The organism is Pseudonocardia sp. ICBG601 (assembly GCF_020496245.1).
This window is the reverse complement of record NZ_JAHLJA010000148.1, coordinates 1694088-1748504: the sequence shown is the minus strand read 5'-3', so window position 1 is coordinate 1748504 and position 54417 is coordinate 1694088. Positions and strand designations below refer to the sequence as shown.

Genomic DNA, 54417 nt, shown 5'->3' with positions numbered 1-54417 from the left:
ACGGTCACGACCGACGGCACCGTCCTCGACGTCTGGTACCCGGCGCCGGTGCTGGCCGGGGGCACGTCCGACGACGCCGTCGACCTGGCGCCCCTCGTCGGGACCGACGAGCTGCGTGGGGTCCGCACCGAGGTCGTGCGCACCGAGATCGCCTCGCTGGCCGACGCGCCCGCCGACGCCGCCGACGTCTACCTGAGGCTGCACCTGCTCAGCCACCGCCTCGTCCAGCCGCACCAGGTGAACCTCGAGGGCCAGTTCGGGCTGCTCACCAACGTCGTCTGGACCAACCACGGCCCGTGCCCGGTGCCCGGGTTCGAGCTCACCCGGGCGAAGCTGCGCGGCCGCGGCCCGGTGACCGTCACCCACGTCGACAAGTTCCCGCGGATGGTCGACTACGTGATCCCCGCCGGCGTCCGCGTCGGTGACGCCGACCGCGTCCGGCTCGGCGCGCACCTCGCCGAGGGCACGACCGTCATGCACGAGGGCTTCGTCAACTTCAACGCCGGCACCCTCGGCGCGTCGATGGTCGAGGGCCGGATCTCCGCCGGTGTCGTCGTCGGGGACGGCTCGGACGTGGGCGGCGGCGCCTCGATCATGGGGACGCTGTCCGGTGGCGGCAAGGAGGTCATCTCGATCGGCCGCCGCTGCCTGCTCGGCGCGAATGCGGGCCTGGGCATCTCCCTCGGCGACGACTGCGTGGTCGAGGCCGGTCTCTACCTCACCGCGGGCACCAAGGTCACGCTGCCCGACGGCAGCACCACCGCGGCGCGCGAGCTGTCCGGCCAGAACGGGCTGCTGCTGCGCCGCAACTCCGTGTCCGGCGCGGTCGAGGCGCTGGCCCGCACCGGCGACGGCATCGCCCTCAACGCCGCGCTGCACGCCAACTGACGGCCCGGCAGCGGTTCGCGGCGGAACGACCCACAGAAGCAGGACGGCAGGGACATGGTGGGTATGGACGGGGCTGCGCAGCCTCCGGGGAACCTCTACGGCGCCGCGGACCTCGGTGAGCCGCTGACCGCGGGACCGCAGGACCCGGCGGTGGCGCACGTCCGCGCGCTGCTGGACAAGCGGCTGCGCGCGATGCTGCGGCACGAGCCCGGTGTGCGCGACGGGTCCGAGATCGAGGACCTGCACCAGATGCGGGTCTCCGTGCGGCGGATGCGGGCGGCGCTCAAGGCCGCCCGCCCCCTGCTCGACCACACCTGGGCGGACCTGCTGCGGGCCGAGCTCGGCCGGCTCGGCCGGGCGCTCGGCCCCGTGCGCGACCTCGACGTGATGATCGACCGCCTCCGCGGTGAGGTGGCCACCCTGCCGTCGGCCGAGCTGGCCGCCGGTGAGCGGCTGGTCGCGGTGCTGGAGGCCGAGCGGGTCGGTGCGCGGGCCGAGATGCTCGACGAGCTCGACTCCGACCGGCACGCGGCACTGCGTCGCTCGCTGGTCGAGGCAGTCTCCGCTCCGCTGCCGGAGCCGCCGGAGGAGGTCGCCCGCCCCGAGCTGATCGAGCTGGTCCGGGCCGAGACCCGCAAGCTCGTCAAGGCGGTGCGCCGGGCCGGGCCGAACCCGCCGGACATGACCCTGCACGACCTGCGGATCCGCACCAAGCGGCTGCGCTACACCGGTGAGCTCGTCGAACCGGCGATGCGCGACGCGGACGGGTCCCGCACCGACGACGCCCGCCAGGTCCGCCGGATGCTCAAGGCCGCCGCCGGGCTGCAGGAGGTCCTGGGCGACCACCAGGACGCCTGCGTCGCCGAGCACCGCATCCGCGCCCTGCTCGACGAGCTGGGCCCCGGCCCCGACGCCCACGAGGTCTTCGTCGGCGGCCGGCTGGTCGAGCGCGAGCGGGCCCGCGCCGAGGCGCTGCGCGACCAGTGGTGGGCCGCGTGGGAGCACCTGGCCGAGCAGGCCGAGGCTCTCTGAGACGGCGCCCGCTCAGCGCGGGCGGTCCCCGATCCGGATCACGGCGACGCCCTGCAGCACAGCGCCGATCAGGAGCAGCCCGATCGCGGGCGGGAACCCGGCGGAGTCGATGACCACGCCCATCACCAGCGGCCCGATCCCGGCCGAGAAGTAGCCGATCCCGAGTCCGAAGCCGCTCACGGCGGCGCTGCGGGCCGGGGTCGGCGTCCGCCACGCGATCACCGTCAGCCCCAGCGGGAACCCGGCGCCGACGCCGATGCCGATCAGGACCGCCCACAGCCACGGCAGCAGCGTCCCCGGTGCGGGGGCCAGCAGCGCCCCGAGCGTCCCGGCGGCCGAGCTGACCACGGTCAGCGCCGCCCAGAACCTCCACCGGCGTCGTCGCTCGGCCGCGGCCGGGAACAGCAGGGCCGCGGGGATCTGGGCGATGCTCCACGCCGCGAGGAGCAGCCCGGCCGCCTGCGGTGACCAGCCCTGCGATTCGTAGAACGGGGACAGCCAGGTCAGCCAGCCGTAGAAGATCGTCGACGAGCCCGCCAGGTAGCAGGCGATGCGGCGGGCGAACGGGTCGTGGCGGACCCGGACCTCCTCCGCGACCGACGGGCCGTCGTCGGCCGCTCCCGGAGCGCCCGCGGGGTCCGGACGGGCGTGACCGATGCGGCTCGCGACCGGCGCCCACACCGCGACGGCGAGCACCGCGGGCACGGCCCACACCGCGAGTGAGAAGGACCAACCGCCCAGGGCGACGGCCAGGGGCACCGCGACGGCGGAGGCGACCGTCGCGCCGATCATCATCGAGACGACGTAGGCGCCGGTCACCGCGCCCGCCCGCTCGGCCAGGTGCTCCTTCACCACCCCGGTGAGCAGCACCCCGGACACCCCGATGCCGAGCCCGACCAGCACCGAGCCGCCGACGAGCGCGGGCAGCGCCACGACCGACCGCAGCAGGCTGCCCACCCCGATCGTCGCGACGGCGACACCGAGCAGCCGCTCACGACCGACCCGGGCGGCGACGGCGGCGGCACCGAACGAGCCCGCCGACATCATCAGCACCGCACCGGCCTGCACCAGCCCGGCCGCGCCCGCCCCGATCCCGAGGTCGGCCCGCGCGGTCTCCAGCAGCGGCGGGTACCCGGCGAGCCCGGCCCGCAGGTTGACCGCGAGCGCGAGCACCCCGAGCAGGACCAGCGCGGGCCGGACGACCGGCCGGGACCGGGCCGCGGGGGCCTCGGGCCCGGCGTCACGGGGCGCACCCGGACCGCCGGGACGCGGTGCCTGCATTCGACGGCTCCTTCGCCTGCCGGGTCCACCGGATCGCTGGGCCGGCGTCGTCGCTACCGGGCCGATCCTCTCCCGGGGTACTTGCTCATCGCAACGACCGTGGGGTTCAGGCCGCGCCGAGCCGCTCGACCGCGGCGTCGATCCGCTCGTCCGGCGCGGTCAGCCCGACCCGGACGTGCCGGGCGCCCGCGGGACCGTAGAACTCGCCGGGAGCGACGAGGATCCCCAGGCCGGCGAGCCGGTCCACGGTCTCGCGGCACGGCTCGTCCGCGCTCGCCCACAGGTAGAGCCCGGCCTGCGAGTGCTCGATCGTCAGCCCGGCCTTCTCCAGCCCGGCCCGCAGACGGGTACGACGGGCGTCGTAGCGGGCGGACTGCTCGGCGACGTGGGCGTCGTCGGAGACGGCCGCCTCCAGCGCGGCCTGCACCGGGCGCGGCACGATCATGCCGGCGTGCTTGCGGACCTCCAGCAGCCCCGACACCAGCGCCGGGTCCCCCGCGACGAACCCGGCGCGGTACCCGGCCAGGTTCGACACCTTCGACAGCGAGTGGACCGCCAGCAGCCCGGTGGTGTCGCCGTCGCAGACGTCGGGGTGCAGCACCGACCGCGGCGCCGGGTCGGCGTCGCCGGGCAGGCCGAGGTAGCACTCGTCGGAGGCGACGACGGCGCCCCGCTCCCGTGCCCAGGTCACGACCTTGCGCAGGTGCTCGACCGGCAGGACCCGCCCGGTCGGGTTCGACGGCGAGTTCAGCCACACCAGCCGGACCCGGGCCGGACCGGCGGCGGTGAGGCCGTCGGAGCGGACGTACCCGGCCCCCGCCAGCCGTGCCCCGACCTCGTAGGTCGGGTACGCGAGCTCCGGGATGACGACGGTGTCGCCCGCGCCGAGGCCCAGCAGCGTCGGCAGCCACGCGACCAGCTCCTTGGAGCCGATCGTGGGCACCACCGCGGCCGGATCCACCCCGGACACGCCGAAGCGCCGCTGCAACGAGGCGACGACCGCCTCGCGCAGCGACGCCGGGCCGTGCGTCGTCGGGTAGCCGGGCTCGGCGGCGGCCGGCCCGGCCAACGCGTCGCGCAGCACTCCGGGGACCGGGTCCACCGGGGTGCCGACCGACAGGTCGACGATGCCGTCCGGGTGCGCCGCCGCGCGCTCACGCGCACCGGTCAGCGAGTCCCAGGGGAAATCGGGGAGGTCGAGCCTGCTCACTCGTCGTGTTCCTGCGGGGGCAGGCTCTTCGCCGGCTCCACGTCACGGTCGACCTTGCCGAGCTTCGAGGCGCCGCCGGGCGAGCCCAGCTCGTCGAAGAAGTCCACATTGGCCTTGGTGTAGGCGGCCCACTGGTCGGGGACGTCGTCCTCGTAGTAGATGGCCTCGACGGGGCAGACCGGCTCGCAGGCCCCGCAGTCGACGCACTCGTCGGGGTGGATGTAGAGCATCCGTCCACCCTCGTAGATGCAGTCCACCGGGCATTCCTCGATACACGCCTTGTCGAGCAGGTCGACGCAGGGTTCGGCGATCACGTAGGTCACTTCGGTGGTCCTCCACTCGGAGCAGCGGGCACCCGGAGATCATGTGGTGGCGGGGCGCCCGGTCAAACTGGGACGCCCGCAGGTTAACCCGCGCCCCCCGGCGGGGCAGGAGTGAGGTGGTCGGCTTCATGCTCGACGAGCTGGCAGGACGGCGGGTGGCCCTGCGCCACCGCATCGCGCCGGAGGGCGCACCGGGCCCCGGACTGACCGACGCGGTCGGTGAGCTGGAGCCCGACGGGCCCGACGCCGTCGTCGTCCACACCCGGTCGGGGCCGGTCCGGGTGCGGCGCGACGCCGTCGTGGCCGTCCGGGAGGTGCCGCCCGCCCCGGCCCGGCGGGCGTCCCGCGCGGCGGTGGACCGGCTGGAACGCGTACGGGCGGCGGCCTGGCCGGCACCGGTCGTCGAGGAGCTGGGCGGGTGGCTGCTGCGCGCGGCCGGCGGCTGGACGCGGCGGGCGAACTCCGCGCTCGCCCTCGGGGACCCGGGGATGCCGGTCGACCACGCCCTGGAACGCGTGCGGGAGTTCGCCGGGCGGCACGGCATCGCCCCGGCGGTGCAGGCCCCGGTGGACGCGCCCTGGTCGAACCGGGTGGCCGAGGCGGGCTGGGTGCGGGCCGACAGCCCGGGGACCTGCACCGTGCTCGTCACCCGCGCCGCGTCCGACGGCCCGGCGCCGCCGTGGCCCGCGACGCCCGGACCGGACTGGTGGGCCGCCCAGGGCGAGCCGGAGCCCGGGCCCGGCGCGCCCGCGTGGGCGGTGCTGACCGGGGTGCTGCGTCCCGGTGAGCAGAGCACAGCGACGCAGACGGACCCCGTCGAGATCGGGTTCGGCACGCTCCGGGACGCCGACGGGACGCCGGTCGCGTCGGTGCGCGCCGCCGTCGTCGACTCCCACGTCTACGTGTCACGGCTGTGGGTCGTCCCGGCCGCGCGGCGCGGCGGGCTCGCGGCCCGGCTCACCGGACAGGCGCTGTCCTGGGGCGCGGCGCACGGGGCGCGGAACGGGATGCTCGACGTCGCCGACGACAACACCGCCGCGCTCGCCCTCTACCGCCGCACCGGCTGGACCGACCACCACCGCTACCACTACCTGGTTCCCCCGGATCCGGCCTGACCGGAGGGTCAGGGGCTCAGGCGAACCCGCGGCGGAGCAGCCAGGCGCGGGCCTGCTTGGCGGCGCGCTTGAGCCCCGACCACTCCCCCAGGTACTTCCCGACGACGCCGACGACCGGCAGCAGCCCGAGCCACTGGTGGTAGAAGCGGCCGTGCGGACGCTTGTCGAGCTCGTCCTCGACGCCCCACAGGGCCCGTCCGAGACGCCACACGGCGCTGCCGACGCGCTTGAGCGTGGCCCGCTTGCCGTCGCCGGCGAGGTCACCGGTGAGCTCCTCGGCGCGGGCGTCGGCGTCGGCGTCCTCGGCCGCGGTGAGCTCCCGGGCGGCGAGGTCGAGCTCCCGCTGGAACAGCACCGACGCCAGCAGCTCGACGAGCCGGTCCTCCGAGCGGACGCCGTGCTCGCCCGCGATCGCGACGAGCAGCAGCCCCTCGCCCGCCGCGCCGACGGCGTCGGACACCGGCAGGGTGCGGGCCAGTGCCCCGCCCAGGCCGGGGATCGCGGCGATCAGCGTGGTGAACCGGCCGACCCGGTAGACCCACCAGTCGGTGCGGGCGGGGACGTCCATCGCCGCCCAGGCCGAGGTGCCGGGGACCTTCACCGACGCCAGCGCGTCGAGGAGCTTGTCGGCGAGCGAACGTTCCTCGTCGGTCGCGTCCTCCGGACGGTCCGAGCCGGGCGTCACCCGGGCCCGCAGGCCGAACGGGTCGGACTCGCGCAGACCCTCGAGCACCGGCCGGGTGGCCCGTACGAACGGGCGCAGGACCCGCACCAGGTCGTCGTCGGAGATCGTCATCGGGTCACCCTCCGGTCGTCGCGGCTGTCCGCCAGCCGGTCGAGCGCCCTGCGGAACGACACGACGCCGGTCACGGCACCGGCGACGAGCAGCAGCAGCGACTCCCAGTTCACCGGGAGCAGGAGGTCCCCGCCCGGGCCGAAGAAGCCGAGCACGAGCACCGCCGCGAACCACACGACCAGCGGGGCGGCCGCACCCGCCGGGGTCGGGAGGATCTCGGTGGCCGTGGTGTGGATCAGCCACGGCAGCGAGACGACCACGATCACCGTGCCCAGCGGCACCGGGACCGGCCCGATGTAGAGCATCTGGAACATCAGCTCGAAGGCCACCAGCAGCAGCGAGATCACCAGCAGCACCAGCGCGAGCGGGAGCCTCGTCACGTCGCTCACCCGTCGACCCCCTCGAACAGATCCGACTCCGTCGTGCCGGGCGGCGCGCCGGCGAGCACGTACTCCTCGACCCCCAGCAGCGGCTGGACGATGCCGTTGCTCATCGCGAACGCGACCCAGTCGTCGCCGCCGCGGACGTCGATCTGGGTGGCGTGCGCCCGCATCGCCGCGACCCGCTCGTCGTCGTGGGCGTCGACGTCGACCCGGGTGGTGACGGCGGCGGCGTCGTGGCCGGGGTGCTCGTCGGGCTCCGGCCAGCGCAGCCCGGTGCGGTCCGGGTCCCCGCCGAGCGCGGAGAGCAGCTCGGTGAGCCCGTCGTCGAGCAGCGCGCTCGACCGCACCGCGAAGTACAGCTTGGCGACGACGTCCGGGCGCGCCCCCGCCGCGGCGACGACCAGCTCGTGCGCGCGGACGTGGTCGGGATGGCCGTAGCTGCCGTCGGAGGCGTAGGAGACCAGCACCTGCGGGCGGACCTCGTCGATGATCTCCAGCAGCTGCGCGAGCTGGGTGCCGAACGGCTCCGGGGCGGCGAACGCCCGCGGGTGCAGCTCCGGCGGGAGCGCGGCGCGGGTGCCGTGCCCGGCCAGCACCATGCCGGAGTCGCGCCAGCGCCCGGGGCCGCCGAGCCAGCGGTGCCGGGGCCCGCCGAGGGCGGCCAGCGCGGCGTCGAGCTCGCGGATGCGGTAGCCGCCGAGCTGGTCACCGCGGTCCGGGGCGAGCTCGGCCAGCTCCGGACCGATCACCTCGCCCTCCTCACCGAGGGTGCAGGTCACCACGGTGACCTCGCAGTCGGGGTCGGCGGTGTAGCGGGCGATGGTCCCGCCGGTGGTCAGGGTCTCGTCGTCCGGGTGGGCGTGGACGAGCAGGAGGCGACGAGCAGGCACGCCGGGAGCCTACGGGGCGATGATCGACCCCGCCGCGGCGTGGGGGACGACGGACAGCGGGAACTCCGCCGCCTCCCCCGTCGCCGGGGGGAACGTGATCGTCGCGCCGGTCAGCGGGACGGTCGGGACGGCGGTCCCGGCCAGCCCCGCGGGTTCGACGCCGTCGCGGACCAGCAGGTCGCCCAGGGCCGCGATCATCGCGCCGTTGTCGGTGCACAGGCGGGGCACGGGCACCCGCAGGGTGATCCCGGCGTCCGCGCAGGCGCGCTCCATCTCGGTGCGCAGCACCCGGTTCGCCGCGACCCCGCCGACCATGAGCAGGGTGTCCGCGCCGCGCTCGGCGCACGCCCGCAGCGCCTTGCGGACCAGGACGTCGACGACGGCCATCTGGAACGACGCGGCGACGTCCGGGACCGGGACGGCGCGGCCCGCGTCCTGGGCGGCCTCGACGTGCCGGGCCACGGCGGTCTTGAGCCCGGAGAAGGAGAAGCCGAACGCGGCGTCGCGCGGGCCGGTCATCGGGCGCGGGAACGCGATCGCGGCCGGGTCGCCGTCGAGTGCGGCCCTCGAGACCGACGGACCGCCCGGGTAGGGCAGGCCCAGCAGCCGGGCGACCTTGTCGAAGGCCTCCCCCGCCGCGTCGTCGACGGTGTCGCCGAGGTGCTCGACGGGGTCGCGGGCCAGGTCGCCCAGCGCCAGCAGCGAGGTGTGCCCGCCGGAGACGATCAGGCAGACGCAGCGGTCGGGCAGCGGCCCGTGCTCCAGGACGTCGACGGCGGCGTGCCCGGCCAGGTGGTGCACCCCGTAGAGCGGCACGTCCAGCGCCGCCGCGTACGCCTTGGCCGCCGCGACGCCGACGTGCAGCGCGGGCGACAGCCCCGGCCCCGCGGTGACGGCGACGGCGTCGACGTCGGACAGCGACACCCCGGCCGCCTCGACGGCGGCGCGCACCATCGGCGTCACCGCGCTCACGTGGGCGCGGGCCGCGACCTCCGGGACCACACCGCCGAAACGGGCGTGCTCGTCCGCCGACGACGCCAGCCCCTCCCCGAGCAGCACCCCGTCCCGGACGAGACCGGCTCCGGTCTCGTCGCACGACGTCTCGATCCCCAGAACCAGCGACACGCCACCCAGTTTCGCACCGGGTGGCGTGTCGTGGCCGTGGGGTCCTGCTCGGACGGGTCGTGCTCGGTCAGGTCCGCAGCAGCGCGCGCTCCTCGGCGAAGTGGCAGGCCACCCGGTGCCCCGGGCCGGACGCGATCTCCAGGACCGGCTTCTCGTCGATGCAGCGCGCCTTGTCGGCGTCGGACAGCTCCAGGTGCTTCCAGCACCGGGTGCGGAACCGGCAGCCCGACGGCGGGTCGGCCGGGTTGGGCACGTCCCCGGTCAGCACGATCCGCTCCCGCACCCGCTCGACCTCCGGGTCCGGGACGGGCACCGCCGAGATCAGCGCCTGGGTGTAGGGGTGCTGCGGCCGGTCGAACAGGTCGTCGCGGTCGGCGACCTCGACGACGTTGCCCAGGTACATCACCGCGACGCGGTCGGAGATGTGGCGCACCACCGACAGGTCGTGGGCGATGAACAGGTAGGTCAGGCCGAAGTCGCGCTGCAGCTGCTCGAGCAGGTTGAGCACCTGGGCCTGGATGGACACGTCCAGGGCCGAGACGGGCTCGTCGAGCACCACGAACTTCGGGTTGAGCGCGATCGCCCTGGCGATGCCGACGCGCTGGCGCTGCCCGCCGGAGAACTCGTGCGGGTAGCGCTCGGCGTACTCGGCCGAGAGCCCCACGGTCTCGAGCAGCTCCGGGATCGTGGAGTCGGTGAGCTCGCCGCCGAGCAGCTCGTACTTCTCCGACAGGATCGACCGGACCGTCATGCGCGGGTTCAGCGACGCGTACGGGTCCTGGAAGACGATCTGCATGTCCTCCCGGGCCGAGCGCAGCTCGGACTGCCCGAGCGCGGTCACGTCGCGGCCGTTGATGTGCACGCTGCCGGCGGTGGGCTCGTGCAGCCGCAGGATCGCCCGGGCCGCGGTCGACTTGCCGCAGCCGGACTCGCCGACCAGCGACAGCGTCTGCCCCTCGGGGATCTCCAGGTCGATGCCGTCGACGGCCTGCACCACACCGACGGTGCGCTGGAACAGCACGCCGGAGCGGATCGGGAACGACTTGGTCAGCCCCGCGGTGCGCAGCATCGGCTCGCCGGTCGCCGTCTCCGCGACGTGCGCCTCGGACCCCGGCACGACCGGCTCGCGCGGCGTGGCGGCGGCCTCGCCGACCTCGTCGGAGTGCAGGCAGGCGTGCAGGTGACCGGGCCGGTCGGTGAGCTGGACCAGCTCCGGGGTCTTCTCCGCGCAGGACGACGTGGCGAACCGGCAGCGCGGGTGGAACGCGCAGCCCGACGGGACGTGCGCGAGGTTCGGCGGCTGCCCGGGGATCGGCTCCAGCTTCTCCGGCCGGGCCTGGTCCATCCGCGCCAGCGACGACAGCAGCCCGTAGGTGTAGGCGTGCCGCGGCTCGGCGAAGATCTCGTCGTTGGTCCCGGTCTCGACGACCCTGCCCGCGTACATGACCATGATCCGGTCGGCGTGCGCCGCGACCAGGCCCAGGTCGTGGGTGATCAGGACGATCGCCGTCTCGCGCTGCTCCTGGAGCTTCTCGAGCAGGTTCATGATCTGGGCCTGCACCGTGACGTCGAGCGCGGTGGTCGGCTCGTCGGCCAGCAGGACCTTCGGGTCGTTCGCGAGCGCCATCGCGATCATCGCGCGCTGGCGCATCCCGCCGGAGAACTCGTGCGGGTACTGCGACGCCCGCGCGGCCGGGTTCGGGATGCCGACCTCGCCGAGCAGGTCGACGGCGCGGCGGCGGGCGGTGACCTTGCCGGCCTGCCGGTCGTGCGCCCGGATCATCTCGGCGATCTGGTCGCCCACCTTGTAGACCGGGTTCAGCGCGGTCAGCGGGTCCTGGAAGATCATCGCGATGTCCTTGCCACGCAGCTTGCGCTGCTCGGACTCCGACATCGTCAGCAGCGAGCGGCCCTCCAGCAGCACCTCGCCGCTGGGGAACGTCGCCGGCGGGGTCGGGACGAGGCCCATCAGGCTCATCGCCGACACCGACTTGCCGGAGCCGGACTCGCCGACGATCGCCAGGGTCTCGCCCCGGTCGACGTGCCAGCTGACGCCGTCGACGGCCTTGACCACACCGGCGTCGGTGGAGAAGTGCACCCGCAGGTCGCGGACCTCGAGCATGTGCTCGCTTCGGTTCTCGGTCACGGGTCAGTTCCTCCCGCGCAGCTTGGGGTCGAGGGCGTCGCGCAGGCCGTCGGCCACGAACGCGAAGCCCAGCGTGGTGATCGCGATGGCGGCGGACGGGAAGATCCACAGGAAGCTCTTGCCCGGCACCGACAGGTACTGGGACGCCTGCGAGATCAACCGGCCCCACTCGGGGACGTCCGGCGGGACGCCGACACCGAGGTAGGACAGGGTCGCCATCGCGACGACGACCACGCCGATCGAGGTGAACGAGTACACGAGCACCGGCGCCACGGCGTTGGGCAGGATGTGCCGGGTCAGGATCCGCCGGGTGCCCGCCCCGATCGAACGGGCCGCCTCGACGTACTCGGCCTCCCGCAGGGCCAGCACCTGGCCGCGCATCAGCCGGGCGGTCGTCATCCAGCCCAGTGCGACGAGTGCGATGACGACCGGCAGCGTCCCGCCACCGACCGCACGGACGATCACCAGCGCGCCCACCAGCGGCGGGAACGCGAGGAAGATGTCGATGATCCGGGCGATGACCGCGTCCCAGGCGCCGCCCTTGAACCCGGCGAGCGCACCGAGCGTCAGGCCGAGGACGAGGGAGAAGAAGACCACGGACAGACCGACGATCATCGCCAGCCGGACGCCGTAGATGATCCCGGAGTACAGGTCGCGGCCGAGGACGTCGGTGCCGAAGAAGTGCGCCGACGACGGCGGCTGCAGCGTGTTGAGCAGGTTCTGCTCGAACGGGTCGTAGGGCGTCGAGAACGGCGAGATGATCGCCATGACGATCTCGAACGCGACGATGATCAGCCCGGCCATCGCGAGCTTGTTGCGGCGGTAGCGCCGCCAGATCTCGGCGAACTGGCCGTTGGACCGCGCGCGACGGGAACCGTCGGGCGCCGGCGTGACGGCCTCGGCGGGGTCGCCGCCCGGCAGTCCGAGCGCGGCGGCCGGATCGGTGGCCGGCGCGCCGGGGGTGGGTGGTGGGTTCATGCGAGGGATCGCCTCACTCAGTCAGCTCAGGCGGATGCGCGGGTCGAGGTAGGCGTAGAGGATGTCGACGAGCATGGAGAGCAGCACGTAGGCCACCACGCTGTAGACGACCACCGCCATGATGACCGGCGCGTTGTTGTTCGTGATCGCGCGGGCCAGCAGGAATCCGGCGCCGTTGTACTGGAACACCGTCTCGGTGACGATCGCGCCGCCGATGTAGGTGCCCAGGGTGAGCCCGACGAACGTGACGACGGGCAGCAGCGACGTCCGCATGGCGTGCCTGCCGATGACCGTCCGCTCGGACAGCCCCTTGGCGCGTGCGGTGCGGATGTAGTCGGCCTGCAGGACCTCCAGCATCGACCCCCGCATCAGCCGGGCGACGAACGCCGACTCGATGATCGCGAGGGTGAACGCGGGCAGGATCACGTCCCAGTACCAGGGCACCTCCTCCAGGAAGCTGCGCGGTACCGGCGGGAACGGCCCGACCCCGGAGACGTTCGCGACCAGGAAGATCGCGACGACGAACACCGGGACACCGATGCCGATGGTGGAGACGACGGTGACGAACACGTCCCAGAACGAGTAGCGGCGCACCGCGGCGATCACGCCGGCCGTCACCCCGAACAGGACGAGGAACAGCAGCGCGACGACGGCGAGCAGGATCGTGTTCGGGACGGTCTCGGCCAGCAGCTGGGAGACCGGGCGCCGCTGGTCGAAGTCGAGACCGAAGTCGCCGGTGACCATGTTGCCGAGGTAGTTCACGAACTGGACCGGCAGCGGCTGGTCGAGACCGAACTTGGCGCGGTTGATCGCGGCGACCTCGGGCGGGACGACCTTCTCCCCGGTGGAGGCGAAGGGGTCACCGAGCGAGAACGTCGCGATGAAGATCAGGAACGCGGTGACGACGACGACCAGGATCCCCTGGAGCAGCCGCCGAAGGATGAATCTGCCCATGGAAGCACGGACTTTCGTGTGGTGGGAACGCCGCACGACGGCCCGCGTCCCGGGGTCACCGGGACGCGGGCCGCGTCAGCGGGACGTCACTTGAGGGTGATCGTGTCGAACGTCGGGTCCTCGGAGAAGTCCATGTTCACGTTGCCGAACTTCTCGGTGTTGACCAGGCGGGACTGCTGGCGGAACCAGAGCGGGATCAGCGCGAGGTCGTCGCCGATGGCGATCTTCTCGGCCCGCTTGTAGAGGTCGTTGCGGGCCGCCTCGTCCTGGGTCTGCGCGGCCTGCGCGAGCAGCTTGTCGAACTCCGGGTTGGAGTAGCGGCCGCGGTTGTCGCCCTGGGCCGGCTCGCTCGGCGAGGTGGCACCGATCGACTGGGTGGCCAGCAGCGGGAACAGGTAGTTGCCCGGGGTCGGGTAGTCCGCGCTCCACGCCGCGCGCCAGAGGCCGGAGGCCTCGGGCTGCTGCTCGTTGTCGAGCAGGTCACGGAACGGCACACCGGTGTAGGTGACCTTCAGCCCGAGGTTCTGCTCGAGCTGCTGCTTGACCGCCGCGGTCCACTCCTCGTGACCGGCACCGGTGTTGTACTGCAGCTTCACCTCGGTGCCGGGGGTGAGACCGGCCTGCTGCGCGAGCCGCTTCGCCTCGTCCGGGTTGTAGGTGCACGCGGTGCAGACGCCCGGGGTGTAGGCGTCGGGGAAGTTCGGCGGGATCAGCGCGTCGGCCGGCGAGGTCGAGTTCTGCAGCACGCCCTGCACGATCGCGTTGCGGTCGATCGCCATCGAGACGGCCTTGCGGGCGTCCGCGCTGTTCAGCGGCTTGGTGGTGACCGAGACCAGCAGGTAGTTGTTGCCGTTGGTCTTCTTGTTCAGCCACTTGCCCTGGGGCTCGTAGGTCGACTTGGCCTGGTTCAGCACCGGGGTGGGCATGCGCGCCCAGTCGAACTGACCGTTCTGGAAGCCGTTGTACTCGGCGGTCACGCCGCCGCCCTCACCGGACGGGACGATGGTGATCTCGACGGAGTCGAGGTTCGCCTTGGTCCCCGCGGTGTAGGCGTCGTTGCGGACCAGCCGGATGCCGCGGTCGTGCTGCCAGGGGCCGTCCATCTTGAACGGGCCGTTGCCGACCGGCAGGTCGTTGTAGGTCTTGTTGTCCGCCGCGCCCGCGGTCGAGGGGACCGGGCTCAGCGCCGGGTGGTAGGTCCGCAGCTCGAACTCGCAGTCGGGCTTGGACAGCGTGACCTTGAGCTGGTTCGGGTTCGTCGCGTCCACGCCGGACAGCGCGTTGGCGGTCCCGGCCTGGATCTGGTCGTAGCCCTGGACCTCGTCCAGGTGGTACGAGACCTCCGACGCCGAGGCCTTGGCCGCGGTGCGCTCCCAGCCCCGCTTGAACGAGGTGGAGTTCAGCGCCTCGCCGTTGGAGAACTTCTGGTCCGGCTTGAGGTCGAACACCCACTGCGTGCAGTTCTGGTTGGGCGTCCACTTGGAGGCCACGCCGTCGTAGACGTCGCCGTTGGGCTTGACCCGGATCAGGCCCGTGAACAGCGCCCGGTTCACGAGGGTGCCCTCGGACTCCTGGGTGTTGTACGGGTCGATCGCGGTCGGCTCGGTGATCGCCAGCCGGAACGTGCCGCCCGGCTTGCCGGGCACCTCCGGCTGGTCAGGGGTCTCCTCGAACCCGGCGGCGGTGTTGCCGCTGCCCCCCGTGTTGCTCTGCTGGCTGCAGCCGGTGAGGACGAGCCCCACGACCGCGGTCAGGGCGATGGCCGAGGCGGCCGCCCTTCTTCCCCTCATCTGCCGTGCCTCTCGAGATGTCGTGGGTGCACGCCGTTGTCGCACCCGTCCGGGACGCGACGGACCACCGGATGTGTGCCGGGGCCCGTCGGGAGGCACGCTAGGAATCGCGGCCCTCCAGCAGCGAGGTCCGACGCCGATCGTGGCGAAACGGTGACCATTGAACGGCGTAACGGGCTCGCAGCCGAACCGGACAGTAACAACGGGACCGTTGCGTCGCACAGCCCTCGATGCACGCCGAAACACAGTTGGTACTTACGTACCACTCGCCGTCACCGTGCAGCAGCGGAGTGCGTCCGAACGGACGCGTCCGTCGGTGTCAGTTCGGGTCGTCGTCGCCGGTCGGGCGCTCGCCCGAGCCCTCCGGCTCGGCCCAGGTCCGGGCGCCCGACATCGGGCCGGTCTCGATCGGGCCGGGCGTGACCCGGGTGGCCGCGTCGGTCTGCGGGTTGCTGATGACCAGACCCTGCGCCTGGTACAGGGGCAGCGCGGGCAGCTGGCGCCACAGCACCCGCTCGGCCTCGGCGACGACGGCCGGGTCCGGGCTGTCGGCGACCAGCAGCTCGTCGAGCAGCGGCTGCAGCGCGGGGAAGCAGGCCACGCCCGGCAGCTCGCCGGGCACCGCGTCCGCGGGGCAGCCGTAGTCGGAGTCCAGTCGCGGCCCGATCGCGCCGTAGGCGGCACGGGGGGCGACGAGCACGTCGACGGCGACCGGGGTCCCGGAGTCGGGGGAACCGGACGTCGTCGGGGCGGCGGTCGTCGTGGTCGGGGCCGCCGGGGGCGTGGTGACCGGTGCGGCGCTGCCGCCGGGGACCGGGCCCGCGCCCGGGGCGGGGGTGGTGGTCGGGGTCGGCGTCGTCGGGGCGACGCTCGGGTCGGTCAGCAGGTCCGGTGCCGACGGGGCGACGATCGTCGCGCCGATGCCGCCGGCCTTGAGCTGCTCGGCCACGACGCGGGCGACGTTCACGTCCTCGGTCCGCTCGGCCCCGGCGCCGATGACCACGCCGAGCGGGCGCCCGCCGAGGGTCCACCGGCCGTCCTGACCACGGACGTAGCCCGCCTCGGTGAACGCGGCCGCGGCCGCCGCCGCATCGGGCCGGCCGGGGGCACCGGCGGGGGCGGTCGGCGCGTAGCCGGGGTCCGACGGGGCGGCGCCGAAGGCGTTCACGGCCACGGCGTCGGGGTTGACGCGCTCGCGGATCGCGTCGCGGTCCAGCAGCGCCGCGATGCCCTCGCGGACCCGGGGGTCGGCCAGCGGGCCGTCGGTGGTGCGGAACTCCAGCTGTTCGACGGCCGGGCGCGGCCCGCGCTGCACCGTCGGCGGCTTGGGGCCCCGGGCCAGGACGTCGAGGGCCTGGGTGATCTCCGGCCGGGCGTCGGGCAGGGCGAGGTCGACGCCCTGGCTCTCCAGCGCCGTCGGCAGGGAGTTCGCCGGGATGCGGCGCAGGATGATCTCGTCGACGACCGCGGCGGTCGCCCAGTACGGGTCGTTGCGGGCGAGCAGGACCTCGCCGCGGAGGCGGTCGACCTGCATCAGCCGGAACGGGCCGCCCGAGGCGGGCACCCCGTTGGCGAACGGGGCGGTCCAGCCGCCCGGCGCGTCCTTGAGCAGGTGCGCGGGCAGCAGGTTGCCGAACAGCTCCCGCCAGTGCGGGTAGGGCTCGCGGAACACGACGTCGACGGCCTTGCCCGCGGCACGCGAGCGCACGTCGGTGATCTCGCGGTAGCCCGCGGCGCCGATCGTGTTGGGCCGGCTGCGCATCTGCTGCCAGAGGTAGACGAAGTCCTCAGCGGCGATCGGGGCGCCGGTGGACCACCCGGCGTCGCGGTTGAGCTCGTAGCTGACGGTGAACGGGCTCTGCGAGGTGACCGTCGCGGACGTGGCGACGGTCGTGTCGAGCTGCGGCACGCCGCGGTCGTCGGGCCGGAACACCGACGGCAGCGTCATCGACGCGATCGCCGTGGTGACCGCCGACTGGTCCGACCGCAGGTGCGGGTTGAACCCGGGCCCGAGGTCGTCGACGCCGACCACCACCCGGGTGGGGGCGGTGACCGGCTCGGTCGGGCGGTTCGTCTCCGGCGGGGGTGCCGGCTGCGGGTCCGCCGCGCAGCCCGTCAGCGCCAGCAGGGCGACCAGCAGGAGCGCCGGGAGCGCCCGGAAGCGTCGACGTGCTCTCACGTCCGCAGTATCCCCACCGGGGCGGGCACGCCCGCCGGACGGGGTCCGGCGGGCGCCTCCGCTCTGCTCACCGATACGCGGCGGGGTGGGGTGTCGGCGAGGCTTTGCTCTGCTCACCGATACGCAACACCGCAGCGCACGGGCCGTACGGGTCACTTCGTGGCGTTGGCCGCGGCCTTCGCGCGGGACCGGGCACGGGCCCGCAGGTTCGGGTCCAGCTCGATCTTGCGGATCCGGACGTTCTCCGGGGTGATCTCGACGCACTCGTCGGTCGCACAGAACTCCAGCGACTGCTCGAGGCTCAGGATCGTCGGCGGGATCAGCTTGACCAGCACGTCGGAGGTCGACGAGCGGATGTTGGTCAGCTTCTTCTCACGGGTGATGTTGACCTCGAGGTCCTCGTTGCGGGTGTACTCCCCGACGACCATCCCGCCGTAGACCAGCGTGGTCGGCCCGACGAACAGCGTGCCGCGGTCGGCGAGCTGGTCGATCGCGTACGGGGTGACGGGCCCGGAACGGTCCGAGATCAGCGAGCCCTTGTTCCGGGTGCGGATCTCGCCGACCCAGGGGCCGTAGCCGTCGAAGACGTGGCTGGCGATGCCCGCGCCGCGGGTGATCGTCAGGAACTCGGTGCGGAAGCCGATCAGGCCGCGGGACGGGACGCGGAACTCCATCCGGACCCGGCCGTCGCCGTGCACCATGTCGCCCATCTCGCCCTTGCGGGCGGCGAGCAGCTGGGTGACGGCGCCGAGGCTGTCCTCGGGCACGTCCACCGACAGCTGCTCGAACGGCTCGTGCAGCTTGCCGTCGACGGTCTTGGTGACCACCTGCGGACGGCCGACGGTCAGCTCGAAGCCCTCGCGGCGCATGGTCTCGACCAGGATCGCCAGCGCGAGCTCACCACGGCCCTGGACCTCCCAGGCGTCGGGGCGCTCGGTCGGCAGCACGCGGATGGACACGTTGCCGACCAGCTCGGCGTCGAGCCGGCCCTTCACCAGGCGGGCGGTCAGCTTCTTGCCCGGGTGCGGGTCGCGGCCGGCCAGCGGCGAGGTGTTGGTGCCGATCGTCATCGAGATGGCGGGCTCGTCGACGTGGATGCGCGGCAGCGCGACCGGGGACTCCGGGTCGGCGAGGGTGTCGCCGATGGTGACCTCGGCGATGCCCGCGACGGCGACCAGGTCACCGGCGCGCGCCTCGTCGGCGGGGACGCGGGTCAGCGCCTCGGTGCGCAGCAGCTCGGTGATCTTGACGCGCGGGGTGGTGCCGTCCTCGCGGCACCACGCGACCTGCTGGCCGCGGCGCAGCACGCCGGCGCGGACGCGGCAGAGCGCGATACGGCCGAGGAAGCTGGAGGCGTCGAGGTTGGTGACGTGCGCCTGCAGCGGGGCGTCGATGTCGTCGGCGGGCGGCGGGACGACGTCGAGCAGGGTCTCGATGAGCGGCTCGAGGTCGTCGGAGTCCGGCAGCTCGCCGTCGGCGGGCCGGATGCGGGAGGCCTTGCCCGCGCGCCCGGAGGCGTAGACGACCGGGAGGTCGAGCAGGTGCGCGGTGACCGACTCGTCGAGCTCCAGCTCGTCGGCCAGCTCCAGCAGCAGCTCGAGGGACTCGTCGACGACCTCGGCGATCCGGGCGTCGCCGCGGTCGGTCTTGTTGACCACGAGCATGACGGGCAGGCCGGCGGTCAGGGTCTTGCGGAGCACGAAGCGGGTCTGCGGCAGCGGACCCTCGGAGGCGTCGACGAGCAGCACCACGCCGTCGACCATGGACAGGCCGCGCTCGACCTCACCGCCGAAGTCGGCGTGGCCGGGGGTGTCGACGACGTTGATCGTCGTGCCGTGCCAGTTCACCGCCGTGTGCTTGGCGAGAATGGTGATGCCCTTCTCGCGCTCCAGGTCGTTGGAGTCCATGACCCGGTCGACGAGCTCGGCGCGCTCGGCGAAGGCGCCGGACTGGCGGAGCATCGCGTCCACGAGCGTGGTCTTGCCGTGGTCGACGTGCGCGACGATCGCGACGTTGCGCAGCTCGGGTCGGCCGGCCCGATCGGGCACGGCGTCGCTCTCGAGCGAGGAACGAGCGTCGAGGGCCGAGGCGGAACGAGGGATGGTCACACCTCAACGGTATCCGCTGCAAGTCCTTCACCCTGCCCCGGGCGCAGGTTAGCCTGACCTCATCATGGGCAAGGTCAAGAAGAAGTGCTGCCGGTCCAAGCCGAAGCGGTGCAAGAGCTGTCCGGTCGTCGCACTGCGGCTGCGCAAGGCGGGTGCGGACGATCTGAGCGGCAAGGCGCTCACCCGCGCGATCAAGATCGCGCGCATCTACTGAACGGACGTATGACCCGCTGACCTGCGACGACGTCGCGCTTCGGGTTGCGTGCGCACCGCCGGTCCGGTAGGACGGCGGCAGGCCGGTCGACGTCGTCCGGCAGGTCCGGGTCTTCGTGCGCCCGGACCCCGGACCGGCCTTCATGATCACCCCGTGCGCTGCGACGACGCGTCCGGGGCACGGTGCCGGCATGGCCGGAATCACAGTCGTCCGAGTGGTCCGGTGACACCGTGTGTGGTGGCGTTCGCCGGCCGTTCACCCCGCGGCCCGTCCCGCGGCACCGCCGGGCCCCGCCGGGTGCCCGGTCACGGCCTCGCGGAGGCGGTCCAGGAGCTCGTCGGGGCACCGGAGCTCCGCCGGTCCGACGACGAGCGTCCGCCACCCGTGCCGGCGCAGCACCGCCCGCCGCCACGCGGGCCCGCAGCCGTCGGCTCCGGTCCCGGCGTCGACCGGGTCGTGCACCTCGACGGCCAGCCGGGCCGCGGGGAACGCGAGGTCGAGCAGCACCCCGGCCACGGTGACGTCGGTGCGCCAGGCCCGCACCCCCCTGGCGGTGAGCAGCGCCCGCAGCCCGTGCCGGGCCCGGACGGCGACCCGGCGGGACGCCCCGGCCAGCATCCGGCCGACCGGGCCCGACCCGTGCGCCCCGAGGTTGCGGGCGTGCGCCTCGATCAGCTCGGCCGCACCGACGGAACCCGTGGTGAGCACGTGGTCGAGCAGCGCCTCCCCGGGTACGGACGGGTCGGCCGCGGCCTCCAGCACCGCGGCCGCGGGCCGGGCGACGACCGTCCCGTCGTGGGTGACGAGGTCGCGCGGGTCCAGGTCGCGGCGCCGGACGAGGACCCCCGCCCGCGGCCGCGGAGCCCGCCGGCGCGGCACGGTGACCGTGACGACCGCGGGTGCGGACGGGAGCAGCCCCCACCACCAGGCCGCGGCGGCGCCGGTCAGCACGGCGTCCTCCCCCGCCCAGAGCGCGGCGGCGCGGACCCGGGACCGCTCGCTCGGCGGGTGGGCGGCGTGCCGGTACACGCGGGGGTGCACGGGGATCCAGCGCCGTGCGGCGAGCCTGCGGTCGACCTGGTCGGTGGACAGGCCGTGGGCCAGCGCCTGGGCCCGGGTGACCAGGCCGTCCTGCGCGGCGACGAGCCGGGCGAGCGGGTCGGTGCCGCGCGACGTGCGGCGGCGGGCCGCCCCGTGTGCGGCGGGCGGGAGGACGGACGGGACGGGGGCGGTGGCGTTCCGGTTCATGCGGCTTGGACGACGCCCGGCCCGGATCGGTTCCACCGAACCGGCGGTGATCGTCGTTGCGGCACCGGGGACCGCGCGTCAGGTCCGCAGCAGGTCCACCAGCTCGGCGACGACGGCCCGGTCGGCGTCGAGCCAGCCCAGGGCCGCCACCTCGTGCGGCCCCACCCAGCGCAGCGCCCGGTGCTCGCGGGCCTCCGGCTCCGGGGAGCCGGCCGCCGGCCGGGCGGTGTGGATCCGCAGCACCCGTCGCCCGATCGGCAGGTCGGTGCCCAGCCGCTCCCCGACCACCACCCGGGCGCCCAGCTCCTCGGCGCACTCCCGGACCAGCGCCTGCTGCTCGCTCTCGCCGTCCTCGACGCCGCCGCCGGGCAGCTCCCAGCGTCCGGCCAGCTCGGCCGGGTAGGAGCGCTGGGCGACGAGCAGCCTGCCGTCGCGGACGATCGCCGCCCCCACGACCACCCCGGCCCGGCCCAGCTCCGCGACCCGCTCGGCGAGCACGTCGCGGCGGGCCCGGAGCAGCCGCTCCCCGTAGTGGCGCAGCACCGGGTCGGAGAGGCGGCCGAGTACGCCGAGGGGCGGCTCCCAGGTGAGCTCGTCGTGGACGTGGCTGCCGCCGCCGTCCGCGGGCGTGACCCGGGTCGAGTGCCGCAGCACCGCCGCGGGACCCGCCGCCAGCTCCGACCACAACCCGTCGGCCCCGGCGCGGGTGATCCGGGTCCGGCAGGCCGGGAACCCGCCGGGCAGCGCGACCCGGATCTCGTCCCCGGCCACGAGCAGCGCCGACGGTGCGGTGAACCGGGCTCCCACCCGCGCGACCGCGCGGGCCGAGGGGACGGATTCGCGCAGCACCCCCGCGACGAGTCGGGGCGGTCCGTCCACATGATGGTCCAGGCTCAGCACCGGCACACCGCTGATCCTCGCAGCCGGGCCCGCACCCGGCCGGGCCGACCGATCTCGCCGAAACGGCCCGCTCGCGGCGCCGCACGGTCACGCTGGGTCCCGTGTACCGGACGTCCGCCCCCGCCGACTCCCCCGAGCCGCCCGTCGCGCCCCGCCCACCGGCCGTGCGCGCGATCGGCCTGTCCCGCGGTTTCGGCGCGGTGCGCGCGGTCGACGGGGTGGACCTCGACGTGCCGATGGGCGCGGTCCTCGGGCTGCTCGGCCCCAACGGCGCGGGCAAGACGACGCTGATGCGGATGCTGCTCGGGCTGCTCGCCCCCACCGACGGCGAGGTCGAGCTGCTCGGACGGCGGCTGCCGTACCGCGCGTCGGAGGTGCTGCCGCACGTCGGAGCCCTGGTCGACGCGCCCGCGCTGCACCCGCACCGCACCGGCCGGCAGAACCTCCTGCGGGCCGCGGCCGCCGAACCGCTGCTGGACTCGGCGCGGATCCCGGCCGCCGTCGACGCCGTGCTGCGCCGGGTCGGGCTCGCCGAGGCGGCCGACCGCCGCGCCGTCGAGTACTCCTCGGGGATGCGGCGGCGCCTCGGTCTGGCCGTGCCGCTGCTGACCCGGCGACGTCTGGTCGTGCTCGACGAGCCGACCGACGGGCTGGACCCGGCGGGGACCCGCGAGGTGCGCCGGCTGATCGCGGAGATGAACGCCGCGGGCGCGACGGTGATCGTCAGCTCGCACCTGCTCGGGGAGATCGAGGCGACCTGCAGCCACGTCGCGGTGCTCCGGGCCGGGCGCCTGCTGTGCGCCGGCCCGCTCGACGAGCTCGTCGACTCCGGCCCGTCGGCGCTGGTGGTGACGACGCCGGACGGCGAGCGCGCCGTCGCGGCCCTGCTGGCCCGGGGCATCGACGCCGAGCCGGGAGCCCGGGACCGGGTGTTCGTGCCGGCCGGGCCCGCCGCGCCGGACGTCGTCGCGACGCTGGTGCACGCGGGTGTCGCCGTGCACGGGGTGACGCGGCCCGCCGCCCGGCTGGAGGAGTTCTTCGCCCGGCTCACCGAGGAACCGGCCCCGGCGGGTGCCGGGTACGGAGCGGGACGGTGAGCGCGGGCGTGCGTCCCGAGCACACCTGGGGCACCGCGGCTCCCCGGCCCGACGACGACTGGGCCGCCACTCCCCTCCCCCGGACCGGGCCGTCCCCCTCGCAGGCGCCGGCACGGGTGCGGTCCGCGGGCTCCACCCGCCCGCGCTCCGGACCGATGGCCGGCCGGGCGGCACGCCGCCCCACCTCGGCGCCCTTCGGCCGGCTGCTCCGCTCGGAGCTGGAGCTGGCCCTGCTGCGCCCGCGCACCGCGGTCGTCCTCGCGGCGGCCGCACTGGTGCCGCTGCTGGCGACGATCGCGCTCGCCACCGACGCCGGCCGCCTGTCCTTCGCACTCGGGACCCTGACGGTCGCGCTGTCCGAACCCGCGGCGTTCGCGCTCGGGATGCCCGTCGTGCTCGTGGCCGCCGACGCGTTCGCCGCGGAGCGGGCCCGCGGCACCCTCGACGCGTTGCGGCTGTCCCCCGTCGGCCCGGGACGGCTGCTCGGGCTCAAGGCCGCCGCGGTCGCGGTGACCTCGCTGCTCGCCGCGGCGACGACGGTCGTCTCCGCCCTGGTCTGCGGCGGGCTCGCCCTGGGTGCCGGCCCGTTCGGGGCGGGCGCCACCGTGGCCCGGGCCCTGGTGCTCACCGGCTGGGCCGCGGTGCAGCTGTGCGGGCTCGGGATGCTGCTGCTGGCGATGTCGGCGCTGGTCCGGCGACCCGCCGGGGTGGTCGCGACCGGTCTGGCCGCGCTGACCGTCGCGCCGCTGGCGACCGTGCTGTGGGAGCCGGTCGCGCCGGTCCTGCCGTCCGGGCACTGGCACGAGGTCCTGGCCGGGATCCTCGCGGTGCCCGCCGACCCGTCGGCCCTGTGGGCGACCACGGCGCGGGCGGCCGGCTTCGCCGTCGCCGGGGCGGGTGTCGTGGTCTTCGCCCTGACCCGCCGCGACGGCTGAGCGCTCCCGACCGGTCGCCGCTCCACCGGGAGCGGGCTGCTCCACCGGGAGGATTCGGACACCCTCCACCGCGACGGGGTGCGCCGTCTGCGCCACGATGGGGCGATGCCCACCCCGACGCTGACCGACGCCGAGATCGCCGACGCCCTGCAGAAGCTGCCCGGTTGGGACCGCGACGGCGACTCCATCGTCCGCACCGCCACCCTGCCAGACTTCGAGGCCGCGATCGCGGTGGTGGACCGGGTCGCCGAGGACGCCGAGGCCGCCGACCACCACCCGGACATCGACATCCGCTACGCCACGCTGACGTTCCGGCTGTCCACGCACTCCGAGGGCGGACTGACCGCGAAGGACGTCGACCTCGCCGCGCAGATCTCCGACCGCCTCAGCACCGCGGGCGGCTGAGCCGCCCCCGGGCCGCCGCCGCACCGCCGAACGGCCGGACGCGGCTCAGAACCGCCGGTTGGCCAGCACCGGGATCTGCTCGCGCACGGTCGCGGCCACCGCCGGGTCCACGTCGACCACGAGCAGCCCGGGCTCGGCGCCGAGTGCGTCGACGACCTCGCCGCGCGGGCCGGCGACCAGGCTGTACCCGATCCCGGTCGGGGCCTTGCCGTGCTCGCGGCCGACCGTCGTCGGGTCGGCCTGGTCGCACGCGACGACGAACGAGCCGGTGTCCAGCGCACGAGCCCGCACCAGCAGCTCCCACTGCTCGCGCTTGCCCGGGCCCGCGCCCCAGGAGGCGGGGACCAGCAGCACGGTGGCGCCGTCGTCGGCGAGGCGCTGGTACAGGCCGGGGAAGCGCACGTCGTAGCAGGTGGACAGGCCGACCGTGACCGGCTCGTCGCCGCCCACCCCGACCACGACCGGCTCGGTGCCGGGCTCGACGGTGTCGGACTCGGCGAAGCCGAACGCGTCGAACATGTGGATCTTGTCGTAGTGGGTGTCGACCCCGCCGCCGGTGGCGAGCAGCGTGTTGCGGACCCGGCCGTCCCCGGACGGGGTGAACATCCCCGCGACGACGGTGGTCCCGGCCGCCGCGGCGACCTCGCGGACCCGCGTCGCCCACGGTCCGTCCAGCGGCTGCGCGACCGGGCCGAGCGCGACCCCGAAGCAGCACATGGTGGCCTCGGGGAACAGCACGAGCTGCGCACCGGCGTCGGCGGCCGCGCGGGTGCGGCGCTCCACCTCGGCGAGGTTCTCCTCGGGATCCGGGGTGGACACGATCTGGGCGAGGGCGATCCGCATGTGCCGGTGGTACCACGCCTGCCGTCGGCGTGGGGTACGGTCGCCGCGTGCTGAACGCGTACTACTGGTTTCGCCGGCCGGCCCGGGATGGGCTGGCAGGTGCCGTAGCGCGCTGACCTCCATCCCCTCGAGCCGGCATTTCAGACCGGCTCGGTCGAGGTGATCCGGGGCGGTCCGCCGGGTAAGGACCACCGTCTCCGATGAGTGCGAGCACCACCCCCCTTCAGGTCGCCCCGACCGACGACCGCCGCATCGAGCGGATCAGCCCACTGATCTCGCCCGCGCTGCTGCGGCACGACCTGCCCTGCGACCCCCGGGTCGCCGAGACCGTCACCCGCGGCCGCGCCGCGGTCACCGACGTCCTCGACGGCGACGACGACCGGCTGCTCGTCGTCGTCGGGCCGTGCTCGGTGCACGACCCGGACCCCGCCCTGGACTACGCCCACCGCCTCGCCGCCCGTGCCGAGGAGCTGTCCGGCGAGCTGTGCGTGGTCATGCGCACCTACTTCGAGAAGCCGCGCACGACCGTCGGCTGGAAGGGCCTGATCAACGACCCGGGCCTGGACGGCACCTTCGACGTGAACCGCGGGCTGCGCACCGCGCGCAAGCTGCTGCTCGACATCTCCGCGCTCGGGCTGCCGGTCGGCTGCGAGTTCCTCGACCCGATCACCCCGCAGTACATCGCCGACGTGGTCACCTGGGGCTCGATCGGCGCCCGCACCGCGGAGAGCCAGGTGCACCGCCAGCTGGTCAGCGGCCTGTCGATGCCGGTCGGGATCAAGAACGCCACCGACGGCGACATCCGCGCCGCGATCGACGGGATGCGCGCGGCCGCGGCGTCGCACGTGTTCATGGGGGTGAACGCCGACGGGCTCGCCGGCCTGGTCACCACCACCGGCAACCCGGACACCCACGTCATCCTGCGCGGCGGGGCCACCCCGAACTACTCGGCCGCCGACATCACCGCGACCGTCGACGGGCTGCGTGCGGCGGGCCTGCCGGAGCGGGTCGTCGTCGACGCCAGCCACGGCAACAGCGGCAAGGACCACGTGCGGCAGGCCGGCGTCGTCGCGGAGCTGGCCGAGCGGATCGCGGGCGGCGAGCGCGCCGTCACCGGGCTGATGATGGAGAGCTTCCTGGAGGCGGGACGCCAGGAGCTGGGCCCGGACATGGTCCTCGGCCGCTCGGTGACCGACGCCTGCATGTCCTGGGGCACCACCGACGAGCTGCTGGGCACGCTCGCCGACGCCGTGCGCCGCGGCCGCCGCTGAGCCCGGGCCGCTCACCCCGGGCCGTCCAGCCGGTCGAGGACCCGGCGGCGCAGCAGCTCGTACTGCGCGCGGCAGCGCCGCGGCGGGCCCTCCGGGCGCACGACCACCCGGGGCGGGTGGACCGTCTCCCCCGGGCCGAACTGGTCCCGGGTGAGGTCCACCTCGGCGCCGCCGGGCAGCCGGTTCCACCAGTGGTAGCCCTGCAGCCGGCCGTCGGCGTGCCACACCTCGGCCAGCAGCAGGTCACCGCCGAACAGGTCGTGCAGGACCAGGGCCGTCGCCCCGCACTGGCCCCGCGACGGACGGTCCGGGGTCCAGTCGGTGACGTCCGCGACGTCGCACGTGTCGCGGCTCCAGGAGGCGCGCAGCGCGGCCGCCACCCGGGCCGGGACGGGTGGCGAGGCCGGGGGCGACGGCGGGGCGGTGGTCATGGCGGCGACGCTACGACCGACCCCCGACAGTTCCGCGTCGCCGCAGCTCAGCCGCCCGGCGGAGCGAGGTGCCTGGCCATCAGGACGTCGTCGACGGCGACCCCGTCGACCACGAACTCGGCGCGCAGCACGCCCTCCTCGACGAAGCCGCAGCGGCGGTACAGCTCCCGGGCCCGGGTGTTCGGGCCGAGGACCCGCAGCGTGACCTTGCGGCCGCCGCTGTCGCGGGCCCGGGCCACCGCGGCGTCGACCAGCGCGCGGCCGACGCCGCGGCCGGTGTGCCCGGGGTGCACCGCCAGACCCCCGATGTAGCGGACGTGGTCGTGCGCCGGGACCGCGGGCGGAGCGGCCCCGACGATCACGTACCCGGCCACGGCGCCGTCGTCGTCGGCGACGAGCACGTCCCCGACCGGGGTCCGGTCGAGGAACGGTTCGGGCCGCGGCTGGGCCGGGCTGACCTCCGCGGTCCAGGTCAGGGCGTCGATCCGGGTCAGCCCGGGGTCGTCGGAGGGTGCCGCGGGCCGGACGGTCAGCACCGCGGGGCCGGACGGCCGACGGGCCGGTCCATCCGGGTCTCGCTGATGCCGTCGGGCCGCTCGACGACGCCCCGGTCGACGAACCCGAGCCGCCGGTAGAAGGCCGCGGCGCGGTCGTTGCCGATCACCACGTGCAGTGCCAGCGTCCGCGCGCCCCACCCGGCGGCGCGGTCGAGGACCGCGTCGACGAGCGCGGTCGCGGCGTCGCCCCCGCGCGCGTGCGGGGCGACCCACAGGGCGATGAGGTCGGCGACGCCGTCGCCGTCCGGCGGGACGGCCACGACCTGCCCGGCGGGGCGGCCGCCGACCTCGACCACCAGGTACCGGCCGGGCGCGGCCAACCGGTCGCGCCACTCCTGCTCCCCCGCGCCGAGCCAGTCGGTGAGCCGGCTGTGGAACGCGTCGGGTGCCTCGGCCAGGGCGGCGAAGCGCAGGTCGCGCCAGGTCTCCCAGTCGTCGGGCCCCAGCTCCCGGACGGTGATCACGCATGGCCTCCCAGACGGACGGAGGCGCCGAACCTAGCAGCGCGCCGGAGCGGTCCCGCCGCGTGTCCGGCGATCGACAATCCTGATGAGGTTGGTCCGGACGGCGCAACATCGGCCCGCTGTCCGGCGAGAGGACCGGCATGACCGCGCCGCGCCGCCGCACCCGTCCCACCGGACCCCGTCTGCTGCTGGCCGGCGCCGTCCTCGCGCTCGCCCTGTTCGGGACCGGGGTCGCCGGGCCCGCCTCCGCGGGCACCGGCTGTTCCGCGGCCTGGACCGCGGCCGGATGTCCCTGATCCCGCCCGAGAGGCAACCGGACGCCCGATTCGGTACGAACACCGGTCATGCTGCCCGAACCGCGCCACCGCGCCCGGACGCGCCTGTCCGCCTGGTCCTCCGGCCGACGCCGCACGATCGCGATGCTGACCGTGCTGGCGCTGGTCGTCCTCGGGGTCGTCGGGGGGCTGACGATCGGCCGGATGACCGACGAGCCGGCCGTGGCCGGCGAGCAGGGGGCGGCGGCCGCGCTCGGCCCGCTCACCGGCCCCCCGACGCTGTACGGGCGGGTGCAGCGGGTCGTGGACCCGGCGACGGTCGTGGTGGACGTCGGGGGCCGTCCGGTGACGGTGTCGGTGATCGGCGTGGACACCGCGTCGACGCCGCCGTGCGCGCGGGCCGACGCGCAGCGGTTCGCCCAGGGGTTCCTCGACGGCCAGGAGGTCACGCTGGTGCCGGACCCGACGCTGCCCGCTCCGGCGGCGGACGCCCCGACGTGGCCCGCGTACCTCGTGGTCGGGACGCAGCAGTCCTACACCGACGCGGCGCTCGTCGCGGGCTGGGTGGGACCGGGGCAGGGCCGCTACCGGCCGGGCTTCGAGGCCGGGCAGCGCATCGCGCAGGACCGGCGGGCCGGCATGTGGGGGCCGCCGTGCAACCGGACGTCCTGACCGGACGGCGACGCGGTGGGCCGCCGCAACCGGGTGTCACCCGTTCGGCAGAATGGTGAGCGTGGATCCCCGGGCGGTGCGCACGCGACGACGTCTCCAGGACGCGCTGCTCGCGCTGGCCAGGGAGCGCACCCTCGAGTCGATCACGATCGCCGACGTCGCGGAGCACGCGTCGGTGAACCGCAGCAGCTTCTACCAGCACTACACCGACAAGGAGATGCTGCTGGCCGACGCGCTCGCCAACCGGGCGGCGGACGCCGGGGCGGACCTTTCGGACCTGTCGATGGACGACATCGGGCCCGAGCCGCCCGCGGCGCTGCTGCGCTGGTTCATCCATCTGGCCGAGCACGCCCCGTTGTACCGGCAGGCGCTCGGCGGTGCCGCGGCGCCGGACGCCGCGGCCGGGATGCGCCGGCGGATGCAGTCGGTCGTCGCCGACACGACGGTGCGGCTGGGGATCTCCGAGGACGCGTTCGGCATGCCGCTGGACGTGTTCGCCGCCGGCCTGACCTGGACACTGCTCGGGGTCGCGGCCAGCTGGCTGGAACGCGACCCGCTGCCCCCACCCGACGTCGCGGCCGGGTGGGCGTGGCGGATGCTGGTCCGCCGGGACTTCTGAGCTCCGCTCGGAGGGACCGGTCGGCCGTACCGCCCGGGCCGGGTCAAGCGGCCCGGGCGGTACGCGCCTCGCGGGTGTCCCGCGGAGCTCAGCCCTGCACGATGCCGGAGTTGCCCTGGTCGACCGTGGTGGTGGACTGCGACACCGGGCCGCCGGACAGCAGGCCGCCGATGTTGATCGACGGGTTGACGGTGGCCGCGACGTCGATCAGGCCGCCGCGCTGCGAGGCGTGCCCGCCACCGCCGTGCTTGCCGCCGGACTGCAGGATCCCGCTGTTGGAGTCGTCGACGGTGGTGGTCGACTGCTGCACCGGGCCGGAGTTCAGGATGCCGCCGATGTTGGCCGACGGGCTGACGTCCAGGCCCAGCCCGATCAGGTCGTCGACCTGCACGGCGTCGCCCGCGCCGCAGCCGCTCTGCACGATGCCGGAGTTGGACCGGTCGAGCTTGGTGGTGTGCTGGGAGACCGCACCCTGGTTCAGGATGCCGCCGATGTTCAGCTGCGGGTCGACGGCCGCGTCGAGGCCGAGCAGGCCACCCTTCTGCGAGGCGGACGACGGCGCGCAGTCGCGGCCCTTGTCGTGGTGCTTGCCGCCGTCGCCGTAGTCACCGGCGAAGGCCATTCCGGCCGAGCCCAGGACCAGCGGGACGGACAGGACGCCGGCGGTGGCGATCCGCCGGGCGTTACGACGGGCGGGGGTCGTCTCGGGGGCGTTCATGGCACTCCTTCTGTGGCGATGTGATCCGGCCGTCGCACTGACACTCCGTCACTGGCCGGTGCCGCAGAACGTACGGACGCCGATCACCGAAGCGAGAGCACCCCCTCGTTCGAGCGGCGTTATGCCTGTTTCCGTTCCCCCGGACCGACCGTTCGCCGCTGATCAACTACACACAGTGCTATCCGTCAGGTGTCGTTTAGCTACTCTCCGTAGAAGATCGACAGCTCGCCGATCGTTACAGAAAGGCCCGGGGAAGTGGGATGGATCACAGCCGCGCAACGACGGGGCAGAACGGGCGTCTCTAGCTCCCGGAGTCACCACCGGACCCACCCGGTAGCCCCTCGACACCCGCGACCACCTGCGGGAATGGGCCGTACGGCGCGACCGGACTCGACCGTTCGTCGCGCGGGGTGCGGCCGTCGGGTGTGTATCGATCGCCGAACGGCGGCACGGCACGGGACTGGACAGCACTTCGCACCAGGCTGTCGCACGCCGGCGCGGTCCCTCACGATGGTCAACGACGTGGTCCGTCCGGAGTAACGCTGTCGGTGCAGATCACTCCTCGGGAGGGGTCACCCGGACGCCGCACGGACGACGACGGTGCCCGCCAGGTGGTCCCCGATCCGCTGCCGGCGCCGCGAGCAGAGCATCACGACGAGGCCCAGCAGCCCGCCGAACGCGGTGTCGAGGACCAGCAGCAGCGCGCGCACGAGGTGCTGCGCACCCGAGACCGGGCCGCCGTCGGCGCGCCGGATCCGCAGCCCGAACAGCGCCATCATCGGCGTCCGGCCGGTCCGCACCGGGACGAGGACGAACACCAGGAACAGCGCGAGCGGCGCCGCGAGGACCGCGACCACCGAGTACCAGCCGCCGGCGTCGGCCACCAGGTGGGGCAGCTGCACCATGGTGGCCTCGCCCTCGTACCGGAACCGGCCCGCCGGCAGCAGCCAGGTGATCAGCCACCACAGCAGGGACAGCACCAGCGACGCGACGAACACGTCGAAACACAGCTGGAAGACGCGCCGCACCGACACCCGGGTGTCGGAGGACGCCTCGCCCGCGACGGTCATGGTCGGTGAGGGTGGCAGCGCCTCCGGCCCGTCGCAGGCCGGAAACCCGGTGTCGCACCGGACGGGTGACCGCGATCCTGGGCGGGTGCACATCGGACTGAGGCGCCTCGACGAGCCCCTGCTGGCGGCGCTGTGCGACACGGCGGCCGCCGGGGCGGACCCGCTCGAGGTGATGCCGCCGGTGCCCGGTCCGCCCGGGTGGACGACGCGGCGACGCGCGGCGTTCGTCGCGTTCCACCGGGAGCGGTCGGTCGCGGCGGAGGTGCCGGTGGAGCGGACCTGGGCCGTCGTCGTCGACGGGGAGGTGGCCGGGGCGGCGCGGCTGGAACCGGTCGAGGGCGGCGAGGAGGCCGGGCTCTGGCTGGCCCGGCCGTGGCGGGGCCGCGGGGTCGGCGGGGCGGTGCTGCGGATGCTCGTGGCACGCGCCGACGGCCCGGTCGTCGCGGAGACGACCCCGGGCAACACCGCGGCGGTCGCGGTGCTGCGCGGGCTGGGGGCGGACGTGACCGTCGACGACAACGCCGTGCACGGCCGGCTGGGCTGAGCCGGCCGTGCACCATGGCGGCATGGGCGTCCTCGCCGCGGGCCGGCGGCACTCGGCCGGGCTGCGGGCCGACGGGACCGTCGTCGCGGTCGGGGACGGCCGCGCCGGTGAGTGCGCCGTCGCCGGCTGGACCGGCGTCGTCGCCGTCGCGGTGGGGAACGTCCACACCGCGCGCAACACCGGCCGCGCGCACACCGTCGGGCTGCGCGCCGACGGCACGGTCCTGGCCACCGGCCGCGGCGACGACGGCGAGTGCGCCGTCGCCGGCTGGCGCGGGGTCGTCGCGGTCGCCGCGGGGTGGCGCCGCACGCTGGGTCTGCGCGCCGACGGCACCGTGCTCGCCGCGGGCCGCGCCGCCGAGGGTGCGTGCGCGGTCGACGGGTGGCGCGGGATCCGGGCCCTGAGCTGCGGCGACTGGCACTCCGTCGGGCTGTGCGACGACGGCACCGCGGTCGCGACCGGCAACGACCGGTACGGCCAGTGCGCGGTCGGCGGATGGCACGACCTGGTCGCGGTGTCCGCCGGGTACCTGCACACCGTGGGGCTGCGGGCCGACGGCACGGTCGTGGCGACCGGGCGGGGCGGCGGCGACGTCGCGGGATGGCACGCCGTCGTCGCGGTGTCCGCGGGCAGCGGCCACACGGTGGGGCTGCGCGCGGACGGGACGGTCCTCGCCGCCGGGGACGACGACCTCGGGCAGTGCGCCGTCGGGACCTGGCGGGACGTGGTGGCCGTCGCCGCCGGGTCGGCGCACACGCTCGGGCTGCGGGCCGACGGGACCGTCGCCGCCGCGGGCGAGGGCGCCGGCGGCCGCTGCGACGTCGACGGCTGGACCCTCGCCGTCACCCCACCGGGTGGATCGCCAGGTGCGCGATCAGCTCACCGCGGAAGGTGAGGTCGAACGCCAGCCGGACCGGGCTGCCCGGGAAGTCCCCGGCGACGTCGGCCGTCGCCCGGGTCGCCCCGCCGGCCGGCGCGACGTCGACGACGGTGCAGGTCACCGGCGGCACGTCGGCCCGCCAGGCCCGCAAGGCCGCGGTGCCCCGGTAGGTGTGTCCCTCGTCCTCGGCGACGGCGTCCGGGGTGAACAGCGCGGTGTAGGCGTCGAGGTCGGGGGCGGCGGCCCGGGCGAAGTAGCGGTCGACGAGTGCGGTGGTGTCCATCGGTTCCTCCTGGGTGTGTGCAGTGTCAGACGGTGCGGACGGTGCCGCCGTCGATGCGGTGGTCGGCCCCGGTGATCGCCGATGCGCGGTCGCCCACCAGGAACGCGACGAGCTCGGCGACCTCGTCCGGGCGGGCCGGACGGCCGAGCGGGATGCCGCCGAGCGAGTCCATGAGCCGGCCCAGCGCGGCGTCGCGGTCGCCGTCGAGACCCTCGGCGAGCCGGGTGACCAGCGCGTCGGCGGCCGGCGTGGCGATGAAGCCGGGCGAGACGGTGTTGACCCGGACCCCGTGCGGGCCGACCTCGGTGGCCAGGCCCTTGCTGTAGACGGTGAGCGCGGCCTTCGCCGCCGCGTAGCCGAGCGTGGCGTCGGGCAGCGGCATCTCCCGCTGGATCGAGGCGACGTGCACCACCGCGCCCCGGCCCGCCGCGACCATCGCCGGGACCAGCGCGCGGTCGAGCCGCACCGCGGTCAGCAGGTTGAGCTCCAGCTCGTCGTACCAGGTGGTGTCGTCGAGCGCGGCGAAGCCGCCGGGGGCGGCGTGCGACCCGCCGACGACGTGGACGACGCCGTCGGCCCGGCCCCACCGCCGCGCCACCTCGGCCGCGACCCGCGCGGCCCCGCCCGGGTCGGTGAGGTCGGCCGCCACCGTGTCGGCGGGGTCGGTCGGTCTGCGGGCGACCCCGAGCACGGCCGCCCCGGCGTCGCGGAGCCGGGTCAGCACCGCGCCCCCGGTCGCGCCGGTCGCCCCGGTCACGACCACGCGACGCCCGTCGAGGTCCTCGTTCCGTTCGGTCATGGCCCGACCGTGGCGTCTCCCCCTGCCGGAGGGTCCAGACTCCGTGACCGTGACCGCGTTGCTCTCGATCGGCGAGTTCGCCACCGTGACCCACCTGAGCGTGAAGACCCTGCGCCACTACCACGACGTGGGCCTGCTCGAACCCGAGCACGTCGACCGGCACACCGGCTACCGCTACTACGCGGCGACGCAGATCCCCCGGGCCCAGGTCGTCCGCCGCTTCCGGGACCTCGACATGCCGGTCCGCGACATCGTCGCGCTGCTGGGCGCCGACGTCGACCGGCGGGCCGCGCTGCTCACCGAGCACCTCGCCCGGCTGGAGCGGCGCCTGGCCGCCACCACCGAGGCCGTCGGGTCCCTGCAGCGCCTGCTCGCGCCCGCGCCGCGCCCCGAGGTGGTGTTCCGCGACGAGCCGGCCCGCACCGTCACCGCCGTCACCGGCCACGTCGACGGCGACGACGTGCTCCGCTGGTACGCCGCGGCGATGGCCGAGATCGACGCGGCCGTCGCCGCCGCGGGCGCCCGTCCGGCCGGCCCGCCCGGCGGGCACTACGACAACGCGCTGTTCACCCACGGCGCCGGACGGATGACGGTGTTCGTCCCGACCGACCGGCCCGTGCGCGCGGGCCGCGTGGCGCCGCTGGAGCTGCCCGCCCGGGAGCTCGCGCTGACCGTGCACCACGGCACGCACGACGACATCGACGTCACCTACGGCACCCTGGGCGCCCACCTGACCGAGCACGCGCTGCGCGTCGACGGGCCGGTGCACGAGACCTACCTCGTCGGGCCCCGCGACACCGGCGACGCCGCCGCGTGGCGCACCGAGATCGGCTGGCCGGTGTTCACCACCCGGCCCGGGTGACCGATCAGTTCCGGACGCCCGCCCGGTCGTACCGGTCATGTCCTCCGCACACACCGCACGCCGCATGTTCGGGCTGACCGAGCCGATCTGCCTGGCCACCTACCTCGCCGACGAGCCGAACGAGGAGCTGGCCGCGCTCGGCCACCGCACCTACTGGGACGGCTACTTCGCGAGCCGGGCCGCGCCGCTGGGCCGGGTCCCGGCCGAGGTCGTGCACGCGGCGTTCTACAGCTTCGCCGACGGCGAGGCCGCCCGGCACATCCCGAGCGCCTGGGCGACGGTCCCGCCGGAGGAGTCCTTCGCCGCGTGGCGACGGGGCAGCGTCGCGGCGCTGCGCCGGATCCTCGGCGCCGAGCTGTCCGGCTCGCCCGGCGTGGCCCGGGCCGCCGACCTGCTCACCACCGCCGCGACGAGCGCCCCCACCGAGGGCCGGGTGATGTACGCGGGCATGCGCACCCTGGAGGTCCCCGGCGACCCGCTGACCCGGCTGTGGCAGTCCGCGACGACGCTGCGCGAGCACCGCGGCGACGGGCACGTCACCGCCCTGCTCACCGAGCGGGTCGGTGGCACCGAGGCCCACCTGCTGTCCGCGCTGGACATGGGCATCCACCCGCCGGAGACGTTCGGGCGGGTGCACCACCTGCCGGCGGCCCGGCTGGCCGAGGTCATGGCCGGGCTGCGGCGCCGCGGCCTGGTCGACGACGACGGGTGGCTCACCGACGCGGGCCGGGAGGTCAAGGCACGCGTCGAGGCGCTGACCGACGAGCTCGCCGCGCCGCCGTACGCGGCCCTGTCCGACGCGGAGCTCGACGAGCTGGTCGCGGAGCTGGAGCCGCTGTCCACGGTGATGACGGCGGCCTGGTCGCAGTGACCGCCGGTCAGGGCAGCAGCGCCGCCACCGCCGCCCGCGCCTGCCGCGCCGGATCCGGGCTCCCGCCGATCGCCGCGGTCACCATCGCCCCCTCCGCGAGCAGGCAGACCGGCTCGACGGGGTCCACCCCGGCCGCCGTCGCCCACTCCCCGAGCTGCCGGTGGAACAGCTCCTTGTGGCTGCGCACCTCGCGCAGCACCGGCTCCGAGGTGCTGCCGAGCTCGCCGTAGGCGTTGATCCACGCGCAGCCGCGGAACCCGGGCCGGGCGAACCACTCCCCCAGCCAGTCGAAGACGGCGAGCAGCCGCCGCCGCGGGTCCCCGACCCGGGTCACGTACGCCGCCAGGTCGCCCCGCCAGCGCTCGTCGCGCCGGCGGAGCACCGCGACGACGAGGTCCTCCTTCGTCGCGAAGTCGCGGTAGATCCGCTTGAGCGGGAGCCCCGACGCCGACCTGACCTGGTCCATCCCGACGGCCCGGATGCCGCGTTCGTAGAACAGCAGCTCCGCTGCGTCCAGCAGGCCGTCCCGGTCGAGACGGGCCTGTTCCTCGGTGATGGCCGCGGGCACCGATGACCTCCTTGACATCGAGAACGATTGTTCCCTACGTTACCGGAGCAGATCGAGAACGTTCGTTCTCGACTGACCGAGGAGGCAGCCGTGGCCGAAGGCCGTCCGCCCTACCCGCCGTTCACCGCGGAGACCGCACGCCAGAAGGTGCAGGCCGCCGAGGACGCCTGGAACACCCGGGACCCCGAGCGCGTCGCGGGCGCGTACACACCGGACTCGGTGTGGCGCAACCGCGACACCTTCGCCACCGGCCGGCAGGAGATCGTCGAGCTGCTGACGGCGAAGTGGCGGCGCGAGCAGGACTACGCGCTGCGCAAGAGCCTCTGGGCGTTCGACGACAACCGGATCGCCGTCCGATTCCAGTACGAGTCCCGCGACGCCGACGGCCGGTGGTGGCGCAGCTACGGCAACGAGCTGTGGGAGTTCGACGAGCTGGGGCTCATGCGGCGGCGCGAGGCCAGCATCAACGACGTCCCGATCACCGAGGCGGAGCGGCGGATCCACGGCCCGCGCCCCGAGTCCGAGCGGGGTGTCGACATCCCGCTGCGGTGAGCCGGGTCAGACCGAGTCCGCGCCGATGGTGTTCCGCATCCGCGTGAGCAGCTCCTGCTGTTCCCGTCCGGGCCGGTCCGGCGCCGCGGGTCGGATGCGGCCGTCGACGTCGTGCAGCGGGATGTCCGAGCGCCCGATCGGGGAGATGCGGGCCATCGACCAGCGGGAGAACACCCGCGACTCCGCCGTCGTCGACTCGACGACCGCCACATCGGTGTGCCGGTCGTCCTCCCTGATCGTCTCGAACAGCCGGGTGACCACGGCCTCGTCGCCCTCCAGGGTCTGGACGAACCAGTTGTCGGAGATCAGCAGCGCCCCGGTGACACCGGCCTTCTTGTTCTTCGACCGGGCCACGTCGAAGATCTCGGCGAGGACCTCGTCGCGGCGGTCGCGGGGCACGGTGCTGTGGCTGCGGTAGATCAACCGGTGGACCTGCTCGGCCATGTGGCTTCCCCCGTGTCGGTCGGGCCGCGTCACCGGGTCGGGCGCGGAACCGTCACGAGCCCGGACCCCGGGTGATCGTCACGGATGATCCGACGGTAGTGGCGTGGGACACACTCCGGCGTCGCGATATGAGACAGCCTGTCGGAAGATCGACCGTCAGTGGGCCCCGTCGAACCGGACGTCCACCCGGACCTGCCGTCCGTCCCGCACCGCCACACCGTGGCCCGGCCGTTCCGCACCGTCGACCCGGACCCGCAGCGGCGCGCCCTCGCCGGTGAAGTTGCGCCACCAGTTCTTGCGGTCCGGCAGCTCGACGCGGATGACGCCGCCGTCGCCCTCGGGCCGGAAGGCCACGGGGAGCCGGAACTCGGTGCCGGAGCGGCGGCCGGCGTAGCTGATCTCCGTCATCGCGCCGAGGCGGCCGGAGCGCGCGAGCGGCGTGACGACGGTGTTGACGACCCGGGCCATGCGCTGGAGGAGGTTCACGTTCCGCCAGGGTAGCCGCGGGCGACCGGCGCCGTCCGTGCCGCGACGGGTCAGCAGTCGCCCCGGGGCGCCAGGCCCCGCTCGCACAGGTACTGCATCTGGGTCTCGCCGCTGGTCGGCGCCCGGCCCGCGGACGTGCCCGGGTCGAGGTACCCCTGGTAGGCCGAGCACGACGGGTCGAACCGGCCGGCCGCCATCGCCCGTGCCGCGCAGTCGTCGCCGGACGCCCTCGCCCGGCTCTCCTCCGCCGCCCGCACCTCGGCGGCCGCGGCCCGGTCCATCGCCCGGCGGGCCGCGACGATCGCGCCGTCCACCGCCGCCCCCGGCACGGACGAGCCCGTCCCGGCCCGGGGCAGCACACCGGTGGCGGGTGCGAACGACGCGGACACCGCGGCGGCCGCGGGCTCCGGGGTGGTGGCCCGCTCGGCGCCGGACGCGGCGGCGCACGCACTGGTGGCGAACACGGCGGCGACGACGGCCGCCACGGCGAAGCGGCCCATGCCCATCGTCGTCCCCCCAGCCGGTCACGCCGGCCCCGCCCCCCGGGGCCCGGCCCACAGTGTCGTGGGTGGCGCGACGACGGTCAGCGTGTACGCCGGATCCTCACCCCTTCTGATGAGCGCGACGCGCGGGTGGGAGGCGCGGGTCAGACGTTGAAGCGGAACGAATCAGCGCGATCCGCGGACCTGTGGCGTGCGCGATCCAACATGCCCCGACCAGCGTGAACCTGCTCGGACGACTGTCGGTGTCTATCGCCGTCGGTGGACGCGCCGACGAACAACTACCTCGCTGCGGGGCCTCTCGGCAGACTGCCCCGATGTCGCCTGCTCCCCCACCGATCGCGGCCGTCATCGACGCGCTGGTCGACAATCCGGTCCGCACCGAGGACGTCCACGCTCTGGCGCCATCTGCTCCGGGTCTCTACGCCTGGTGGGCGCCTCCTGCCATCCTGCCTGCACTGTCGGGTCGTCCCCACCCCGTGGTGCCAGGCCTGAGGCTCCTCTACGTCGGCCTCGCGACGAAGCTCCGGGCACGGCTCGCCTCGAACCACCTGAGCCGGAGTGGCAGCTCCACCCTTCGACGCACACTTGCCGGCCTACTGCTCGATGAGGAGGAGTACCGAACACGCTGGTCCGATCGCGTCGTTCTCGTCGACGACGACGAAGCCCGGCTCACCGAGTGGATGGGCGAGAACCTGCGTGTGTCTTGGTGCGAGCACCCAAGCCCGCGTGACGTTGAAGCCGATGTCATCCGGGCTCTCCGACCGCCTCTCAACGTCGACCACGCCTCGGGTCCCATCACCCAGGTCGTCAAAGCAGCTCGCCGCCGCTACTACGACAGTGCGGGGACTCGTCCCTGAGCCACGACTTGCTGGACCCTCAACCCGCGGAGACAAGATCCACTACTTCCGCCGATGCTCGACGTCCGTTATAAGCCCTCGTGCGTTGCACGGACTCGCTGACGCGCCCTTCACGGGCGACGGTCCATCGTCGGCTTCTGCCGTTGATTCCCGGGGATTACCCGGGGCCGAGCCCGCTCCCCCGCGCCTTCCGAGTGTCATCCGTCGACCTGTCGCCAGACCGACCGTACGGGTGCCCGTGGGCGGCCCTCGACGCGAACCGACCCGACCATGCCACGCTCCGTCCGTGCGGTACGCCCTCCGGGAGGTCGGCGGGATGGCACGGCGCCACCATCCCGGAGATCTGCCCGCCCGGCGAGGGCGCAGTTGATCCCTTTGCCTGTCTGGCACTTGCACAACGACCTGGAGGAGGGTCGCTACTTCACCGGCCGGTCCGACGGGCTTGCCACCTCATGGGGCGAGGAGTTGCTGGTCGCACGGACGTGAACGGGCGGGAGACATCACCGCGAGGTCGGCGTCAGCCTGCGGCCTTCTCGACGAGTGCGGCGACAGTCCTTCCGGCGTCGTCGTTCAACTCGGTCACTGCGAACGAGGTGGGCCACAGGCCGCCGTCGTCGAGGCCGGCCTCGGGGGTGAAGCCGAAGGTCGAGTAGCGCTCCTTGTCGTCGTGGCCACTACGGAAGAAGCACACGACCTTCCCCTTCCGTGCATAGGCCGGCTGGCCGTACCAGAGCTTCGGTGACAAGCCCGGGGCTCTGCTGGTGACAATGGCATGGATACGTGCGGCGATCGCTCGGTCCGGATCGACCATGCTCTCGATCTTCGACAGCACGTCGGCCTCGTCGGCGGCCGCCTTGTTGCCCCGACCCCGGCCCGCCTGCGCCCTCAGCTCGGCCGAGCGTTCCCGCATGGCGACACGCTCCTGCTCGGAGAACCCCCTACTGTCGTCGGTGGTGGTCTTGTCGGACGTGGATTCCATCTCTGCTCTCCCCTGTGGTCGGGCGCTGCGTGCTGTGTGGACGCTACGGAGGTCGGCGGCAGCGGGCTTCTCGAATCGTGATCGATATCGAGGTATCACGTCAGGGCCGAGCGACCGGGCCGGAGATGCGACGATGCCGTGGTGGCTCCTGGTCGCGCGCAGGCGCAGCGGTTGCGGGACATCGTGGTGATCCGCCGGGTCCGGGACCGGATCGACCGCGAGTACGCCCAGCCGCTGAACCTCGAGGCCCTCGCCCGCGGCGCGAACATGTCCGCCGGTCACCTGAGCAGGGAGTTCCGCCGGATCTACGGGGAATCGCCGTACGCGTACCTGATGACCCGGCGGGTCGAGCGCGCGATGACGCTGCTGCGCCGCGGAGACCTCACCGTCACCGACGTGTGCTTCACGGTGGGCTCCTCGTCGCTGGGGACGTTCAGCACCAGGTTCACCGAACTGGTGGGCGTGCCGCCGAGCGTCTACCGCCGCGACCACTCCCGAGCAGCTGAGGGCATCCCGCCGTGCCTGGCCAAACAGGTCACCAGACCGATCAGGATTCAAGAAGCAGAAGCTCGGCAGCCGGATCTAGCGTGAGCGGCATGGACATCACCATTCACTACGCCTTCCTCCCTCACACCGACGCCGACGCCGCGCTGGGGTTCTACCGCGACGCCCTCGGTTTCGAAGTCCGTAAGGACGTCGGCTACGAGGACATGCGCTGGATCACCGTCGGCCCGGCCGGGAAGCCGGACACCTCGATCGTGCTGCACCCTCCGGCCGTCGACCCCGGTATCACCGACGACGAGCGCAGCACCATCCTCGAACTCATCGCCAAGGGCACCTACACCGCCATCACCCTGGCCTCGGACGACCTCGACGGCCTCTTCCAGCGGCTGGAAGCCACCGGCGCAGACGTCGTGCAAGAGCCCACCGATCAGGACTACGGCGTCCGGGACTGCGCGTTCCGCGACCCCGCCGGCAACCTCGTCCGGATCAACCAGCTCCCCTGACCGGGCCGGCCCGCCGCAGGCACCGTACGGATCGGCACGAAGGAGTCATCCACGTGGCACTCTCGCTCGACATCATCACGCTCGGCGCCGCGCACCCGCAGACGGCGAACGCCTTCTACACCGCCGCGTTCTCACCCACGACCACCGGCGACGGCCTGGACCTGCACGGCACCGGCCGGCTCACGTTCCGGCCGGTCGGCGAGCTTGCCGGTGAAACCGGCACCGACCCGGCGACGTCCGGGTTCCGCGGCTACGTCCTGTCCGCCATCGTCAACCAGCCCGACGAGGTCGAAGCCCTGCTCGACCTCGCCATCGCGAACGGCGCCACCGTCGTCAAACCCGCCAAGAAGAAGCTATTCGGCGAGTTCACCGCGGTCTACCGGGCACCGGACGGCGCGCTGTGGAAACTGGCCGCGGCCACGAAAAAGAACACTCGCCCTGTTCCCGATCCGATCGCGCCCACCGAGACGGCGATCTACCTCGGCGTGACCAAGCCGACGGCGTCCAAGACGTTCTACGAAGCGCTGGGCATGCGCGTCGAGAGGGACTATGGCGACACGTTCATCGACTTCACCATCACCCACGGGGTGTGCCGCCTTGGCTTGCTCCCCCGCAAAGCCCTCGCCAAGGACGCCGGCGTCGACGCGCACGGCGACGGCTTCTCCGCCGCCATGCTCACCCACACCGCCGCCTCCCGAGACGACCTGGACGGCCTCCTCAAAGCCGCAGACGCCGCCGGGGGCACCGTCACGGCCCCGGCGACCCGAACCGACGAAGGCGACCACGTCGCCCGCCTCACCGACCCCGACGGCTTCCACTGGAAGATCACCGCGCCGGCGTAAACCACTGCCCTGAGCACGCCCTGGTTCACCTGGTGCAAACACCGCGAGCACGTGGCCGAGCAGCAGAGCGCGAACGTCATAGTCGGCGCAGGGAGTACGGGTGTTGAGCTCGTCGGGGCGTACCGCCGCGATCTCTCACTCGGATTTGTCCAGTGCGTGGGCGGCCCCGGACACGACGCCCCCGGCGGACGCGATTCGTGGACTGGCTCTGCCGTCATGATTGCAGGCCTACGAGCGCACCCCGACAGCTATGCGCTGCAGGCAGGCGCCGCCTACCGAGGCATCCTACCTCCGCCTCGTCCCCGTCGTGGCGCGCACTGGTTCGCGGTGCCGCTCCCGGGTTCGCCAGCGCGCGGCGCACGGGGACCGGCCGGAGGCCGCACGCCCCGTGCACCGCTTGCGCTGGTGTCGGCCCTGTCCCGGGAGCGGCGCCGCAGGCGCCGCCTTGATACCGAATGGAGAATCTGGACACGGCGTGCCCGGTCGCCGTTGGAAGTAGCTTCTCCTCGTCAGGGCGAGATGACGGTCGTATGGTCGTGGGCTCGGGAGCGTGGTCCCAGGATGAGGGCATCGAGGCCCCAGACGGCGTAGGCAGGCATCGTGCGCTGCTGGACCTCATCGACCGTGAGCCACTCGACGGGTGCAGCGGGCGGACAACCAGGCCGTCGAGATCCGGGCGCCCGAGTACGGCAGCGAGCGCACGGTCTTCCTCGCCGACGGCCTGGTCGCCATCGTCCGCGCGCACCTTGACGGGTTGGCCGGCCGCGGATCGAAACGATGGCTGTTCCGGGGAGAGAACGGCAACCCGGCGCGACGCCGAGCACCCGACGAGCTGCCTGCACGACCTGCGGCGCTTCTTCGCCTCGGGGCTGATCGCGCGGCCGGCAGCGACGTGGCGACCGTGCACATGCGCTCGGACACTCCAGCGCGACCGTCACCCTGAGCACTTACGCGCACCTGTGGCCGACCGCGGAGGACCGGACACGAGCCGCTGCGGACTCCATGCTGACGGCCGTCCTCGGCACTACTGACGAACCGGTGACGAATACGCCGGAGCCGTAAGGCTCTGACCAGGGGAATCGGAGCCGGGTCAGACGTTGAAGCGGAACTCGACCACGTCGCCGTCGTGCATGACGTAGTCCTTCCCCTCCATCCGCACCTTCCCCGCGGACTTCGCGGCGTTCATCGACCCCGCGGCGACCAGGTCGTCGAACGAGACGATCTCGGCCTTGATGAAGCCCCGCTCGAAGTCGGTGTGGATGACCCCGGCCGCCTGCGGCGCGGTGGCGCCCTGCGGGATCGTCCAGGCCCGCGACTCCTTGGGCCCGGCGGTCAGGTAGGTCTGCAGCCCGAGGGTGGAGAACCCGGCGCGGGCCAGCTGGGCCAGGCCCGGCTCGTCCTGCCCGATCGACTCCAGGAGCTCGGCGGCGGACTCGTCGTCGAGCTCCAGCAGCTCGGCCTCGACCTTGGCGTCGAGGAACACCGCCTGGGCGGGGGCGACGAGCTCGGTGAGCTCCTTGCGCCGGGCGTCGTCGGTGAGGACGGCCTCGTCGGCGTTGAAGACGTAGAGGAACGGCTTCGTGGTGAGCAGGGTCAGCTCGCGCAGCAGCTCGGTGTCGGCCTTCGCCTGGAACAGCGTCCGGCCCTCGTTGAGGATCGCGACGGCGGCGTGCGCGGCGTCCAGGACCGGCTTGCGGTCCTTCTGCGTGCGGGCCTCCTTCTCCAGCCGCGGGATCGCCTTCTCCAGCGTCTGCAGGTCGGCCAGGACCAACTCGGTCGCGATCGTCTCGATGTCGCTCGCGGCGTCGATGCGGCCGTCGACGTGCACCACGTCCGGGTCGTCGAAGACGCGCACGACCTGGCAGATCGCGTCGGACTCACGGATGTTCGCGAGGAACTTGTTGCCCAGGCCCGCGCCCTCGGACGCGCCCTTGACGATGCCGGCGATGTCGACGAAGGACACCGACGCCGGGATGATCTTCTCCGACGAGAAGATCTCGGCCAGCTTCCCCAGGCGCGCGTCGGGGAGCGGGACGACGCCGACGTTGGGCTCGATCGTCGCGAACGGGTAGTTCGCGGCGAGCACGTCGTTGCGGGTCAGCGCGTTGAACAGAGTCGACTTGCCGACGTTGGGCAGGCCGACGATGCCGAGGGTGAGGGACACGGACGACCAGGGTAGTCGGGTCCGTTCAGCCCGGTTCGAGCCGGTAGCCCGCGCCGCGCACGGTCGCGATCCAGCCGGCGCCGAGCTTGCGGCGCAGGTAGCGGACGTAGACGTCCACGACGTTGGACGACGCCCCCGACTCGGCGGGCCCCCACACCAGCCGGAGCAGCTGGTCGCGGGACAGCACCTGGCCCGGGTGACGCAGGAACGTCTCGGCCAGCGCGCACTCGCGCGCCGACAGCTCGACGGTCCGGCCGTGCACACTCACGTGCCGGGTACGGGGGTCGAGCTCGAGCCCGTGGAAGGTCAGCACGTCCGGGTCCGGGACGGGGCGGGCGCGCTCCAGCCGCAGCCGGATCCGGGCCACCAGCTCCTCGAACCGGAACGGCTTGGCCATGTAGTCGTCGGCGCCGCCGGTCAGCCCGGCGACGGTGTCGTGCACGCTGTCGCGCGCGGTCAGGATGATCACCGGGACGGCGCTGCCCGCCGCCCGCAGCCGGCGCAGGACCTCGAAGCCGTCCATCCCGGGCAGCCCGATGTCGAGCACCAGCAGGTCGAACCCACCGGTCACGGCGTGGTCGTGCACACCGGCCCCGTCGGCGACGACCGTGACCTCAAACCCGGCCCCGACCAGGCCCTTCTTCACGAACGACGCGATGCGCGGCTCGTCCTCGGCCACCAGGATGCGGCTGCTCACGTCTCGCTCCTCGGCAGGTCCAGCGTGAAGGTCGCCCCGTGCCCGGGTGTGCTCTCGAGCAGCACGCGGCCGCCGTGCGTCGTCGCGATGGCCTCGACGATGGACAGCCCGAGACCGGCGCCGTCGGAGCGGGGCGCGTCGTCGCCGCGCGCGAAGCGCCGGAACACCCGGTGCCGGTCCTGGGGTGCGACGCCCGGTCCGGAGTCGGCCACCCAGATCCGCACCCGCCCGTCGACCGCCTCCGAGCCGAGCGCGATCCGGTCGCCGTCGCCGGTGAACCGGGTCGCGTTGTCGGCCAGCGCGACGACCGCCTGGGTGATCCGCTGCGGATCCATCCGGCACCACACCGCGGCCACCGACTCCAGCCGCCAGTCCCGGTCGGCGAGGCCGGTCAGCTTCTCGAACAGCTCCCGGGTCAGCACGCCGACGTCGACGGTCTCGGTCCGCAGCAGCGACGGCTGCTCGGCCCGGGTCAGCGCGAGCATCTCCGACACCAGCCGGTTCATGCGCTCCAGCTCGTCGTCGACCAGGGCGACGGTCTCGGCGACGTCGTCGGGGTCGCGCGGGTCGAGCACCCCGAGGTGCCCCCGGACGATGGTGATCGGGGTGCGCAGCTCGTGCCCGGCGTCGTCGACGAACCGCCGCTGGGACACCATCCCGCTCTGCACCCGGTCGAGCATCGCGTTCAGCGTGGTGGCCAGCTCGGCGATCTCGTCGCGGGCCCGGGCGCGCTGCGGCACCCGGCGCGACAGGTCCCGCCCGGTGATGGTGCGGGCGGTCGCGGCGACGTCGCGCAGCGGCCGCAGGATGCGCCCGGCCACCAGCCACGCCCCGACCGCGGACAGCAGCGCCGTGCCGAAGCCGACCAGCCCCATCAGCCGCGCGGCCTCGTGGGCGAAGTCGTGCTCGCGCTCGGTGAAGTAGCCGATCACGATGACGCCGCGCTGCGGGTCGCCGGCGAGCCCGACCGGCAGCGCCGACCAGCGCACCTCGCCCGCCGAGCTGAGGTAGGAGCCGCGGGTGGGACGGCGGACGTCGGCGACCAGCGCGGCGAACGCCGGGTCCTCGCGCAGCAGCACCCGCGGGCTGGTCCGCCGGGACTCCCAGCGGAAGCGCCCGTCGAGGTAGCCGAGGAACTTCTCGTTCGGCCGCGCCACGTTGGCGGCGATCACCGACCGCAGGATCTCGTCGACCGAGGAGTACGGCTGGCCGGTCGTCGGGTTGACGCCGGTCTCGGTGACGCGGGCGAACTCGGCGATCTCGGAGTTCAGCGCGCCGTCGATCCGGCGGTCGGTCTCGTCGATCAGCAGCATCCAGGTCAGCAGCGTGACGACGCCCAGCGAGGCCAGCACGAGCAGCAGGACCCACCCGACGATGCGGGTGCGGGCCGCGGTCGCCCGCCCGGCGCGACGGGGCCCGGGGCCGGACTCGACGGCCTCGGTCGCGATGATCGCCTCCAGTTCGTCCGTGCCGACGACCATGATCCCGTACCCGCCCCGGGGCCAGGACACGACACCCACCGCGGACGATCACCGTCAGTCGCCGTCGTTGCTCCGTTGGGCGTAAGGCATACTCCGTCGCACGACGCACAGGTGACGCACAGCCATCGTCGAACCGCTCCCATCACCCGGACGGCCGTGCACCACATCCGTCCGGGCCGAGCTTCGACGACCGAGACCGAGGGGGACGTCGTGCGCCTGCCCGGAATGCACGCCCTGCTGACCGCGGGGGTCGCGGTCCTGACCACCGCCGGGACCGTGTCCGCGGTGTCGCTGACCGCGGCCGGCCAGGAGGAGCCCGCGTTGCCCCCGGCACCGCCGGCCGCGCCCGCCCCGCCGGCGCCCGCTCCCCCGCCGCTCGTCCCGGCCCCGGCACCGGCTCCGTCGGGCGGGAGCGCACCCGTCGTGCGCGACGACACCGGCGGCGTCACCCGGGAGCGGGAGACGGCGGCCCCCGAGCCGGTCGAGCCCGCCCCCGTCGCGACCACGGCCCCGGCCGACCCGCCGCGCACCACCCCGGAGCGGACCCGCGAGCGCCCGTCGGGGGTCCCCGACCGGGACGCCTCGCGCGAGGAGGAGGTCCGCTTCGCCTGCCAGCAGGGATGGGTGTCGGGCGCGCTCTGCCCGTAGACCGGACCCCGGACACCGGTGACCGATTCCCGCCAGTGACGGCGGCTGCGGAGTGGCATCGTCGGTGCCGTGCTGCTCGACCACGACTCCTGTTACCGCGCCGTCGCCGCCAAGGACGCACGGTTCGACGGCCAGTTCGTCACGGCCGTGCGGACCACCGGCATCTACTGCCGCCCGTCCTGCCCGGTACCGCCTCCGCGCTCGCGCAACGTCGAGTTCCTGCGGACCGCGGCCGCCGCGCAGACCGCGGGCTACCGGGCCTGCCGGCGGTGCCTGCCCGACGCCGTGCCCGGCTCGCCGGAGTGGAACCTGCGCGCGGACGCCGCCGGGCGGGCCATGCGCCTGATCGCCGACGGCGTCGTCGAGCGCGACGGGGTCCCCGGGCTCGCGTCGCGGCTGGGCTACTCGCCCCGCCAGCTCGGCCGGATCCTCACCTCCGAGGTGGGCGCCGGGCCGCTGGCCCTGGCCCGCGCGCAGCGCGCGCACACCGCCCGCATCCTGGTCGAGACCACCCCGCTCGGGCTGGCCGACGTCGCGTTCGCCGCCGGGTTCGGCAGCGTCCGCCAGTTCAACGACACCGTCCGCGCCGTCTACGGCGTCCCGCCCTCGCAGCTGCGCGCCGAGGCCGCCCGCCGGTCGCGGACCCGTGAGCCCGGCCCGCCGGGTGCGCTGGTCCTGCGGCTGCCCTACCGGTCCCCGTTCGACCCGCACGGCCTGCTCGACCACCTCGCGGCCCGCGCCGTCGACGGCGTCGAGACCGTCACCGGCGGCACCTACCGGCGCACGCTGCGGCTGCCGCACGGACCCGCCGTCGTCGCGCTGGACCTGACCGCGCGGGCCGGGGCCGTGGTGGCGACGCTGCGGGCGTCCGACCCGCGGGACGTCGGGCCCGCGGTGTCCCGGCTGCGCCGGCTGCTCGACCTCGACGCCGACCCGCTCGCCGTCGACGCCGTGCTGGGCGCCGACGAGGCACTCGCCCCGCTGGTCGCCGCGACGCCCGGGATCCGGCTGGCGGGCACCGTCGACCCGGCCGAGACGGCGGTGCGGACGGTGCTGGGCCAGCAGGTGTCGGTCGCCGCCGCCCGCACCGCCGCGGCCCGTCTCGCGGCCGTGCACGGGACGCCGCTGCCCGCCGAGCTGCGCGACGACGACGGGCCGCACCTGCTGTTCCCCGGGCCGGAGACCCTCGCCGACGCCGACATCGCCGGGCCGGCGCGGCGGGCGTCGTCGCTGCGGGGGCTGTGTGCCGCGCTCGCCGACGGCACCCTCGCCCTCGACCCCGGGCGCGACCCGGACGGGCTGCGCGCCGAGCTGTGCGCGCTGCCCGGGATCGGTCCGTGGAGCGCCGGCTACCTGGCCATGCGCGTCCTGGGCGATCCCGACGAGCTGCTCGCCTCCGACCTCGCGGTGCGCCGCGGGGCCGAGGCGCTCGGACTGCCCGGCGACGAGGCGGCGCTCACCGCGCGCGCCCACGCCTGGGCCCCCTGGCGGTCCTACGCCGCCACCCATCTCTGGCGGGCCGCGACGTCCGCCGCCACCACCACTCCTCGGAGGAGCGCATGAGTACCGCAACGTGGTCCACACAGGACACCCCGGCCGGGCCGTTCACCGCCGTCGTCGACGACGACGGACACGTCCTCGCCTCCGGCTGGACCGCCTCAGTCGACGAGCTGCTCGCCCTGGTGCACCGCTCGCTGGCCCCGGCGACCGTGGTCGAGGGCGATCTCGGCACGGTCGGCGAGGCGGTCGAGCGCTACCACGGCGGCGACCTGTCGGTGATCGACGACGTGCCCGTCCGCCAGCGGTCCGGCCCCTACCGGGAGCTGGCGTGGGACGTGTTGCGGACCGTCCCCGCGGGGGCGCCGGTCACCTACACCGGCTACGCCGAGAAGACCGGCCGCCCCGCGGCGGTGCGGGCCGCGGCGGGCGCCTGCGCGTTCAACGCGGCGGCGCTGTTCGTCCCGTGCCACCGGGTGCTGCGCACCGACGGGAGCCTGGGCGGGTTCCGCTACGGCCTGGCCGTGAAGCGGTGGCTGCTGGAGCACGAGGCGGTCTGAGACCGCCGCGGCGGCCGCGGATCGCGCACCGCGGCCGCCGCGTGGCCGGTGGTCCGGGGCGGCGCCCCGGGTCAGCGCTCGGTGACCGGGCCGACCTGGATGCCGGCGTCGACGCCGATCGGTCCCCGGGCCAGGAAGCTGCCCGGGATGTCACCGCCGGGACCGTGCAGCGAGAACTCCAGCTCGTTCGCCCGGGCGGGCCCGGCGGAGTCGCGGACCTGCACGTCGAACTGCACTGGCTCGCCCGGCCCGAACTCGACTGCGCGGGTCTGGTCGCCGTTGGGCACCGCGACCTCGGAGGCGCGCGGCGAGCCGTTCAGGCTGAACACCAGGTCCGACGGCGATCCGGACAGCAGGCACGGCGACGTGCCCGGGGCCGCGCTGAGCACGACCGTGTAGTGGCGGTGCTCGGCGCTGCCCGGGGCCGGGTGGATGGTCGCCTGCTGGTTCGCCGGGCGGCAGGCGCTGGGCGCCGGGTCCCCCGCCGGCGTCGCGGGTGCGGCCGAGGCGACCCCGGCCGGGACGAGCACGGCCGCGGCGGCGACCGCCAGGGCGGCGGTGGTCGTGGCGGCCGTACGGCCGATGGTGCGGGCGAGTCGGGTGGTCATCACAGGTACCTCTCTCACTCTCGCGGTGCGCCCGGGCCCCCCGGCCCGGACCGTCGGCCCCCCGAAGGTCCGACACCGGGAAAGACGTGTGCATCGCGAACCGGTTCGCCCGGCATGGCATCCGCCTCGCCGGGGCAACCCGCCCGGCCGACGGCCGTCCCCCGTGCGTGCCCGTACGAAACACCCGGCTCCGGACACGCCGCTGAGCTGCGGCGACGCGGAACTGTCAGGGGTGCGGTGCACGCTGCGGGGGTGGACGTCCTCAGCCTGCTCCTCGGATCGCTGCTCGGTGCGGCGGTCGCCGCCGCCGTGGTCTGGTCGGTGGCCGCCGCCCGGTTCCGGGCCGAGGCGGCCGAGGCGGCCCGGGCCGCCGCGAACACCGCCGCCACCACCCGGGCCGACGCGGCGGGCCTGCGCGCCGAGCGCGCCGCGCTGCTCGAACGGGTCGAGGAGCTGCACGAGTCCCTCGACGACGCGACGATCCGCGCCCGGCGGGCCGAGTCCGACGCCGCGGGGGCCACCGCCGCGCTGCGCGCCGAGCGGGAGGCCCGGGCCGGGGCCGAGGCCGCGACGGTGCGCCGCGAGGCCGAGCTGAAGGACTCCTTCGCCGCGCTGTCGCAGGACGCGCTGGCCCGCAACAACGAGGCGTTCGTGGCGCTGGCGGAGAGCAGGCTCAAGGAGGCGACCGCCGCGCTCGCGGCGAAGGCCGACGGCGACCAGGCCGCCCGCGCGAAGGCCGTCGAGCAGCTGCTCGACCCGGTCTCGGCGGCGCTGGGCCGGGTCGAGGGACAGCTGCGGACGGTGGAGAAGGAGCGCGAGTCCGCCTACGCCGGGCTCCGCGAGCAGGTCAGGGCGATGGCGGCAAGCTCGGACAAGCTCGGCACCGAGACGAAGGCGCTGGTCAACGCGCTGCGGGCGCCGCAGGTGCGGGGCCGGTGGGGCGAGATGCAGCTGCAGCGGGTCGCGGAGATGGCCGGGATGCTCGAGCACTGCGACTTCTCCACCCAGGTGTCCGCCGCCGGGGAGGACGGCGGGGTCCGCCCGGACATGCTGGTCCGGCTCGCGGGCGGCAAGCAGGTCGTCGTCGACGCGAAGGTGCCGTTCGCGGCCTACCTGCAGGCGGTCGAGGCCTCGGACCCGGACGTGCACACCGAGCGGCTCGCGGCGCACGCCCGGCAGCTGCGCACCCACGTGGACCAGCTCTCGGCCAAGGCCTACTGGGAGTCGTTCGAGCCGACACCGGAGTTCGTGGTGCTGTTCGTGCCGGGCGACCCGTTCCTGGAGGCGGCGTTGCGCTCGGACCCGGGGCTGCTGGAGTACGCCTTCGGCCGCAACGTCGTGCTCTCGACGCCGACCACCCTCGTCGCGCTGCTGCGCACCGTCGCCTACGGCTGGAAGCAGGAGGCCCTGGCCCGCAACGCCGCCCAGGTGCACCGGCTCGGGCGCGAGCTGCACGGGCGCCTCGCGACGATGGGCACGCACGTCGCGAAGCTCGGCCGCAGCCTGGACGCGGTGGTGGACAGCTACAACCGGACCGTCTCCTCGCTGGAGGCGCGGGTCCTGGTGAGCGCCCGGAAGTTCACCGAGCTGCAGGTGTCCGACACCGAGCTGGGGACGCCCGCGACGGTCGACCGGACCCCGCGCGGCGTCTCCGCGCCCGAGCTGGTCGCCTCCGCCGGGGACTCGCTGGTGTCCCTGGAGGACCTCGGGCGGCCCGACCACAACCGGTCGGACGGCACCCGATCCGGCGGTGGCCGACCCGACGGCGCACATCCGGGCACGTTCGGCGACGGCGACACGGCACGCGACGAGGCGGCCGGGACACCGTGGCGGGAGGGGTTAGGCTGACCGGGTGACCACGGCCCGATCGAGCTCGGCCCGCCGGCCCGGCCGGGGGCCCGCCCCCGCGCGCGGTGGCTGGCCGGTGCGTGAGCGGTCCCTGCTCCCCCCGGTCCTCGGTGTCCCGCCGCTCGCGGCCACCGGTCTGGCCGTCGGCACCACCGCCCTCGGGGTCCTGGTGGACCTGCTGCGGATCGGCACCGTCGGCCGGGTGTTCGAGGTCTGCTACCTGCTCGGCTGCGTGCTCGCGGTGTCCTGGGTCCGCCGGCGCAGCCTGTTCCTGCCGGCCGTGCAGCCGCCGCTGCTGCTCGCCGTCGTCGTGCCGCTGGTCGCGGTGCTGATCGGCGCCCCGTCCGGCGGTGGCACGGCGCAGAGCCTGCTCATGGCGGGGGCCCCGCTGATCAACGCGTTCCCGGCGATGGCGGTGACCACGCTGGTCGTGCTGCTCGTCGCCGGTCTGCGCGTTCTGCGTCAGCGGCTCGGCCCGGACGACGCCGTCGGCCGGCTGCGGCAGCGCCTGGGCCGCGACCCGGGCGGGTACGACCCCGACGGCCCCGGCGGACGGACCCGGGCACCGCGCGGAGCGGGCACCTCGACGACGACCGCGGCCCGGTCCCGCACGACCGGCACCGCCCGCACCGGCTCGACGACCGGTACCGCCCGCACCGGCTCGGCCCCGACCGGTTCCGCCCGCCGCGACACGGCCCGCACCGGGTCCACCGGGCGTACCGGGTCCACCGGCACCGGGGTCTCCCGCACCGGCTCGGCGGCACGCTCCACCGGGACCGCGCGCTCCGGCTCCTCGCGCGCCGGCTCCTCCCGCTCCGAGCCCGACCGCGGGTCGACACGCGGCGCGACCGGCCGGACACGCCGCGACACCCGCTGACGGCCGTCCGGCGCAGCCACGGCCGTCCGGACGCATCCGCCCAGGTGGACGGCCGGAACGTACCCCGCAGACCGCCCGGGTGACGACGGATCGGACAATGGGAGCAACCCACTGCCCTCCCGAGCGTCTTCCCATCGGGGGCACGGCGTGACCCCGCCGCTCCCCGACGCACGCCGGAACCACTGGAGAGCCATGTCGACCACCCGCAGCCCCCGCAGGACGCGACCCGCGATCGTCGTCGCGCTGGTCACCGCGGCCGTCGCGCTGATCGGCGTCGGCACCGCGATCGCCGGGACCCCGGCCGCGCAGGCCTTCCGGGACCAGCCGCTCGTCGAGGGCACCCCGTGCACCGTCACGGCCCGCGCCTGCGTCGACCTGGACACCCAGCGCTCCTGGCTGCTCACCGACGGGAAGGTCACCCACGGGCCCGTCCCGGTCGCCATCGGCGGCCCGGGCAAGGAGACCCCGGTCGGCCACTCCCTGCGGGTCTACCGCAAGGAGCAGCTGCACAAGAGCGGCGAGTACACGATGACCAACGGCGAGCCCGCCCCGATGCCGTGGGCGGTGTTCTTCCAGGACGGCGGCATCGCCTTCCACGAGGGCCGTACCGACACCCCGTCGGCGGGCTGCGTCCGGCTCACCCCGGAGAACGCGAAGCTCTGGTTCGACACCCTGCAGATCGGCGACCAGGTGCAGGTCGTGTCGGCGAAGCAGGTCCAGGCGGACCGCGCCGCGGGCTGACCGCCCCCGTACACACGTGAGGCCCCGGACCGAGTCGGTCCGGGGCCTCCGTCGTGTGTGCCGCGGGTCAGTTCACCGGGGTCAGGCCCAGCGACCGGCCGCGCGGCGGGCGCAGCTCGCGGGGCAGCGAGAAGGTCAGCGTCTCCTCGGCGGTGTCGACCTCCTCGACCGAGCCGAAGCCACGCTCGGCGAGGTACTCCACGACACCCTGCACCAGCATCTCCGGGACCGACGCGCCGCTGGTGATCCCGACCGTCGTGACGCCGTCGAGCCAGGACTCGTCGATCTCGCGGGCGTAGTCGATCAGGTACGAGGCACCGGCCCCGGCGCCCAGCGCGACCTCGACCAGGCGCACCGAGTTCGACGAGTTCCGCGACCCGACGACCAGCACGAGGTCGCAGCGCGGCGCCATCGTCTTCACCGCGACCTGGCGGTTCTGCGTGGCGTAGCAGATGTCGTCCGACGGCGGGTTCTGCAGCTTCGGGAACCGCTCGCGCAGCGCACGGACGGTGTCCATCGTCTCGTCGACGCTCAGCGTGGTCTGCGACAGCCACACGACCCGCTCGGGGTCGCGGACGGTCACGGAGTCGACGTCGGCGGCGGACTCGACGAGCTGGATGTGCTCGGGCGCCTCACCGGAGGTCCCCTCGACCTCCTCGTGCCCGGCGTGCCCGACGAGCAGGATGTCGTAGTCCTCGCGGGCGAACCGCTTCGCCTCCTGGTGGACCTTGGTCACCAGCGGGCAGGTCGCGTCGATGGTCTGCAGGTTCCGGCCCTTGGCCTCGTCGCGGACCGCGGGCGAGACGCCGTGCGCGGAGAACACGACGTGCGCGCCCTCCGGGACCTCCGACGCCTCGTCGACGAAGATCGCGCCGCGCTCGCGCAGCGTCTCCACCACGTGCTTGTTGTGCACGATCTCCTTGCGGACGTACACGGGGGCGCCGTACTGGTCGAGCGCCTGCTCCACCGCCTCGACGGCACGGTCGACGCCCGCGCAGTAGCCGCGGGGCTTGGCGAGCAGGACCTGCTTGGCAGAACCGGACATGGCCCCCAGGGTACGGACCGGTCCGGGAGCGGGCAGCCGTACGTGACCGGCCCGACCGGGTCCCGGCGCGCCCGGCGCGACAGGCGGCCGCGGATCAGGGGACAATGGCGTGCATGTCTCCGCTGCCGTTCCCCGTGCGGATCGCCGCCGGCCTCGTCGTGACCGCCGTCGAGCAGGCCCGAGAACTGCCGCGGCACGCCGTCGAGCTGCCGGTGACCGCGGTCAGCCAGGCGCTGCAGGTGTCCATGCGGCTCCAGCAGCGGATCACCGAGCTGGCGATCAAGGGCGACCGCGCGCTGGGCGCCCTGCGCCCCGCCGACGACATCCCCAGCTGGGCGACCTTCGACGACGACCTGGCCGACGGCGCCGACCTCTCGCTGCCCGACCCGGAGCCGATCGCCCCGCCGCTGCCGCCCGCCGCTCCCCCGGCCGGGCGCAACGGCACCGTGTCGTCGCTGCGGCCCGCCCGCACCGGCATCCCGATCGACCGGTCGCCCGCGTCGCCGCGTCCGGCGTCGGCGTCGAACCGGGCCGAGGCGAGTGCGACCGCGCCCGCCGTGCTGCCCGAGTACCCGACGATGACCGTGCCCCAGCTGCGCGGCAAGCTCCGCACGCTGAGCCTCGACGACCTCGCGGACCTCCTCGCCTGGGAGACCGCACACGAGAACCGGCCGCCGTACGTCACGATGCTGACGAACCGGATCGCGACGGTGTCCGAGAACCGTTGAGCGCCACGACCTCCGAGGAGGACCCGTGGCCGGTCCGCACGGTCGCCCGCAAGATCGCCGAGTGGGTCGACCGGCTCGGCGCGGTGTGGGTCGAGGGCCAGCTCGCCCAGGTCAACGCCCGCTCCGGGA

The 54417-nt window shown here is 74.5% G+C and carries 62 protein-coding genes (2 of these 62 running past the window's edge); 29 read left to right on the top strand and 33 right to left on the bottom strand.

The annotated features are described in order from the left end of the window. On the top strand, nt 1-888 hold the 3' portion of the coding sequence (gene dapD / locus KPL57_RS37735) for a 2,3,4,5-tetrahydropyridine-2,6-dicarboxylate N-succinyltransferase (protein WP_226355300.1). Its footprint begins 48 nt before the window's first position; the window shows 888 of its 936 coding nt (coding positions 49-936); its start codon lies beyond the left edge, outside the window; it ends in the stop codon at nt 886-888. A gap of 63 nt (nt 889-951) precedes the next feature. Continuing rightward, nucleotides 952-1920, top strand: a complete 969-nt coding sequence (locus KPL57_RS37730; protein ID WP_226355299.1) for a CHAD domain-containing protein — start codon at nt 952-954, stop codon at nt 1918-1920. 12 nt (nt 1921-1932) lie between these two features. Here the strand turns inward: KPL57_RS37730 and KPL57_RS37725 are convergent, their stop codons facing one another. From KPL57_RS37725 to fdxA, 3 genes are all read right to left on the bottom strand, one after another. Beyond that, a complete protein-coding gene (locus tag KPL57_RS37725) occupies nt 1933-3201 on the bottom strand; it encodes a CynX/NimT family MFS transporter (RefSeq protein ID WP_226355298.1) in 1269 nt (422 codons plus the stop codon). Between the two features lie 106 nt (nt 3202-3307). After that, nucleotides 3308-4411, bottom strand: a complete 1104-nt coding sequence (gene dapC, locus KPL57_RS37720; protein WP_226355297.1) for a succinyldiaminopimelate transaminase — start codon at nt 4409-4411, stop codon at nt 3308-3310. Continuing rightward, entirely contained in the window at nt 4408-4734 is a 327-nt protein-coding gene (gene fdxA, locus KPL57_RS37715; protein ID WP_020626080.1) for a ferredoxin, read from the bottom strand. The genes dapC and fdxA overlap by 4 nt, the downstream gene beginning before the upstream one ends. A gap of 128 nt (nt 4735-4862) precedes the next feature. Between fdxA and KPL57_RS37710 the strand changes: the two genes are divergently transcribed. After that, the gene (locus KPL57_RS37710) at nt 4863-5849 is read left to right on the top strand and encodes a GNAT family N-acetyltransferase (RefSeq protein WP_226355296.1); all 987 of its coding nucleotides are present in this window, start codon (nt 4863-4865) and stop codon (nt 5847-5849) included. Nucleotides 5850-5865: 16 nt separating this feature from the next. Here the strand turns inward: KPL57_RS37710 and KPL57_RS37705 are convergent, their stop codons facing one another. The 10 genes from KPL57_RS37705 to typA form a co-directional block, all read right to left on the bottom strand. Then, complete coding sequence (locus KPL57_RS37705) at nt 5866-6645, bottom strand: hypothetical protein (protein ID WP_226355295.1); 780 nt, start codon at nt 6643-6645, stop codon at nt 5866-5868. Next, nucleotides 6642-7034, bottom strand: coding sequence for a hypothetical protein (locus KPL57_RS37700; RefSeq protein ID WP_226355294.1), 393 nt, complete (start codon nt 7032-7034; stop codon nt 6642-6644). Before KPL57_RS37700 ends, KPL57_RS37705 begins: the two co-directional genes overlap by 4 nt. After that, a complete protein-coding gene (gene mshB / locus KPL57_RS37695; RefSeq protein ID WP_226355293.1) occupies nt 7031-7918 on the bottom strand; it encodes an N-acetyl-1-D-myo-inositol-2-amino-2-deoxy-alpha-D-glucopyranoside deacetylase in 888 nt (295 codons plus the stop codon). The genes KPL57_RS37700 and mshB overlap by 4 nt, the downstream gene beginning before the upstream one ends. A gap of 9 nt (nt 7919-7927) precedes the next feature. Further along, nucleotides 7928-9043, bottom strand: a complete 1116-nt coding sequence (gene tsaD / locus KPL57_RS37690; RefSeq protein ID WP_226355292.1) for a tRNA (adenosine(37)-N6)-threonylcarbamoyltransferase complex transferase subunit TsaD — start codon at nt 9041-9043, stop codon at nt 7928-7930. A 67-nt stretch (nt 9044-9110) separates the two neighbouring features. Beyond that, nucleotides 9111-11189 carry a dipeptide ABC transporter ATP-binding protein gene (locus KPL57_RS70625; protein ID WP_308016815.1) on the bottom strand — a complete coding sequence of 693 codons (2079 nt, stop codon included), beginning with the start codon at nt 11187-11189 and terminating at the stop codon, nt 9111-9113. A gap of 3 nt (nt 11190-11192) precedes the next feature. Beyond that, nucleotides 11193-12167, bottom strand: coding sequence for an ABC transporter permease (locus KPL57_RS37675; protein WP_060713202.1), 975 nt, complete (start codon nt 12165-12167; stop codon nt 11193-11195). A gap of 21 nt (nt 12168-12188) precedes the next feature. Then, the gene (locus KPL57_RS37670) at nt 12189-13121 is read right to left on the bottom strand and encodes an ABC transporter permease (protein WP_062400435.1); all 933 of its coding nucleotides are present in this window, start codon (nt 13119-13121) and stop codon (nt 12189-12191) included. 86 nt (nt 13122-13207) lie between these two features. Next, entirely contained in the window at nt 13208-14911 is a 1704-nt protein-coding gene (locus KPL57_RS37665; RefSeq protein ID WP_226355291.1) for an ABC transporter substrate-binding protein, read from the bottom strand. A 319-nt stretch (nt 14912-15230) separates the two neighbouring features. After that, on the bottom strand, nt 15231-17090 hold the full coding sequence (locus tag KPL57_RS37660) for an ABC transporter family substrate-binding protein (RefSeq protein ID WP_226355290.1): 1860 nt from the start codon (nt 17088-17090) through the stop codon (nt 15231-15233). Nucleotides 17091-17242: 152 nt separating this feature from the next. Next, nucleotides 17243-19138, bottom strand: a complete 1896-nt coding sequence (typA, locus tag KPL57_RS37655) for a translational GTPase TypA (protein WP_226356647.1) — start codon at nt 19136-19138, stop codon at nt 17243-17245. 124 nt (nt 19139-19262) lie between these two features. Between typA and KPL57_RS37650 the strand changes: the two genes are divergently transcribed. Next, a complete protein-coding gene (locus KPL57_RS37650) occupies nt 19263-19412 on the top strand; it encodes a hypothetical protein (RefSeq protein WP_020626377.1) in 150 nt (49 codons plus the stop codon). A 255-nt stretch (nt 19413-19667) separates the two neighbouring features. Here KPL57_RS37650 and KPL57_RS37645 read toward each other — a convergent pair whose 3' ends face one another. Further along, nucleotides 19668-20660 carry a hypothetical protein gene (locus tag KPL57_RS37645; RefSeq protein WP_226355289.1) on the bottom strand — a complete coding sequence of 331 codons (993 nt, stop codon included), beginning with the start codon at nt 20658-20660 and terminating at the stop codon, nt 19668-19670. A gap of 78 nt (nt 20661-20738) precedes the next feature. Further along, nucleotides 20739-21566 carry an NUDIX domain-containing protein gene (locus KPL57_RS70620; protein ID WP_308016816.1) on the bottom strand — a complete coding sequence of 276 codons (828 nt, stop codon included), beginning with the start codon at nt 21564-21566 and terminating at the stop codon, nt 20739-20741. A 95-nt stretch (nt 21567-21661) separates the two neighbouring features. Here KPL57_RS70620 and KPL57_RS37635 point away from each other — a divergent pair, with 95 nt between their 5' ends. The 3 genes from KPL57_RS37635 to KPL57_RS37625 all read left to right on the top strand — a co-directional run bounded on the left by KPL57_RS37635 (nt 21662) and on the right by KPL57_RS37625 (nt 23997). After that, the gene (locus KPL57_RS37635; RefSeq protein ID WP_374203832.1) at nt 21662-22657 is read left to right on the top strand and encodes an ABC transporter ATP-binding protein; all 996 of its coding nucleotides are present in this window, start codon (nt 21662-21664) and stop codon (nt 22655-22657) included. Further along, nucleotides 22654-23592: an ABC transporter permease gene (locus KPL57_RS37630; RefSeq protein WP_226355288.1), complete on the top strand. Its 939-nt coding sequence runs from the start codon at nt 22654-22656 to the stop codon at nt 23590-23592. Before KPL57_RS37635 ends, KPL57_RS37630 begins: the two co-directional genes overlap by 4 nt. Before the next feature lie 105 nt (nt 23593-23697). Further along, nucleotides 23698-23997, top strand: coding sequence for a 4a-hydroxytetrahydrobiopterin dehydratase (locus KPL57_RS37625; protein ID WP_062400425.1), 300 nt, complete (start codon nt 23698-23700; stop codon nt 23995-23997). Between the two features lie 45 nt (nt 23998-24042). Here KPL57_RS37625 and KPL57_RS37620 read toward each other — a convergent pair whose 3' ends face one another. Beyond that, nucleotides 24043-24840, bottom strand: a complete 798-nt coding sequence (locus tag KPL57_RS37620) for a carbon-nitrogen hydrolase family protein (RefSeq protein ID WP_226355287.1) — start codon at nt 24838-24840, stop codon at nt 24043-24045. Nucleotides 24841-25040: 200 nt separating this feature from the next. Here KPL57_RS37620 and KPL57_RS37615 point away from each other — a divergent pair, with 200 nt between their 5' ends. Then, nucleotides 25041-26111, top strand: a complete 1071-nt coding sequence (locus tag KPL57_RS37615) for a 3-deoxy-7-phosphoheptulonate synthase (protein ID WP_226355286.1) — start codon at nt 25041-25043, stop codon at nt 26109-26111. An 11-nt stretch (nt 26112-26122) separates the two neighbouring features. Here the strand turns inward: KPL57_RS37615 and KPL57_RS37610 are convergent, their stop codons facing one another. From KPL57_RS37610 to KPL57_RS37600, 3 genes are read right to left on the bottom strand one after another with little or no spacing between them, the layout of a single operon-like run. Further along, entirely contained in the window at nt 26123-26542 is a 420-nt protein-coding gene (locus tag KPL57_RS37610; RefSeq protein WP_226355285.1) for a hypothetical protein, read from the bottom strand. A gap of 47 nt (nt 26543-26589) precedes the next feature. Then, the gene (locus KPL57_RS37605) at nt 26590-27078 is read right to left on the bottom strand and encodes a GNAT family N-acetyltransferase (protein ID WP_226355284.1); all 489 of its coding nucleotides are present in this window, start codon (nt 27076-27078) and stop codon (nt 26590-26592) included. Then, nucleotides 27072-27563, bottom strand: coding sequence for a GNAT family N-acetyltransferase (locus KPL57_RS37600; RefSeq protein ID WP_226355283.1), 492 nt, complete (start codon nt 27561-27563; stop codon nt 27072-27074). Before KPL57_RS37600 ends, KPL57_RS37605 begins: the two co-directional genes overlap by 7 nt. A gap of 140 nt (nt 27564-27703) precedes the next feature. On the opposite strand from KPL57_RS37600, the gene KPL57_RS37595 reads away from it, so the two are divergent. From KPL57_RS37595 to KPL57_RS37585, 3 genes are all read left to right on the top strand, one after another. Further along, on the top strand, nt 27704-27859 hold the full coding sequence (locus tag KPL57_RS37595) for a hypothetical protein (RefSeq protein WP_168172178.1): 156 nt from the start codon (nt 27704-27706) through the stop codon (nt 27857-27859). 48 nt (nt 27860-27907) lie between these two features. After that, the gene (locus tag KPL57_RS37590) at nt 27908-28510 is read left to right on the top strand and encodes a thermonuclease family protein (protein WP_226355282.1); all 603 of its coding nucleotides are present in this window, start codon (nt 27908-27910) and stop codon (nt 28508-28510) included. A gap of 61 nt (nt 28511-28571) precedes the next feature. Beyond that, the gene (locus tag KPL57_RS37585; protein WP_226355281.1) at nt 28572-29129 is read left to right on the top strand and encodes a TetR/AcrR family transcriptional regulator; all 558 of its coding nucleotides are present in this window, start codon (nt 28572-28574) and stop codon (nt 29127-29129) included. Between the two features lie 88 nt (nt 29130-29217). On the opposite strand, the gene KPL57_RS37580 is transcribed toward KPL57_RS37585, so the two are convergent. Together KPL57_RS37580 and KPL57_RS37575 are read right to left on the bottom strand one after the other, a co-directional pair. Further along, complete coding sequence (locus KPL57_RS37580; protein ID WP_226355280.1) at nt 29218-29847, bottom strand: hypothetical protein; 630 nt, start codon at nt 29845-29847, stop codon at nt 29218-29220. 572 nt (nt 29848-30419) lie between these two features. After that, nucleotides 30420-30917 carry an RDD family protein gene (locus KPL57_RS37575; protein ID WP_226355279.1) on the bottom strand — a complete coding sequence of 166 codons (498 nt, stop codon included), beginning with the start codon at nt 30915-30917 and terminating at the stop codon, nt 30420-30422. Nucleotides 30918-31002: 85 nt separating this feature from the next. On the opposite strand from KPL57_RS37575, the gene KPL57_RS37570 reads away from it, so the two are divergent. After that, complete coding sequence (locus KPL57_RS37570; protein ID WP_226355278.1) at nt 31003-31461, top strand: GNAT family N-acetyltransferase; 459 nt, start codon at nt 31003-31005, stop codon at nt 31459-31461. 22 nt (nt 31462-31483) lie between these two features. Continuing rightward, nucleotides 31484-32356, top strand: coding sequence for a chromosome condensation regulator (locus KPL57_RS37565; RefSeq protein ID WP_226355277.1), 873 nt, complete (start codon nt 31484-31486; stop codon nt 32354-32356). Here the strand turns inward: KPL57_RS37565 and KPL57_RS37560 are convergent. Beyond that, a complete protein-coding gene (locus KPL57_RS37560) occupies nt 32304-32624 on the bottom strand; it encodes a nuclear transport factor 2 family protein (RefSeq protein ID WP_226355276.1) in 321 nt (106 codons plus the stop codon). The genes KPL57_RS37565 and KPL57_RS37560 overlap by 53 nt on opposite strands. A 25-nt stretch (nt 32625-32649) precedes the next feature. Further along, nucleotides 32650-33423, bottom strand: a complete 774-nt coding sequence (locus KPL57_RS37555) for an SDR family oxidoreductase (RefSeq protein WP_226355275.1) — start codon at nt 33421-33423, stop codon at nt 32650-32652. 49 nt (nt 33424-33472) lie between these two features. Between KPL57_RS37555 and KPL57_RS37550 the strand changes: the two genes are divergently transcribed. Both KPL57_RS37550 and KPL57_RS37545 read left to right on the top strand, forming a co-directional pair. Next, nucleotides 33473-34285: a MerR family transcriptional regulator gene (locus KPL57_RS37550; protein WP_226355274.1), complete on the top strand. Its 813-nt coding sequence runs from the start codon at nt 33473-33475 to the stop codon at nt 34283-34285. A gap of 37 nt (nt 34286-34322) precedes the next feature. Then, nucleotides 34323-35156 carry a MarR family transcriptional regulator gene (locus tag KPL57_RS37545; RefSeq protein ID WP_226355273.1) on the top strand — a complete coding sequence of 278 codons (834 nt, stop codon included), beginning with the start codon at nt 34323-34325 and terminating at the stop codon, nt 35154-35156. A gap of 7 nt (nt 35157-35163) precedes the next feature. On the opposite strand, the gene KPL57_RS37540 is transcribed toward KPL57_RS37545, so the two are convergent. Beyond that, nucleotides 35164-35724, bottom strand: coding sequence for a TetR/AcrR family transcriptional regulator (locus KPL57_RS37540; RefSeq protein ID WP_226355272.1), 561 nt, complete (start codon nt 35722-35724; stop codon nt 35164-35166). Between the two features lie 90 nt (nt 35725-35814). Here KPL57_RS37540 and KPL57_RS37535 point away from each other — a divergent pair, with 90 nt between their 5' ends. Next, on the top strand, nt 35815-36276 hold the full coding sequence (locus KPL57_RS37535; protein ID WP_226355271.1) for a nuclear transport factor 2 family protein: 462 nt from the start codon (nt 35815-35817) through the stop codon (nt 36274-36276). Nucleotides 36277-36282: 6 nt separating this feature from the next. Here KPL57_RS37535 and KPL57_RS37530 read toward each other — a convergent pair whose 3' ends face one another. The 3 genes from KPL57_RS37530 to KPL57_RS37520 all read right to left on the bottom strand — a co-directional run bounded on the left by KPL57_RS37530 (nt 36283) and on the right by KPL57_RS37520 (nt 37706). Next, on the bottom strand, nt 36283-36720 hold the full coding sequence (locus KPL57_RS37530) for a BLUF domain-containing protein (protein ID WP_226355270.1): 438 nt from the start codon (nt 36718-36720) through the stop codon (nt 36283-36285). A gap of 156 nt (nt 36721-36876) precedes the next feature. After that, nucleotides 36877-37206, bottom strand: coding sequence for a hypothetical protein (locus tag KPL57_RS37525; protein WP_226355269.1), 330 nt, complete (start codon nt 37204-37206; stop codon nt 36877-36879). A gap of 50 nt (nt 37207-37256) precedes the next feature. Next, entirely contained in the window at nt 37257-37706 is a 450-nt protein-coding gene (locus tag KPL57_RS37520; RefSeq protein WP_226355268.1) for a hypothetical protein, read from the bottom strand. Nucleotides 37707-38023: 317 nt separating this feature from the next. Between KPL57_RS37520 and KPL57_RS37515 the strand changes: the two genes are divergently transcribed. Then, nucleotides 38024-38566, top strand: a complete 543-nt coding sequence (locus KPL57_RS37515; protein WP_226355267.1) for a GIY-YIG nuclease family protein — start codon at nt 38024-38026, stop codon at nt 38564-38566. A gap of 517 nt (nt 38567-39083) precedes the next feature. Here the strand turns inward: KPL57_RS37515 and KPL57_RS37510 are convergent. Further along, nucleotides 39084-39545, bottom strand: a complete 462-nt coding sequence (locus tag KPL57_RS37510) for a DUF1801 domain-containing protein (RefSeq protein ID WP_226355266.1) — start codon at nt 39543-39545, stop codon at nt 39084-39086. Between the two features lie 141 nt (nt 39546-39686). Between KPL57_RS37510 and KPL57_RS37505 the strand changes: the two genes are divergently transcribed. The 4 genes from KPL57_RS37505 (at nt 39687) to KPL57_RS37490 (ending at nt 42337) form a co-directional block, all read left to right on the top strand. Beyond that, nucleotides 39687-40136 (top strand): helix-turn-helix transcriptional regulator, encoded by a 450-nt coding sequence (locus KPL57_RS37505; protein ID WP_226355265.1) that lies wholly within the window; start codon nt 39687-39689, stop codon nt 40134-40136. A 5-nt stretch (nt 40137-40141) separates the two neighbouring features. After that, nucleotides 40142-40552: a VOC family protein gene (locus tag KPL57_RS37500; RefSeq protein ID WP_226355264.1), complete on the top strand. Its 411-nt coding sequence runs from the start codon at nt 40142-40144 to the stop codon at nt 40550-40552. Between the two features lie 53 nt (nt 40553-40605). Then, complete coding sequence (locus tag KPL57_RS70615; protein WP_226355263.1) at nt 40606-41394, top strand: VOC family protein; 789 nt, start codon at nt 40606-40608, stop codon at nt 41392-41394. Nucleotides 41395-42034: 640 nt separating this feature from the next. Further along, nucleotides 42035-42337 (top strand): hypothetical protein, encoded by a 303-nt coding sequence (locus KPL57_RS37490; RefSeq protein WP_226355262.1) that lies wholly within the window; start codon nt 42035-42037, stop codon nt 42335-42337. A 147-nt stretch (nt 42338-42484) separates the two neighbouring features. Here the strand turns inward: KPL57_RS37490 and ychF are convergent, their stop codons facing one another. Genes ychF through KPL57_RS37475 form a run of 3 tightly spaced genes read right to left on the bottom strand, consistent with a single transcriptional unit; the run spans nt 42485 to nt 45766 of the window. Further along, nucleotides 42485-43558 (bottom strand): redox-regulated ATPase YchF, encoded by a 1074-nt coding sequence (gene ychF / locus KPL57_RS37485; protein ID WP_226355261.1) that lies wholly within the window; start codon nt 43556-43558, stop codon nt 42485-42487. 25 nt (nt 43559-43583) lie between these two features. Continuing rightward, on the bottom strand, nt 43584-44255 hold the full coding sequence (locus KPL57_RS37480) for a response regulator transcription factor (protein WP_073577707.1): 672 nt from the start codon (nt 44253-44255) through the stop codon (nt 43584-43586). Continuing rightward, on the bottom strand, nt 44252-45766 hold the full coding sequence (locus tag KPL57_RS37475) for a cell wall metabolism sensor histidine kinase WalK (RefSeq protein ID WP_226355260.1): 1515 nt from the start codon (nt 45764-45766) through the stop codon (nt 44252-44254). Before KPL57_RS37475 ends, KPL57_RS37480 begins: the two co-directional genes overlap by 4 nt. A 180-nt stretch (nt 45767-45946) precedes the next feature. Between KPL57_RS37475 and KPL57_RS37470 the strand changes: the two genes are divergently transcribed. The 3 genes from KPL57_RS37470 (at nt 45947) to KPL57_RS37460 (ending at nt 48441) form a co-directional block, all read left to right on the top strand. Continuing rightward, the gene (locus tag KPL57_RS37470) at nt 45947-46384 is read left to right on the top strand and encodes a hypothetical protein (RefSeq protein WP_226355259.1); all 438 of its coding nucleotides are present in this window, start codon (nt 45947-45949) and stop codon (nt 46382-46384) included. Between the two features lie 69 nt (nt 46385-46453). After that, a complete protein-coding gene (locus tag KPL57_RS37465; RefSeq protein ID WP_226355258.1) occupies nt 46454-47947 on the top strand; it encodes an AlkA N-terminal domain-containing protein in 1494 nt (497 codons plus the stop codon). Then, a complete protein-coding gene (locus tag KPL57_RS37460; RefSeq protein ID WP_226355257.1) occupies nt 47944-48441 on the top strand; it encodes a methylated-DNA--[protein]-cysteine S-methyltransferase in 498 nt (165 codons plus the stop codon). The genes KPL57_RS37465 and KPL57_RS37460 overlap by 4 nt, the downstream gene beginning before the upstream one ends. 71 nt (nt 48442-48512) lie before the next feature. On the opposite strand, the gene KPL57_RS37455 is transcribed toward KPL57_RS37460, so the two are convergent. Continuing rightward, nucleotides 48513-49049, bottom strand: coding sequence for a hypothetical protein (locus KPL57_RS37455; RefSeq protein WP_226355256.1), 537 nt, complete (start codon nt 49047-49049; stop codon nt 48513-48515). A 252-nt stretch (nt 49050-49301) separates the two neighbouring features. On the opposite strand from KPL57_RS37455, the gene KPL57_RS37450 reads away from it, so the two are divergent. From KPL57_RS37450 to KPL57_RS37440, 3 genes are all read left to right on the top strand, one after another. Beyond that, the gene (locus KPL57_RS37450) at nt 49302-50897 is read left to right on the top strand and encodes a DNA recombination protein RmuC (RefSeq protein WP_226355255.1); all 1596 of its coding nucleotides are present in this window, start codon (nt 49302-49304) and stop codon (nt 50895-50897) included. Nucleotides 50898-50973: 76 nt separating this feature from the next. Beyond that, a complete protein-coding gene (locus KPL57_RS37445; RefSeq protein ID WP_226355254.1) occupies nt 50974-51774 on the top strand; it encodes a DUF6542 domain-containing protein in 801 nt (266 codons plus the stop codon). Nucleotides 51775-51966: 192 nt separating this feature from the next. Further along, the gene (locus tag KPL57_RS37440; RefSeq protein ID WP_226355253.1) at nt 51967-52515 is read left to right on the top strand and encodes a L,D-transpeptidase; all 549 of its coding nucleotides are present in this window, start codon (nt 51967-51969) and stop codon (nt 52513-52515) included. A gap of 67 nt (nt 52516-52582) precedes the next feature. Here KPL57_RS37440 and KPL57_RS37435 read toward each other — a convergent pair whose 3' ends face one another. Further along, nucleotides 52583-53560 (bottom strand): 4-hydroxy-3-methylbut-2-enyl diphosphate reductase, encoded by a 978-nt coding sequence (locus KPL57_RS37435; protein ID WP_226355252.1) that lies wholly within the window; start codon nt 53558-53560, stop codon nt 52583-52585. 113 nt (nt 53561-53673) lie between these two features. Between KPL57_RS37435 and KPL57_RS37430 the strand changes: the two genes are divergently transcribed. Together KPL57_RS37430 and xseA are read left to right on the top strand one after the other, a co-directional pair. Continuing rightward, entirely contained in the window at nt 53674-54288 is a 615-nt protein-coding gene (locus KPL57_RS37430) for a lipid droplet-associated protein (protein ID WP_226355251.1), read from the top strand. Beyond that, nucleotides 54285-54417, top strand: partial view of an exodeoxyribonuclease VII large subunit gene (gene xseA, locus KPL57_RS37425; RefSeq protein WP_226355250.1) — the 5' end (the start) only. Its footprint extends 1106 nt past the window's final position; only the first 133 of its 1239 coding nucleotides appear in the window; the start codon lies at nt 54285-54287; its stop codon lies off the right edge, out of view. The genes KPL57_RS37430 and xseA overlap by 4 nt, the downstream gene beginning before the upstream one ends.

Excerpts from the sequence above, each read along its gene's own strand:
- KPL57_RS37530 (WP_226355270.1), bottom strand. The coding sequence starts at position 36,720 with ATGGCCGAGCAGGTCCACCGGTTGATCTACCGCAGCCACAGCACCGTG.
- KPL57_RS37650 (WP_020626377.1), top strand. The coding sequence starts at position 19,263 with ATGGGCAAGGTCAAGAAGAAGTGCTGCCGGTCCAAGCCGAAGCGGTGC.
- KPL57_RS37455 (WP_226355256.1), bottom strand. The coding sequence starts at position 49,049 with ATGACCACCCGACTCGCCCGCACCATCGGCCGTACGGCCGCCACGACC.
- KPL57_RS37675 (WP_060713202.1), bottom strand. The coding sequence starts at position 12,167 with ATGAACCCACCACCCACCCCCGGCGCGCCGGCCACCGATCCGGCCGCC.
- KPL57_RS37520 (WP_226355268.1), bottom strand. The coding sequence starts at position 37,706 with ATGGGCCGCTTCGCCGTGGCGGCCGTCGTCGCCGCCGTGTTCGCCACC.
- KPL57_RS37610 (WP_226355285.1), bottom strand. The coding sequence starts at position 26,542 with ATGACCACCGCCCCGCCGTCGCCCCCGGCCTCGCCACCCGTCCCGGCC.
- KPL57_RS37460 (WP_226355257.1), top strand. The coding sequence starts at position 47,944 with ATGAGTACCGCAACGTGGTCCACACAGGACACCCCGGCCGGGCCGTTC.
- KPL57_RS37670 (WP_062400435.1), bottom strand. The coding sequence starts at position 13,121 with ATGGGCAGATTCATCCTTCGGCGGCTGCTCCAGGGGATCCTGGTCGTC.
- KPL57_RS37435 (WP_226355252.1), bottom strand. The coding sequence starts at position 53,560 with ATGTCCGGTTCTGCCAAGCAGGTCCTGCTCGCCAAGCCCCGCGGCTAC.
- KPL57_RS37730 (WP_226355299.1), top strand. The coding sequence starts at position 952 with ATGGACGGGGCTGCGCAGCCTCCGGGGAACCTCTACGGCGCCGCGGAC.
- KPL57_RS37705 (WP_226355295.1), bottom strand. The coding sequence starts at position 6,645 with ATGACGATCTCCGACGACGACCTGGTGCGGGTCCTGCGCCCGTTCGTA.
- KPL57_RS37665 (WP_226355291.1), bottom strand. The coding sequence starts at position 14,911 with ATGAGGGGAAGAAGGGCGGCCGCCTCGGCCATCGCCCTGACCGCGGTC.
- KPL57_RS37545 (WP_226355273.1), top strand. The coding sequence starts at position 34,323 with ATGTCCTCCGCACACACCGCACGCCGCATGTTCGGGCTGACCGAGCCG.
- KPL57_RS37440 (WP_226355253.1), top strand. The coding sequence starts at position 51,967 with ATGTCGACCACCCGCAGCCCCCGCAGGACGCGACCCGCGATCGTCGTC.
- KPL57_RS37575 (WP_226355279.1), bottom strand. The coding sequence starts at position 30,917 with ATGACCGTCGCGGGCGAGGCGTCCTCCGACACCCGGGTGTCGGTGCGG.
- KPL57_RS37620 (WP_226355287.1), bottom strand. The coding sequence starts at position 24,840 with ATGCGGATCGCCCTCGCCCAGATCGTGTCCACCCCGGATCCCGAGGAG.
- KPL57_RS37565 (WP_226355277.1), top strand. The coding sequence starts at position 31,484 with ATGGGCGTCCTCGCCGCGGGCCGGCGGCACTCGGCCGGGCTGCGGGCC.
- KPL57_RS37580 (WP_226355280.1), bottom strand. The coding sequence starts at position 29,847 with ATGAACGCCCCCGAGACGACCCCCGCCCGTCGTAACGCCCGGCGGATC.
- KPL57_RS37595 (WP_168172178.1), top strand. The coding sequence starts at position 27,704 with ATGACCGCGCCGCGCCGCCGCACCCGTCCCACCGGACCCCGTCTGCTG.
- KPL57_RS37515 (WP_226355267.1), top strand. The coding sequence starts at position 38,024 with ATGTCGCCTGCTCCCCCACCGATCGCGGCCGTCATCGACGCGCTGGTC.
- KPL57_RS37430 (WP_226355251.1), top strand. The coding sequence starts at position 53,674 with ATGTCTCCGCTGCCGTTCCCCGTGCGGATCGCCGCCGGCCTCGTCGTG.
- KPL57_RS37510 (WP_226355266.1), bottom strand. The coding sequence starts at position 39,545 with ATGGAATCCACGTCCGACAAGACCACCACCGACGACAGTAGGGGGTTC.
- KPL57_RS37590 (WP_226355282.1), top strand. The coding sequence starts at position 27,908 with ATGCTGCCCGAACCGCGCCACCGCGCCCGGACGCGCCTGTCCGCCTGG.
- KPL57_RS37710 (WP_226355296.1), top strand. The coding sequence starts at position 4,863 with ATGCTCGACGAGCTGGCAGGACGGCGGGTGGCCCTGCGCCACCGCATC.
- KPL57_RS37615 (WP_226355286.1), top strand. The coding sequence starts at position 25,041 with ATGAGTGCGAGCACCACCCCCCTTCAGGTCGCCCCGACCGACGACCGC.
- KPL57_RS37560 (WP_226355276.1), bottom strand. The coding sequence starts at position 32,624 with ATGGACACCACCGCACTCGTCGACCGCTACTTCGCCCGGGCCGCCGCC.
- KPL57_RS37725 (WP_226355298.1), bottom strand. The coding sequence starts at position 3,201 with ATGCAGGCACCGCGTCCCGGCGGTCCGGGTGCGCCCCGTGACGCCGGG.
- KPL57_RS37645 (WP_226355289.1), bottom strand. The coding sequence starts at position 20,660 with ATGAACCGGAACGCCACCGCCCCCGTCCCGTCCGTCCTCCCGCCCGCC.
- KPL57_RS37500 (WP_226355264.1), top strand. The coding sequence starts at position 40,142 with ATGGACATCACCATTCACTACGCCTTCCTCCCTCACACCGACGCCGAC.
- KPL57_RS37555 (WP_226355275.1), bottom strand. The coding sequence starts at position 33,423 with ATGACCGAACGGAACGAGGACCTCGACGGGCGTCGCGTGGTCGTGACC.
- KPL57_RS37625 (WP_062400425.1), top strand. The coding sequence starts at position 23,698 with ATGCCCACCCCGACGCTGACCGACGCCGAGATCGCCGACGCCCTGCAG.